Here is a 57671-nt window from a genome sequence, read left to right as displayed (position 1 = left end):
GGCGGCCGCCGCGAGCTTCAGGCCCGCGACGCGCCAGGCGACGAGCCCGGCCGCCGCGGTGACGCCCGCCCAGCCGGCCGCGAGGAGCACCAGGTAGACGCCGCGCACGCTCAGGACGACGGCGTTGCTGATGTGGCCGAAGAAGTAGAGGAACAGCGGGTGGCTGTCCCGGTTGTCGATGATCCAGTCACTGGTCTTGCCCAGTGGTCCGGTGAGGTCGACGGTGAGCGCATGCGGCCAACTGCCGCTCGCCCACTTGGCGTTCACGATGGGTACGAGGACGGCCGCGACGACGGCGAGCAGCAGGAGCTTGCCGAGGGCACGGTTGCGCAGGAGCGCGCCGAGGCGCGGGGTGTCCGCCGCGGGGGCGGTGGCGGTACTGGCGGCGGCCATCAGGCGACCTCCTCACCCGGCGGCGTGACGGTCCCGGGCGCGTCGGCCACGGCCGCCGCATCGGAACCGGAACCGTCAGTCACAGCCGAACCGGAACCGGAGGCACCGCCCGAGTCGGACCCGGCCACACCCCCGTCTCCGGAAGCCCCCGTCTCCGTATCCGTCCCCGCCACCACGCCCAGTAGCCGCGCATGGTCCAGGACGCCCAGGCACCGCCCGTCGTCCATGACCCGCACCGGGAACCCGGTCCTGGCGACCGCCTCGATCGCCTCCGACACGGTCGCGCCGGGCGCGATGGCCGGGCCGCGGTCCTGCTCGTCGGCGTCGGCGGGCCGCATCGCGCGGCGCGCGGTCATGACCTGCTCGCGCGGCACGTCCCGGACGAACTCGCGTACGTAGTCGTCGGCGGGCGAGCCCACGATCTCCTCGGGCGTGCCCAGCTGCACGATCCGGCCGTCGCGCATCAGCGCGATCCGGTCGCCGAGCCGCAGCGCCTCGCTGAGGTCGTGCGTGATGAAGACCATGGTCCGTCCCTCCTCGCGGTGGAGCCGGATGACCTCCTCCTGCATGTCGCGGCGGATCAGCGGGTCGAGGGCGCTGAACGGCTCGTCGAACAGCAGCACTTCGGGATCGACCGCGAGGGCGCGCGCGAGCCCGACACGCTGCTGCTGACCGCCGGACAGCTGCCCGGGTCGCCGCTGCTCAAGACCTTCGAGGCCGACCTTCGCCACCACCTCCGCCGCCTTGGCGCGCCGCTCGGCGCGGCCCATGCCCTGGATCTCCAGGCCGTAGGCGACGTTGTCGAGCACGGTGCGGTGCGGCAGGAGCCCGAAGTGCTGGAAGACCATGGCGGCGCGGTGCCGGCGCAGTTCGCGCAGGCGCCCCTTGTCCATGCCGAGGACGTCCTCGCCGTCGATGGATATGCCGCCCGAGGTCGGCTCGATGAGCCGGGTCAGGCAGCGTACGAGGGTGGACTTGCCGGAGCCGGAGAGGCCCATGACGACGAAGACCTCGCCCTTGCGCACGTCGAAGCTGACGTCGCGCACGGCGGCGGTGCACCCGGTGCGGGCGCGCAGCTCGGCGGCGCTCAGGCCGGCCAGCTCCGCGTCACCCGGCACCCGGTCGGCCTTCGACCCGAAGACCTTCCACAGGTTGTTCACGGAGAACACCGGCGAACCCGCCCGCGCGTCCGCCACCTCAGCGTTCGACATCATGTTCGTACTCATCACGCATCACCACCCAGCAGCTCGGCACATTTCTCCCCGACCATGAGCACCCCGATCATCGGGTTCACCGCCGGCATCGTCGGGAAGACGGACGCGTCGGCAATACGGATCGACTTCAGGCCCCGGATCTTCAACTCCGGGTCCACGACGGCGAGTTCATCATTCTTCGCGCCCATGCGACAGGTCCCGGCGGGGTGGTAGACGGTGTGCGCGACCTTGCGCGCGTACTCGCCGAGCTCCTCGTCGCCCACGACGTCGGGCCCCGGGCACACCTCGCGCTTGAGCCAGCCGGCGAGCGGCTCGGTCTTCGCTATCTCGCGCGCGATCTTGATCCCGTCGACCAGCGTCCGGCCGTCGTAGTCCTCCTCGTCCGTGAAGTAACGGAAGTCGAGGGCGGGCTTGTCCTGCGGGTCCGCGCTGGTCAGGTAGAGGCGGCCGCGGCTGCGCGGCTTGGGGATGTTCGGCGTCATCGAGACCCCGTGCTCCGGCCTGACATAGCCGAGGCGCTCCGGGTTGTCGGTGAACGGGATCTGGTAGAAGTGGAACATCAGGTCCGGCCCGCTCGCCGCCGGATCGCGCTGCACGAAGAGGCCCGCGTCGCTGTCCATGGCGGAGTTGTCGGGGATCGGCCCGTCCGTCTCCCACACGATCACCGACTCGGGGTGGTCGAGCAGGTTCTCGCCGACGCCCGGCAGGTCGTGCAGGACCGGAATCCCGAGCTTCTCCAGGTCGGCCTTCGGGCCGATGCCGGAGTGCATGAGCAGCCGGGGCGTGTCGACCGCGCCGGCGCACACGACGACCTCGTGCCGCGCCTCGACGAGCAGCTCCTCGCCGTCCTTCGTCCGTACGTGGACACCGCGCGCCCGGGTGCCGTCCATCTCCAGCCGGTACGCCCACGTCTCAAGCAGGAGCGTCAGGTTGGGCCGGTCGCCGGCCTCCATGTGCGGGTGCAGATAGGCCACGGAGGCGCTGGAGCGCTTGTTGTTCTCCGGGTGGTACGCGAGGTCGAAGAAGCCGACGCCGTCCTTGAACGGCGCCTTGTTGAAACCGTCCACGCGCGGCACGCCCGTGGCGGTCTGCGCGGCGTCGACGAAGTCGCGGGCGATCGCGTTCCGGTCCTTCTCGTCGACCGCCACGATGTTGTTGCGCAGCTTGCCGAAGTACGGGTCCATCGCCTTGTGGTCCCAGCCCTCGGCGCCCGCCGCGGCCCACTCGTCCCAGTCGCCGGGCAGCGGCTTGAACGAGATGAGCGTGTTGTGCGACGAGCAGCCGCCCAGCACCTTGGCGCGGCTGTGCAGGATGTGCGAGTTGCCGCGCGGCTGCTCGGTGGTGGTGTAGCCGTAGTCGAGGTCGCCGCCGAGGAGGCCGAGCCAGCGGCGCAGGGTCAGGACGTCGTCGCGGTCGATGTCGCTCGGGCCGCCCTCGATGACGGCGACGGTGACGTCGGGGTTCTCGGTCAGCCGGGACGCTATGACCGACCCGGCGGTGCCACCGCCGACGACGACGTAGTCGTAGGTGTTCACGGACTTCTCAGGCATGCGTCAACTCCAAGGTTCTGCGCGTAATGGGCGGTGCTAAGTGCGGCGGTTCGGCCCAGCGCGAAGGAAGCGGGTGGTCAGCCCGGTACGAAGGGCGGGTGGTCAGCCCGCGAACCAGCGCACGGGCTTCGGCGCCAGGTTCTGGTAGACGTGCTTGGTCTCGCGGTACTCGGCGAGCCCGGCGGGGCCCAGCTCGCGGCCGATCCCGCTCTTGCCGAAGCCGCCCCATTCCGCCTGCGGGAGGTAGGGGTGGAAGTCGTTGATCCAGATCGTGCCGTGCCGAAGGCGTCCGGCGACGCGGCGCGCACGCCCCGCGTCGGCGGTCCAGACGGCGCCCGCGAGCCCGTACTCGGTGTCGTTGGCGAGCGCGACGGCCTCGTCCTCGGTGCGGAACGTCTCGACCGTCAGGACCGGGCCGAAGACCTCCTCGCGGACGACGCGCATCTCGCGGTGGCACTGGTCGAGGACGGTCGGCTCGTAGAAGTACCCGTCGACGGGGCGTACTTCACTGGGCTCGGGCCGCTTGCCGCCGCTGCGCAGCACCGCGCCCTCGGCGAGGGCCGAGGCCACGTACGACTCGGTCTTGTCGCGCTGCTGCGCGGAGACGAGGGGGCCGCATTCGACGCCGTCCTCGGTGCCGCGGCCGAGCCTGATCTTCTGGGCGCGGCGGGCGAGTTCGGCGACGAAGCGCTCGCGCACGGACTCCTCGACGATGAGCCTGGCACCGGCGGAGCAGACCTGTCCGCTGTGGATGAAGGCGGCGTTCAGCGCCTGGTCGACAGCGGTGTCGAAGCCTTCCTCGGTCTCGCAGGAGTCGGCGAAGACGACGTTCGGGTTCTTGCCGCCCAGTTCGAGGGCGATCTTCTTCACGTCGGCGGCCGCGGCCTGCGCGACCTTCGTACCGCTGATCAGGCCGCCGGTGAAGGAGACGAGGTCGACGTCCGGGTGCTCGGCGAGCCGGGCGCCGACGGTGTGGCCCGGTCCGGTCACGATGTTGGCGACGCCCGCGGGGAGTCCGGCCTCCGCCAGCAGCTCGATGAGGACCACCGTGGTCAGCGGAGTGATCTCGCTCGGCTTGATGACGAAGGTGTTTCCGGCGGCGAGGGCCGGGGCGACCTTCCAACTCGCCTGGAGGAGCGGGTAGTTCCACGGGGTGATCAGGGAGCAGACGCCGACGGGCTCATGCACGACGACGCTGTGGATCTCGTCGGACCCGGCGTCGACGACGCGCCCGCCGCCCTCTCCGACCACCAGATCGGCGAAGTAGCGGAAGGCGTCGGCGACACAGTCGACATCGACGCGGCCCTCCTCGACCGTCTTGCCCGCGTCCCGGCTCTCGAGCAGACCGATCTTCTCCCGGTCGCGTACGAGGAGATCGGCGACGCGGCGCAGGAGCGCGGCGCGCTCGGCGACGGGCGTCGCCGGCCACGTTCCCTCGTCGAAGGCGCGGCGCGCGGCGGCCACCGCGGCGTCCGCGTCCCGCGTGCCGCCCTCGGCGATCAGCGCGAACGGCTGGGCATCCGCCGGGTCGAGAATCTCGCGCGTGGCCCCGGAGGCGGCTCCGCGCCACTCTCCGTCCACAAAAATGCTCTGGTTTTCAGACACGTCCCGTTTTGCCTTCCGTTCCCGAACAGTCCCCCTGAACATCACGGAACTCCCTTTTCAAGCAGAGCCCGCGACGTCGGAAGCCCCTGCCCTGGGGATCGGAAAGCATGCACAACCCGTGGCCGAAAGTGGCCCGTGTCACCGCTCAGATGGCCAATAAGCCCGAAATGTCACCACTGGCGCCGCTACTCGGGGTACATGCCCCGTACAAACACCGCGCCCCCACCCCTCCGGATCGACCGGACGGACGGGGGCGCGGGTAAGGCCGCGTGCAGGTGACTACGGGTACCTGCGGGACGCGTGGATCAGATGAGGCCGAGCTCGCGGACCGCGGCGCGCTCCTCCTCGAGCTCCTTCACCGACGCGTCGATGCGGGCGCGGGAGAACTCGTTGATGTCCAGGCCCTGGACGATCTCGTACTTGCCGTCCTTGGTGGTGACGGGGAAGGAGGAGATCAGGCCCTCCGGGACGCCGTAGGAGCCGTCCGACGGGATGCCCATGGAGGTCCAGTCGCCCTCGGCGGTGCCGTTGACCCACGTGTGCACGTGGTCGATCGCGGCGTTCGCGGCCGAGGCGGCCGAGGACGCGCCACGGGCCTCGATGATCGCGGCGCCGCGCTTGGCGACGGTCGGGATGAAGTCGTCGGCCAGCCACTTCTCGTCGCCGCCGATGGCCTCGATGGCCGGCTTGCCCGCGACGGACGCCTGGAAGATGTCCGGGTACTGGGTGGCGGAGTGGTTGCCCCAGATGGTGAGGCGCTTGATGTCCGCGACCGTCGTGCCGGTCTTCTTCGCGAGCTGCGTGAGCGCGCGGTTGTGGTCCAGGCGCGTCATGGCCGTGAAGCGGTCGGCCGGTACGTCCGGGGCGGCGGCCTGCGCGATGAGCGCGTTCGTGTTGGCCGGGTTGCCGACGACGAGGACCTTGATGTCGTCCGCGGCGTTGTCGTTGATCGCCTTGCCCTGCGGCTTGAAGATGCCACCGTTGGCGGAGAGCAGGTCGCCGCGCTCCATGCCCTTGGTGCGGGGGCGGGCGCCGACGAGGAGGGCGACGTTGGCGCCGGAGAACGCGACGTTCGGGTCGTCCGAGATGTCGATGTTCTGCAGCAGCGGGAAGGCGCAGTCGTCGAGCTCCATGGCGGTGCCCTCGGCGGCCTTGAGCGCCGGGGTGATCTCCAGGAGGCGCAGGTTGACCGGCACGTCCGCGCCGAGCAGCTGGCCGGAGGCGATGCGGAAGAGCAGTGCGTAGCCGATCTGGCCGGCTGCGCCGGTGACGGTGACGTTCACGGGAGTGCGGGTCATGGCGTTCTCCGTATGACAGCAGGGCTTTTTTTGATCGATCTCTCGGCATCAAGAGATCTGCCCGTCAGGCTATCGCGCCCCGGACCCCCCGCACCGCCGGGTGCGCGTGTGGCCCACCCCACAGAGGCCCCACCCCACAGAGCCCCCGCTTCCCGCGACCGGAAAAGGTGACCGGTGCGAGAGGTGACGCAACGGCAGACGGCCGCCTGCTCGGGAGAGGTGGGCAGACGGCCGCCTGTGGGGGGTGCCACTTGGTGACTACTCCCGTGGGGGTACTGCTGCGCCTGCCCCGGTCCGGGACAGGCATGCCCCCTGTCGCAAGGAATTTCCGCGGCGCCTGGGCCACGGCCTCCGCCGCGCCCGTCGCTACTGCGTGCAGCCCGTCTGGCCGGCCTTCAGCGTCGCGCAGGCCTTCGCCTCGCTCGCCTTCGTGACCGCCACCATCTGGGTGTACGCGTCGAAGTCCGCGTTGACCGTGCCCTTCTGCACACCGGTGGTGCCGGTCTGCTGGATCCGGACCTCGTCACCCGGCGCCGCCTGCGTGATGCGCGCCCACGCGGCCCCGCACGTCTTGCTGTAGCGGACCTCGATCTTGGCCTGGCCGACGAGCACGGAGTCCGTGGTCCGCGCGAACTCGCCGCCGCAGCCCATCGCCTCGGGGTCCTTGCCGGTGCAGTCCTTGCCGCTGCACTGGACGCCCGCGGGCAGTTCGGGTGCGCTGCTGGTCGGCGTCGCCTCCGGCTTCGCGCCGTCGTCCTTGCCGCCCCTGCCCGCGTCCGTGAGGTACACGGCCGCGGCGATGACGACGAGCGCGCCCACGACGCCCGCGAGGAACATCGTCAACCGCCGCTTGCGCCGCTGCCGGTCCGGCGAGCCGCCGCCGGTCCCCGGCTGCCCGGCCGGTCCGCTGCCGCCGCCGTCCGCGTAGGCCCCCGCGTTCGCGTAGGCCCCCGCCCCGCTCGCGTACGGAACGCCTTCCCCGGCCCGCTCCCCCGAACGGAACCCCTGCTCCCGCTCGCTCCCGTACGGCACCGAGTCCGCCAGGGGTGCCTGCCCCTGTGGCGGCACCCTCGGCGCGACGCCCGCGGGCCCCGCGACGCCGGTCGCGCCGCCGCCGCCGGACGGCCCGGCCGCCGTCCCGCTGCCGCCCGCGCCCGCGCCCCCGCTGCCGTTTTTGCCGTTCTTCGTGGCCGTCGGCCCGAACTCCCCCAGCGCCGCGCGCGCCTGGGAGATCCGTATCGCCTCCATCGTCATGTCGTGACGCATCTCGGAGCGGCTCCAGGCACGCTCCGCGAGCTCCCACATGGTGGTCAGATGGACCGGATTGGTGCCCGTCACCTCGGCCAGGGACACGATCGCGCGCTTGGGCGCGAGCAGCCGGCCGTTCAGATACCGGTCCCAGGACGTCTTGCTGTACCCGGTACGGTCCGCGACCGCGGCGATGCTCAGACCGCTGCGGTCGACGAGCCTGCGGAGCTGGCTCGCGAACTCCCTGACCTGTGGGTCGAGTTCATCCGGTAGCGCCCTCCAACGAGGCATTACTTCCCCCTATTCCCCCCATATGTGCCCTGATCCCCCGCGCCGCGCCGCACCCCTCGCGCTGCCCTCGGCCGGCGTTGGCTTCACCGGCCCACTCTGGCTACCCAGTGGGATGCGCGCAGCCAGGATGTCAGTTCCGAAGGCGGGGGCGCACGGGGGCATTCGACGGCGTTCGACCCGCCGGCGTGCACCGTTGCACGGCCGCAGGCCCACGGTCCAGTGTCCCACCGGGGTCCCCCACCCCCTCGCGGAACCCCGAACGCCCCAGCTCAGCGCCTGGGTCGCCCCGGACCGTCCCGATTGCCCACGTTAGCCCCGCTGTTGAGGCCCCTGGCGGCAAATCCGCGAACTTGTCGACACATCAACACACTTCGACACAGGAGGAATGGCGCATTACGGGAAGCGCCCGGCGGACCGATCGTTGCCGTCCTCGCACACGGTGGCGGAATGGTCACTTCCGTGCCACAGCGGCCCGCTCAACCTTGAAGCCACCCTGACGCGTCCATGACTCTGATGACCACGGCGCGGAGATCTCCACGGTACGGAGATCTCCACGGCGAGGGGATCTCCACGGCGAGGGTGACGCCCACGTGGACGACCCCGGCCCCAAAGACCGGCGGCGCCCGTCCTCCCTCGGGGGAGAGGACGGGCGCCGCCTTCGTGCGCGCGCTGCGGGCCTCAGCTGATCGTGAAGTGCAGCGTGTCGTTCAGGAACGGGATGACCAGCCAGGGCTCCGGCTGCACCATCAGCGCGAGCAGCACGATGACGACGCCCAGGAACCCGTACGTCACCATGTCGGTGAAACGGGAGCGCACCGCGAGCATGCCCACGGACGGGAGCGTCCAGCGCATGACCGCGCCGCCGATCAGCGCGACGCCGATCAGCAGCGTCCCGACGCGGAACACGTCGAACGCGGTGAGCAGCAGTCCGACGCCCACCAGCGAGATCACCGCGAGGATCGGCCACTGGCGCGCCGGGGCCGGGGCGTCACCCGGGGCCGCGCGGCCGCCGCCCTCGGGGCGCGCGGTGTCCCTGGTGAAGAGCGGGAACCGGCGCGAGGCGCGCCGCGGCTGCCCGTCGGCGCCGGGAGCGCTCACGGCACCCTCGGCGCCTTCCGGGGTGCCGGTGCCGGCGTCAGCCGACACCGTTCGCGTTCCGTTCGGCGGCCTCGACGACGTTCACGAGGAGCTGGGCACGGGTCATGGGGCCGACGCCGCCCGGGTTCGGGGAGATCCACCCGGCGACCTCGGTGACGCCCGGGTGCACATCGCCGACGATCTTGCCGTTCTCGTCGCGCGAGACGCCGACGTCGAGCACGGCGGCGCCCGGCTTGATGTCCTCGGGCTTGATCAGGTGCGGGACGCCCGCGGCGGCCACGACGATGTCGGCGCGCTTGAGGTGGGCGGCCAGGTCACGGGTGCCGGTGTGGCACTGGGTGACCGTCGCGTTCTCGGACTTGCGGGTGAGCAGCAGCGGCATCGGGCGGCCGATGGTGACGCCGCGGCCGACGACCACGACCTCCGCGCCGTTGATCTCCACGCCGTGCTCGCGCAGCAGCGTGATGATGCCGAAGGGGGTGCAGGGCAGCGGCGCCGGCTCGTTCAGGACGAGGCGGCCGAGGTTCATCGGGTGCAGGCCGTCCGCGTCCTTGGCCGGGTCCATCAGCTCCAGGATGCGGTTCTCGTCGATGCCCTTGGGCAGCGGGAGCTGGACGATGTAGCCGGTGCAGGCGGGGTCCTCGTTGAGCTCGCGGACGACGGCCTCGATCTCCTCCTGCGTGGCGGTGGCCGGCAGGTGGCGCTGGATGGAGGCGATCCCGACCTGGGCGCAGTCGCGGTGCTTGCCCGCGACGTACTTCTGGCTGCCGGGGTCTTCACCGACCAGGACGGTGCCGAGGCCGGGCGTGACGCCCTTCTCCCTCAGGGCCGCCACGCGGGCGGACAGATCGGACTTGATCGTGGCTGCGGTGGCCTTGCCATCGAGAATCTGGGCGGTCATGCCCCCCATCTTCGCGGATGAGACCGCCCCGGTTCCAATCCGGGCGTCCCAGCTTGATCACCGTTGTTGCACTTCCACAACGCATACGGAATGCGGCTGGACAAATAAGCCGCACCTAAAGAACCATGAGCGGCAACAGTGCCGCGGGCAGTACCGGGGGGACGACCGCTCTGTAGAACTTTCCTCCACTTGGTGCCGCGCGTTGTCCCCGCACTAAGGCAACGGAGGAAAAGCCATGAGTTTCGGCGACCCGAACAACCCCTACGGTCCGCCGCAGGGTCAGCCCGGCCAGCAGCCCGGCTACCCGCCGCAGGCTCCCCAGGCGCCCCAGGGCCAGCCCGGTTACGGCTATCCGCAGGCACCGCAGGGCGTCCCGCCCCAGCAGGGCTATGGCTACCCGCAGCAGCAGGCGTACCCCGGCTACCCGGGCGGCAATGTGATGCCCATGACGATGCCGGGCCTGATGACCACGGCGCGCGTCCTGATCTACATCATGTCCGGGCTGCAGATTCTCGCCGCGATCGTCTTCGGCGTCATCGTCGGTGCCGCGCAGGACGTTTCCAGCAGCGCGGGCATCGGTGACGACACCGATGGCCTCGCGGGTCTCGGCTTCGCCTTGGTCGGCATCCTGATCGTCCTCGCGGTACTCGGCATCATCCTGGCCGTGAAGTTCAGCACCGGCGGCAGCGGCGTGCGCATCACGACCATCGTGTACGCGTCACTGATGATCCTCGGCGGCATCGTCAACCTGGTGTCCGGCACGAGCAGCGGTGTGTTCAGCGCCCTCATCGCGCTGGCCATCGGCGGCATCATCCTGACCGCCATGGTGAATTCGCAGGCGTCGGCCTGGTTCAACCGCCCGCGTTACTGATCGCTTCACTACTCGCTTCACCGATCGCGTCACAGCTCGCGTCACAGCTCGCGTTCGCAGCGAACCAAGGGTTTCGCGCCCTTCACCCGTAAGGGCCGCTCTCTCCCGTCACAAGGGGAGCGCGGCCCTTCGCTGTACCCCTACGCTGTTGGGTTGTCCGGCTGGGAGGGGACAGGCTTTTGTACAGCATCGTCGTCGTGCCGCCACTGACCGAACGACCGTGCAGCGACGCACAGTTCAGACTCGCGCCCGGCGAGAGACTCACCTTCGGAAGGTCGGCCGACAACGACCTGTCGATCGACCACGAGGGCGTCTCCCGCGAGGCCGGTGAGATCACCGCGCACGGCGCCTTCTGGATACTCAGCAATCTCAGCGCCCACCAGACGTACGTAGTGGAGAACCCCGAAGGGGCGGGCGAGCACATCAAGGTCGGGCCGGGGCGCCTGGACGCGCCGGTGCCGTTCGAGTTCTCCCGCGTGGTGCTGCCCGCCGCGGGCGAGCTGCTGCCCTTCGAGGTGTGGGCACCGCGCCACGACTACCTCCAAGCCCGGACGCGGCTCGCCGGACCGACCACCCGGCCCGCGTTCTCCGTCGACCGCACGAAGCGCTACTTCGCGGTGCTCACCGCGCTGTGCGAGCCGCGGCTGTGCGGGGAGCCGCACGCGCCGCTGCCGACCGTCGAGCAGGTGGTGGAGCGCCTGCGCCCGACCTGGCCGTCGGCCAACCGCGCGGCGGTGCAGTGGAACATCGACTACCTCGCGGTCAAACTCCGCCTCAAGCCGGGCCCCGACGAGGCCGACACCGGCCCGCGGCTGCACGGCAAGAAGGAGTCCCTCGTCTCCCTCGCCCTCCGCTTCGACCTCGTACGCGAGGACGACCTGGTCGCCCTCGCGGCGCCGGGCACCAGGGCACACCCATGACCGAGCAGCCGTACACGGTCGAGGTCCCGGCGGGCTACCGCGTCGGCCCCTGGGTCGTCCGCGAACCCCTGGCCGCCGGCGCCTTCGGCAGCGTCTACGCGGCCCGCCTCCGCAACGCCGACACAGACGCCGAGCCCGAGGCTGACGCCGACACCGACGGCCTGCCGAAGACGGCCGCCCTGAAGTTCCTCCCGACCGGCACCCGCACCCCACGCCAGCTGAACCATCTGCGCGAACTGGCAGAGCGGGAAGTGGAGTTACTCAGCCGGCTGCGCAGCCCGCGCCTCATCCGCCTCTACGACACTCTGACGATCGACGACCCCGGCAGCCCCGCGCTCGACGGCGTGACGGTCCTCGTACTCGAACGCGCGGAGGGCTCCCTCGCCGACCTGCTCGCGCGGGCGCAGCCGCCGCCCTCGGGGCACGCGCTGCTCGCCCAGATCTGCGAGGGCCTGCACCAGCTGCACCGGGCGGGCTGGGTACACGGCGACCTCAAGCCCGCCAACGTCCTTCTGATGCAAGACGGTTCGGCCCGCCTCGCCGACTTCAACATGGCGGCGGAGCTCGAAGGCACCCACGCGTACGCCCCCGCCTTCGCGACCCCCGACTACACCCCGCCCGAACTCCTGTGGGCCGACATCGGCGAGCGCGGCCGGCAGATCCGGCCGACCGCCGACGTCTGGGCGTTCGGCGTCCTCGCCCACCAGGTCCTGACCGGGACGTATCCGCTGCCCGGCGGCACCCCCTCGGCCCGCAGGGACGCCGCCGTGCGCTACGCACGCGGCACCGAGGAGCTGCGCCTGTCCCCCGAACTCCCGGACGGCTGGCGGGAGATCATCACGGACTGCCTCGCCCGTACACACGAGGAGCGGACCGCCCACGGCTCGGGCACCATCCTGCGCCGCGTCGAATCCGTCGTCGGCACGGCCCGCTCCCCCAGGCTCCCGCGGCTGCGCCCGCGCCGAGTACGCCCCCGGGTCGCGATCGTGACCGCCCTCGCCGCCGCGCTCCTCGGCACTGGCGCCGCCCTCACCCTGTACGACGGCGGCAGCGACCCGGCGACGTACGGATCCGCCGAACTGCGCACGGACAAGGGCGTCCCCGTCACGTACCGCAGATCGATCGTCGACGCGGCGCACGGCTGCAACGACAAGGACGTCACCCCCGCCATGATCGCCGCCCTGCTCAAGGTGGAGAGCGACTTCGACCCGGACCTCGCCGACCCGGCCAAGGACGAGTACGGCATCGCGCGCTGGACACCGGGCGTCCTCTGGTACTGGATCGACACCGACCGGCGCACCAAGCTGATCAAGGACCTCAAGCCCCCCTTCCCGCCCGACGTGTCGATCCGGGCGGTCGGCCGCTACACCTGCGAGATCTCCCGACGGCTCAAGGAACCCGCCGAACTCCCGGGGAACCGCGGGGTTCTGATCGCCACCGGTTACGTCACCTCCGCCGAGCGCGTGAACACGTCCAAGGGGGTGCCTTCGAAGTACCGGGACTTCGCGGCACGGATCGGGCACTACCTGAAGGAGTACACGGCGCTCGGCGACCGGTGACCCTCGCACAACTGAGGTACCGGCGCGCGGCGGCCGCTGGGACGGTGATTCCACTCCACCGAAGCGGTGGAGGGAAGCTCCATCCAGAAGTCTCCATTCATGGGGGAAGCATGAGGATCAACAAGGCAGTGGCCACGGTGGGCGCCGTGGCAGCCGTGTTCGCCGGCTCGACGCTCGCCGCGACCACGGCGAGCGCCCAGCCCGACTTCCATGCCCAGTCGGTGGCCTCCGGCCTGTCCGACGCCCAGGCGACCAGCCTCCAGAAGCGCGTCGACAAGGTGCTCGCCGGTCACGCCGGCGGCCGCCAGGTCTCGCCCACCGAGGTCCGCTACGACGGCCTGAACGTCAAGGTCAGCCCCACCGGCACCTTCTCCGAGGCCGCCCTGAACTGCGGCTACGGCCACCTGTGCATGACGGTCAACGGCACGAACTTCGACTTCTACAAGTGCCAGCGCTGGAACGTCCACAACTGGACGGGTGACGGCCCGTTCATCAACAACCAGACGCCCGGCACCGTCGCCAAGTTCTACAACAAGGACGGCAGCGTCCGCTGGACGTCGACCGCCTACCAGTCCGGCCGGGCGACGTGGGACCCGATCTGGTCCCTCCAGCCCTGCGGAGCCTGACAGCCGGGCCGCAGCCCGGGGCCACGGGAACGACCGCGGGCCGTGCCTTCACGGGGGAAGGCACGGCCCGCGGTGGTGTGCCGCTCGCTGAGACCTGGTGGGACTCGCCGAGACCTAGTGGAAGAAGTGGCGCGTGCCGGTGAAGTACATCGTCACGCCCGCCTTCTTCGCGGCCTCGATGACCTGCTCGTCACGGATGGAGCCGCCGGGCTGGACGATCGCCTTCACGCCGGCGTCGATCAGGATCTGCGGCCCGTCCGGGAACGGGAAGAACGCGTCCGAAGCGGCGAAGGAGCCGCGCGCCCGCTCCGCGCCCGCGCGCTCCACGGCCAGCTTGCAGGAGTCGACGCGGTTGACCTGGCCCATGCCGACGCCGACCGAGGCGCCGTCCTTGGCCAGCAGAATCGCGTTGCTCTTCACCGCGCGGCAGGCCTTCCAGGCGAACGCCAGCTCGTCGAGCTCGCCCGCGGACAGCGCGTCACCCGTGGCGAGGGTCCAGCTCGCCGGGTTGTCTCCGTCGGCCTGGACGCGGTCGGTGACCTGGAGGAGCGCGCCGCCGTCGATCTGCTTCGTCTCGACGACCGCCGACGGGCCCTGGTGGGCGCGCAGCACGCGGATGTTCTTCTTCTTGGTGAGGGCCTCGAGCGCGCCGTCCTCGTACTCGGGCGCAACGATGACCTCGGTGAAGATCTCCGCGACCTGCTCGGCCATCTCCTTGGTGACCGGACGGTTCACGGCGATCACACCGCCGTACGCGGAGACCGGGTCACAGGCGTGCGCCTTGCGGTGCGCCTCGGCGACGCTCGACGCGACCGCGACGCCGCACGGGTTGGCGTGCTTGATGATCGCGACGCACGGGTCGTCGTGGTCGTACGCGGCACGGCGCGCGGCGTCCGTGTCCGTGTAGTTGTTGTACGACATCTCCTTGCCGTGCAGCTGCTCGGCCTCCGCGAGACCGCCGGTGCCGTCGACGTAGAGGGCGGCACCCTGGTGCGGGTTCTCGCCGTAGCGCAGGACGTTCTTGCGCCCGTACGTCGCGCCGAGGAACTCGGGGAAGCCGCTCTCGTCCGCTGCCGCGTAACCGTCGGCGAACCAGGACGCGACCGCGACGTCGTACGCCGCCGTGTGCTGGAAGGCCTCGCCGGCGAGACGCTTGCGGGCGGTCAGGTCGAAGCCGCCGTCGCGGACGGCCGAGAGGACGTCGGCGTACCGGCCGGGGCTGGTGACGACGGCCACCGACGGGTGGTTCTTGGCGGCGGCGCGCACCATCGAGGGGCCGCCGATGTCGATCTGCTCGACACACTCGTCCGGAGTGGCGCCCGAGGCGACGGTCTCCTTGAAGGGGTACAGGTTCACGACGACGAGCTGGAAGGGCTCCACGCCGAGCTCGGCGAGCTGGCGCTGGTGGTCCTCCAGGCGCAGGTCGGCGAGGATGCCCGCGTGGATCTTCGGGTGCAGCGTCTTGACGCGCCCGTCCAGGCACTCGGGGAAGCCCGTGAGCTCCTCGACCTTGGTGACGGGAACACCGGCGGCGGCGATCTTCGCAGCGGTCGAGCCGGTCGACACCAGCTCCACGCCCGCCTCGTGCAGCCCGCGCGCGAGGTCTTCCAGACCGGTCTTGTCGTAGACGCTGACGAGCGCCCGGCGAATGGGCCGCTTGTTGCTCTCGGCGGTCACTGGATAACTACCTTTCGTCCCTCAATGCGATAGCCGTTGCGGGCCAGACGCCCCACGACATCGACGAGCAGCCTGCGCTCGACTTCCTTGATGCGCTCGTGCAGAGCGCTCGCGTCGTCCTCGTCCCGGACCTCGACCACGCCCTGAGCGATGATCGGGCCGGTGTCGACGCCGTCGTCGACGAAGTGGACGGTGCATCCGGTGACCTTGGCGCCGTACGCGAGCGCGTCGCGCACACCATGGGCTCCGGGAAAACTGGGGAGCAGGGCGGGGTGCGTGTTCACGAACCGCCCGCCGAACCGGGCGAGGAACTCCTTGCCCACGATCTTCATGAACCCGGCCGAGACCACGAGGTCCGGCTCGTACGCCGCCGTGGCCTCGGCGAGCGCCCGGTCCCACTCCTCGCGGGTGGCGAAGTCCTTCACCCGGCACACGAAGGTGGGCAGCCCGGCGCGCTCGGCGCGCTCGAGCCCGGCGATGGAGTCACGGTCGGCGCCGACGGCCACGATCTCGGCGCCGTAACCCTCCGCGCCCTCGGCCGCGAGGGCGTCGAGCAGAGCCTGCAGATTCGTGCCTGATCCGGAGACCAGCACGACGAGCCGCTTGGCCACAGCGAGGGCCTTTCTCGGGAGTGCGTTTGTAGGGTCGCACAAAGGCTTCATGGTTCCCGATACGGGGAACCCTACGAAGCGGTCGACCGTCAGCAACGATACCGGCACATGGAGCGGCCCCCACGGGACGGGGGCGCGGCCGGAAGGTAGCGTCTGTGGCGGATTCGCCACCGAAGGAACGCCGCCCGCTCGCGGGGCGTTCACTTCAGGACGGGCTCGCACGCAGCCGCGCCACGATCGACCTAGGGGAAGACGCACACCTGATGCCGGACCGAAGCCTCCGCCTGCCGCTGCTGTCCGTCGGCTCGACCCTGTTGCGCGAAGGCCGTCCCACGCCTCCTCCGCCCCAGGACACACCGCCCAAGTCCGCCGATTCCCCCAAGAAGTCCTCCGGGTCCTCGGGGTCCTCAGGGGCTTCCGGGGACGACAATCCGTTCGCGCCTCCGCCGGAGGGCTCGCCCGACCGCCCCTGGCAGCCGCGCCGCCCCGAGGGCGGTCAGGACGGCCAGGGCGACGGCTCGGGCGGGGACCGGAACCCGTGGGGCGGTCAGTGGAGCGACCGGCAGCCGGGCCGCGCCCAGGGCGGCCACTTCGGCGACCGTCCCGGCCAGGGCGGCGGCCCCGGCGGCCAGGGCGGACCCGAAGGCCCCCAGGGACCCGGCTCCGGCATGCGCTGGGACCCGACGGACCCGGCCCAGCGCCGCGCCCGCTTCGCTCTGCTCTCCGGCATGTGGGGCTTCTTCTTCGCCCTGTTCAGCTGGCCTTACGTGGCGCTGCTGCTCGGCGCGCTCGCCCTGTACTGGGGCATCACCGCCCTGCGCGCCAAGCCCCGCACGCCGAACCCGGACGCCCCGGCTCCCACCGGTCCCGCCGCCGGATCGAAACCGCAGACCACAGCGGCCGTCAGCGGCCTGGTCACCGGCTCCCTCGCGCTGGCGCTGGTCGCCGCCACGTTCACGGCGCAGCTGGTCTACAGCGACTACTACACGTGCGTGAACGACGCGCTGACCAGCACGTCCGCGAAGGCCTGCAACGACAAGCTCCCGAAGGAGCTGCGCACGCTGCTCGGCACGCCCGACTAGGCCTACCCGACTAGGCCTAGGAGGGCTCGGGCGGGCGGAGCTCTTCGGGGGCCGCGGCCCCGCCCGCGTCCGGGTCCCTGTTCAAGTTCGGGTTCGGGTCCAAGGTCGGGTTCAGGTCCGTGTTCGGGGCCCGCTCCGGTTCCGGGTCCGTGTTCGGGGCCCGCTCCGGTTCCGGTTCCGGGTCCTTGTTCGGGACGCTCTCCCGTTCCGGGGCCCTGTTCGGGGCCGCCTCCGATTCCAGGTCCCCGCTCGTGTCCGACGCCTCCTTGAGCGTTGCCCAGCGCGCCTCCCTCGTGTCCTCGCTGGGCCAGATGTCGTCCTTCCGGACGGGCCCGTCCGGAATGGGGTCCGCCGGGAAAGGGCCGGCGGAGAACGGGTCCGCGGGAAAGAAGTCGTACGGCTCGAACGCGGCATCGTACGGCTCCGCCTGCCCGGCCCGATTCGCCTCCACCGGGCGCCGTCGCGGAAGCCAGCTCCTCGCGGACGGGATCCAGGGACGCCGCCACCACGACGGGGCCTGCTCCTCGGGCGCTTCCTCGACCCGCGCCTCAAGCGGCTCACCGACCCGCGCCTCAAGCGGTTCACAGACCCGCTCATCGCGCGGCACCCGGACCCGCCAGGCCCGCAGTCCCACCGCCACCGGCACCCCCACGAGCACCGTCCATCCCGCCGCCGCGAGCCCCGTCAGCCATCCCACCGGCCCGAACTCCGCGAGCCCCGCGACGCCCATCGGCCCGCCGGCCGCCACCGCGAGCCCCGCGAAGGCCAGCCCGCACAGCACCGCCGCGACGACGGCCGCCATCGCCGTACTCCCCCGCGCCCACGCCTCGTCCCGCTCGCCGCGCCGGGGCGCCGCCGCCCCCGCCACGAACCACGCCATCGTCAGCCCCGCCACGACCGGAACCGCCGCCGTCGCCCAGTTGAGCGGCGACCCGGGGCCCGGCTCCGGCACCGCCGCGAGCAGCGGGAACGCGGGCAGCAGCGGCCCCGCCGACACCCCGAGCGGCCCAACCGCGCTCCCCCCGCCGAGCGTGACGCCGGGGCCGAGCGCGTACGCGGCGCCCCACACCGCCGCGTTCGGTACCAGCGCGGCGGCCAGCAGCAGCACCGCGGCCCGTCCCGACCACACGTCCGTGAGCTGCTCGAACGAATGCCGCACCGCCCCCGCGTGCCACACCGTCGACACCGCGACGACCAGCGCCCCGCCCGCCACGAGGACGAGCACTCCGGCGGCCGCGGCCCGCGCGGCGACCGGCAGCAGGCGTCGTACGAACACCTCGCCCCTGCCGTCCGGGAGGGCGTCGAGCCGATGGCGAAGGAGCGCGGGCAGCGGGGCGCTCGGGCGGCCGTGGGCCGTCCAGATCCCGGCGCCCGCGGCGGCCACGGCGACGGCTGTCACATGCGCGGCCACGCTCGGCCAGGACGGCCGCAGCTCACCGTCCGACGCGTAGAACGCGGCGGCGCCGCCCACCAGCAGATACCCGACGACGACCCCGCACCACGCGGTCCGCCAGGCCGGCTGCGGCGCGTCCTCGTCGCCGCCCTCCACCGCGTCACGCGCCGCGCGGTGCAGCAGCCACACCGGAAGCACCAGAAGGAGCAGTGGCGCGACACCGATGGGTGCCGGGGTCCCGGAGAGCGTGTCCGTCCTGACGACCTCGGCACCGTGCGCGAGCAGCCACAGCGCGGCCGCGGCGTGCAGGGCCCCGCCCGGACCGCTGTCCGGATAGGGCGAACTGATCCACAGCACCATGACGAGTACGGCAAAGGAGCCGAGCCCGAGCCCGGCCGCGACAACCCCGCCGAACAGGCAGGCGGCGGGCCCCGGGGAGCGGTCACGTACACGGGAGAGCAGGAGCGGCAACGACAGGCCACGGTCGGTCATTTGGGTCACGCGGCCATGCTCCCAATGACACGCACTTTAATCGCGTAACAGGCGAAGACCGGATGTGTCGCTCAAGATGCGTTTATGTACTTATTCGCGCGAAAGGGTGTGTGGAGTTCCCTATGACGCAGAGCCCCGCCTCCCCTCTCCCGCCCCCCAAGGAGCGCCGCAGGCTCCGCGAGTCGAAGTCGCTGACCCTGGCTCAGGTCGCCGCGGAAGTAGGCGTCACCCGCGAGACGGTCCGCTCCTGGGAGTCCGGCCGCACCACGCCGAGGGGCACCAAAGGAGAGGCGTACGCGAAGCTCCTGGCGGGCGCCGAGGCGGGGGGAGAAGCGCCGGCCGCCGAGGCGACGGCCACCGCCACGGCAACCCCCGTCCGGACCAGGCGAACCGCCGGACACCAGGACTCCGCCCCGCTGGACCGGGGCCGGGAGCGCGGCGGAGCAGGGGCGCACCCCGCCGAGGCCGAAACGGGCGAGAGCCCGAGCCCGGCGGAGTCCCCGGGTGACGCCATCGAGGCCTTCGACCGGCTCTACACCCACACGGCCCCCGGCCTGGTCCGCCAGACCTACCTCCTCACCGGCCGCCGCATCCTCGCCGGCGAGTCCGTGGAGCGCGCCTTCCAGCTCGCCTGGCAGCGCTGGCCCGAGGTCGCCGTGGACCGCGATCCCGCCGGCTGGGTCAGGGCCGCCGCGCACGAGTACGCCATGTCGCCCTGGCACCGGCTCCGCCCGAGCCACCGCCACCCCGAGGCGCCGCCCGCCGCCGCCGACGACCGCGCGCTGCTCGACGCACTCCTGAGCCTGCCGCCCTCGTACCGCCGCACCCTGCTCCTCTATGACGGGGTCGGGCTCGATCTGCCCGAGACCGCCGCCGAGACGGAGGCCACGACACCCGCGGCGGCGCAGCGGCTGCTCCACGCGCGGGAAGCCGTCGCCGAGCAGCTGCCCACCCTCGCCGTGCCCGACCAGCTCCACCGGCGCCTGACCGAACTCGCGGGCGCCGAGAAGCTCCAGGCCCCCAAGTCCACCCTGGTCCGCACGGAGGGCGAGCGACGGACCCGCTTCTGGACCCGCTCCGCCATCGCGTTCACCGTCCTGATCATCGGCGCGACGGCCCTCACGATGCGCACCGCGCCGGCCCGCTACGAACCCGTTCCCGCCCCCGGCTCCATGATCAGCGGAGTACCGCTGCGGATGGGGTCGGGACCGCTCACCCAAGCGGACAAGAAGCTACGCAACAAGCTGCGCAAGGCGGCGGCGAGCGGCCCGCACCGCCTCGCCCCCGAGGCCGACTGAGCCGGCCCTCACCCGCTTCCCGCACGGGCGAACGACAGTGGGCCCGCACCCCCGAAAGGGTGCGGGCCCACTGATGTCAGGCAGGTGGCGGAACTACGAGAGCAGCTCGCGCGCCAGCTTGGCCGTCTCGGTCGGCGTCTTGCCGACCTTCACGCCGGCGGCCTCGAGGGCCTCCTTCTTGGCCTGTGCGGTGCCAGAAGAGCCGGACACGATCGCGCCCGCGTGACCCATCGTCTTGCCCTCGGGGGCGGTGAAGCCCGCGACGTAGCCGACGACCGGCTTGGTGACGTGCTTGGCGATGTAGTCCGCCGCACGCTCCTCGGCGTCGCCGCCGATCTCGCCGATCATGACGATCAGGTCGGTGTCGGGGTCGGCCTCGAACGCCTCGAGGGCGTCGATGTGCGTCGTACCGATGACCGGGTCGCCACCGATGCCTACGGCGGACGAGAAGCCGAGGTCACGGAGCTCGTACATCATCTGGTACGTCAGCGTGCCGGACTTCGAGACCAGGCCGATGCGGCCCGGCTTCGTGATGTCGCCCGGGATGATGCCGGCGTTCGACTGGCCCGGGGTGATGAGACCGGGGCAGTTCGGGCCGATGATGCGGGTCTTGTTGCCCTTCGCCTTCGCGTACGCCCAGAAGGCGGCGGAGTCGTGGACGGCGATGCCCTCGGTGATGACGACCGCGAGGGGGATCTCGGCGTCGATCGCCTCGACGACGGCGGCCTTGGAGAAGGCCGGCGGCACGAAGAGGACGGACACGTTGGCGCCCGTCGCCTCCATGGCCTCCTTGACCGTCCCGAAGACCGGAACCTCGGTGCCGTCGAAGTCGACCTTGGCACCGGCCTTGCGCGGGTTCACGCCGCCGACGATGTTCGTGCCGTCACCGAGCATGAGCTTGGTGTGCTTCATGCCCGTGGCACCGGTCATGCCCTGGACGATGACCTTGCTGTCCTTGGTGAGGAAGATAGCCATGGTGGTCTGAGTCCCTCTTCCTTACTTCGCAGCCGCGGCGAGCTCGGCGGCCTTGTCGGCCGCGCCGTCCATGGTGTCCACACGCTGAACGAGCGGGTGGTTGGCGTCGCTCAGGATCTTGCGACCGAGCTCCGCGTTGTTGCCGTCGAGGCGCACGACCAGCGGCTTGGTGACCGCTTCGCCCTTGTCGGCGAGGAGCGCCAGGGCCTGCACGATGCCGTTGGCGACCTCGTCGCAGGCGGTGATGCCACCGAAGACGTTGACGAAGACGGACTTGACGTCCGGGTCGCCGAGGATGATCTCCAGGCCGTTCGCCATCACCTGGGCGGACGCGCCGCCACCGATGTCGAGGAAGTTGGCCGGCTTCACGTTGCCGTGGTTCTCACCGGCGTACGCGACGACGTCCAGGGTCGACATGACCAGACCGGCACCGTTACCGATGATGCCGACCTCGCCGTCGAGCTTGACGTAGTTGAGGTTCTTGGCCTTGGCAGCAGCCTCGAGCGGGTTGGCTGCGTCCTTGTCCTCGAGCGCCTCGTGCCCGGGCTGGCGGAAGTCCGCGTTCTCGTCGAGGGAGACCTTGCCGTCAAGGGCCAGGATGCGGCCGTCCTTGGTCTTCACCAGCGGGTTGACCTCGACGAGGAGCGCGTCCTCGGCGACGAAGGTGTCCCACAGGGTCACCATCGCCTCGGCGACGCCCTCGGCCACCTCGGCCGGGAACTTCGCCTGGGCCACGATCTCGCGGGCCTTCTCGATGTTCACGCCTTCGACGGCGTTGACCGGGACCTTCGCGAGGGCCTCGGGAGTCTTCTCCGCGACCTCCTCGATGTCCATGCCGCCCTGCACCGACGCCATGGCGAGGAAGGTGCGGTTGGTGCGGTCCAGGAGGTACGAGACGTAGTACTCCGCCTCGATCTCCGGGGACAGCTCGGCGATCATCACCTTGTGGACCGTGTGGCCCTTGATGTCCATCCCGAGGATGTCCGTCGCGCGGGCGACGGCCTCGTCCGGGGTGGCGGCGAGCTTGACGCCGCCTGCCTTGCCGCGGCCGCCGACCTTCACCTGCGCCTTGACGACCGACTTGCCGCCCAGCCGCTCGGTGGCCTCGCGCGCCGCCTCAGGCGTGTCGATGACTTCACCGGCCAGCACCGGTACACCGTGCTTGGCGAAGAGGTCCCTCGCCTGGTACTCGAACAGGTCCACGCGCGTCCGTCCCTTTTCCGTGATCTCGCTGCGATCTCGCTGCTTTGTGGTCAGCTGTCTGCGTGGGCGTGCCGCGAAGGGCAACGTGACTGCGCTGTCACAAGGGAGGCGTAGGACGGAGTCCGATACGCGGCATGTCCGTCTCGCAGGTTATCGCCGCTCGCCCGGGGTCCCTAAATCGCAGATCCCACCTGGGCGGTGATAACAGTCACAGAGCGGGGCCCCACCGGCCTGGGGTGCGCCCGGTGGGGCCCCTGAGAGCCCTTGAAAGACCCGGTGGGAGGACCTGGAGGGCCCTGCCGCCGGGCTGGGAAGGGCCCGGGCGGGTGATCCTCACCCCAATGAGGACCACCCGCCGCCATCTGCCGGGCCGGGCCCGGCATGTCACTCCGGTCCCCGGCTGCCCGCAGACGACGTATTCAGTCCGCCGTCGCGTTACGCCCACGCGTTACTTCCTCGCGTTACGCCGCCTCGATCCGCCGTCTCGATCCGCCGGCGCGATCCGCGGTTGCGGAGGCGGACTGCTCAGATGCGGAACCTCAGATACGCAACCTCAGATGCCGATGCCGTTGGCGGCGGCGTCCGTGGCGTTCGTCAGGTAGCTGGGGGCGACCGAGGCGGCCACGCCCTGGACGCCGGAAACGGCGTTCCCCGCGAGCGGCTGCGCGTCGGCACCGACCGTGCCGGTCAGGTCCTGCGCGAACGGCGAGACCTCACCGACGACCCCGCCGGCGAACGGCGTCACGTCGCCGACCACGCCACCCGCGAACGGCGCGACATCGCCCACGACGCCCTGCGCCAGGTACACCGCGCTGCCGCCGACGCCCTGCACGACCGGCTGCACCTGGTCGTACACGGCCTGCACGAGGGGCTGGACCGCGCCGACGACACCGCCCGCGAACGGCGTCACGTCGTCCGCGACGACCGACTGCGCGAAGGGCTGCACCTGGCCGACGACCCCGTCGGTGAAGGGCGTGACGTGGCCGACGACGCCACCGGCGAACGGCGTCACGTCGCCGACCGCACCGCCCGCGAGCGTGCCGACGTCACCGACGGCATGGCCGGCGACCGGGAGCACGCCGTGCACGGCGGTCGCGGCGATGGGGGGAAGCACCGCGGCGGAGGTCTCGTCGACGACGGGACCGGCGGCCGTCGTCACTCCGCCGACGGTGCCGGAGGCGGTGGCCGGGACGTTCTGGGCGTAGCCCGGGATCTGCGACACGGTGCCGTACGCCGACGCGGCGACGCCCTCGACCTGGGCGGTGGCGCCCTGGACCTGGCCCTGCGCGCCGGTCACCGTGCGGTCGACACCGGGGACGAACGCGGACAGGGGACCGAACAGGTAGTCGATCTCCTGCGTGGCGCCGTCCTGTACGGCTCCAGCGCGGACGGCGGCGTTCTGCGCGACGGCGTCGGCCGACACGTTCGGGACCCCGGCGGTGTGGGCGTGCGCGGCGCGGGCGGCGGCGGTGCGGGCGGTGCCGGCGACGCCGGTGACGCCCTCGACGTAGGTGCGGGCCTGCTGCTTGGCGTGCGCGGCGGCGGCCTCGACCCGGGCATCGGCGTGCCCGAGCGTGCCCTGGGCCCCGGCGACGGCCGGACCGGCCTGGGGAGCGGCCTTGGCGGCGGTGCCGGAGGCCGTGCCCGAGACGGTTCCGGAGACGTTGGAGGCCGCGCCGGACGCGGTCGTCCGCGCCTGGCCGGTCACGCCCGCCACGGTGTTCCGGGCCTTGCCGGTGACCGAGCCGACGGTGCCGTGGGTGACGTCGTCGACGGTGCCCTGGACGTGGGAGACCGTGCCCTGGACATCGGCGACCACGTCACCGGCCACGTCCGGCAGCGCCACGGAGTGGGCGGGCATTTCGTCGGCGCTGGCGACGGCGGAGCCGAGCGCCCACGCACCGGAGACGCCGGCGGCTATCACGATGGAACGGCGGATGTTCTTGTTCATGCTTGCGTCAGATCCTTCGAATTCTCATGTCCGGTCCCGCGCTGGAGAGGTCCAGCGGTGGGCCGGCGGCGTCCGGCCGGAGTGGTCCGGCCGGCGGGCAGACCTGTGCCGCCCCCGCGCGGCAGGTCGCGAGCGGGGAAACGGGTTGCCCTAGCCGGGGAATTCGGGGATGTCTCGGTGCCTGTCACGGGTGGGCGCGGCGTGGGAGGGCGCCGTGGACCCGGGCAGCAGCCGGGCCGTCGCACCGCTGCCGAACGCCGCAGCGGCGAGATCGGAGTGCCGCGTCGAACTGCCGTCCCCCGCCGACTGACCGACCGCGCTGCCACTCGGGAACGCGGGGGCGGGGGCGGGAATCGAGGTGCCGGCCGCCTTTGTGGCCGGGGTCCGTGCGGGTACGGCGTCGGCCGCTGCCGGGGCGAAGGCGTTGTCCGCACGCTCGACTGCTTCTCGCTTGCCGGGCCGCGCGGCCTCACGGTGTCCGGCGGCCGCCTGGGCTCCGGCGTTCGGAGCCGCCGCGTGCGCGCAGTCCCCGGGCCGGCCGGGGGCGCCGGGTTCGCCGATCTGTCCCGGGATGCCGGGCAGCCCCGGCATCGACGGCGGACCCGGAAGGAACTGCGGCGGAGCCTCGGCGGCGAGCCCGCCGACGAGCCCTCCGGCGAACTCCCCCGCTTCACTGACCTCTTCCCGCACCGCTCCCTGGACCGTTCCCCACACTTCGCCTGCTTCGCGCACTTCGCGTACGACGGGTACGGCGACCTGGGTGCGGACCGGCTCGACCACGTGGGTCCTGACGGGCTCGGCCACGCGGTTCCGGGCCGGCTCGACGGCTTGCTGCCGCACGGCCCCGACGGGTCGGGAGCCGGGAGCGGGAGACGTGTGGTGCGGCGTCGGCGCGGAGGCGGATGCGTGAACGGGCGCCGGAACGGAACCGTGAACCGGCGCGTGAGCGGTTGCGTGAACCGCCTGCTCGCCCGTGGCCTCCGTCGGCGGCAGAACTCCCTCCGCCGCGTGCGCCCTTCCCCCGCACAGCAGGCCGATCACGACCAGGCCGCCGGCCAGCAGCATCACCCGGAGCGCCATGTTCAGCGCACGCCGCCCGGCCGCTGCGCGCACGACGCGCAGAGCGGCAGCAGGCAGAGCGACCGGGGAAGTCAAGGTGGGGGGAACCCTCCCGTACGAGTGGCGCGGGACGCGAGGCGCGTGGGCGCGGGGATGAGAACAGCCGCGCCGATCCTTGCACGGGACGCCCGAGGTTGCGCAAGTCCCCTGTTACCGATGGGTAGTCATGTCCGGATTTACGGCGTCCCGCACCTACGACGTCCCGTTCGCCGGGTTCCCGGAGTCCGGTATCGGCAGCGGCCGCTTCTCGATCGCCGCCGCCATCACCTCCGGGAAGAGGTCCGGCGTGCACGCGAACGCCGGTGCTCCCAAGGCCGCGAGCGCCGCCGCGTGCTCCCTGTCGTACGCGGGCGCCCCCTCGTCGGAGAGCGCGAGCAACGTGACGAACTGCACTCCTGACGCCTTCATCGCGGCGACCCGCTTCAGCATCTCGTTCCTGATGCCCCCTTCGTAGAGATCGCTGATGAGGACGACGACGGTCTCCGCGGGGCGGGTGATCTGCGACTGGCAGTACGCGAGCGCTCTGTTGATGTCGGTGCCGCCGCCGAGCTGCGTGCCGAACAGGACGTCGACCGGGTCGTCGAGCTGGTCGGTGAGGTCGACGACGGCCGTGTCGAACACGACGAGCCTGGTGCTGATGGACCGCATCGAGGCCAGCACCGCGCCGAACACGGAGGCGTAGACGACGGAGGCCGCCATCGAACCCGACTGGTCGATGCAGAGGATGACCTCCTTCTTCACCGACCGGGACGCGCGGCCGTATCCGATGAGCCGCTCGGGGACGACCGTGCGGTACTCCGGCAGGTAGTTCTTGAGGTTGGCCGCGATCGTGCGGTTCCAGTCGATGTCGTGGTGGCGGGGCCTGCTGATCCGGGCGCTGCGGTCGAGCGCGCCGGTGAGCGTGGCGCGGGTCCGGGTGGCGAGACGCTTCTCCAGGTCCTCGACGACCTTGCGCACGACGGTGCGCGCGGTCTCCTTCGTCGTCTCCGGCATCGCCTTGTTGAGGGAGAGCAGCGTGCCGACGAGGTGCACGTCGGCGTCGACCGCTTCCAGCATCTCCGGTTCGAGCAGCAGCGCGGACAGGCCGAGGCGGTCGATGGCGTCACGCTGCATGACCTGGACGACGGAGGACGGGAAGTACGTCCGGATGTCGCCGAGCCAGCGCGCCACGGACGGAGCGGACGCCCCGAGGCCGGCCGAGCGGTCGCGCGCCCGCCCCTCCTTCATGTCCCCTCTCCCGTAGAGCGCGGTCAGGGCGCCGTCCATCGCCGCGTCCTGGCCGCTCAGCGCGCAGCCGGTGCCGTCCGCCTCGTCCCCGCCGAGCACGAGTCGCCAGCGCCGCATCCGCTCGTCCCGGGCTCCCCCACTGAGCCCGTCCACCTGGTCGACCGCCATCAGGCCACCCCCACAAGGTCGTTGTCACCCCGGCCGGAACCGAAGCCGGAGCCAGAGCTGGAGCCCGAATCGGAGCTGGAGCCGGAGTCAGGTCTGGCGTCGACGTCGGCATCGTCCGTCCCGAGCAGCAGCCGCAGCGCCGGCAGCACCGCGTCGGCGCGGGCCGGATCGAGGCCGGGCGCGAACCCCGGCGGAGCCGTCCCCACGCCCGTCGTGCGTCCCGCCCCCGCGGGCCCCCGCCGCACCAACTCGCCCAGCGTGCGGCGCACACCGGATTCGTAGGCGGAGAACGTGCGCCGCAGCAGCGGCAGTACGTCCGTGAACGCGTCCGCGGAGACACCCGTCAGCCAGTCGTCGACGAGCGCGAGCAGCCGCTCGTCGTGTACGAGGAGCAGCCCGCCGCCGGAGCCGCCGCCCACGAACCCCTCGATCCACGCGGCGGCCTCGGCAGGCCCGGTGCCCGGCGAGAGGGCGAGCCCCATCAGCCGCGCGGCCTCTCCCTCGGCCAGCTGTCCGTCGTCGAGGAGCAGCCGCGCGCACCGCCCCCGGATCACCCCGGCCACACTGTCGCGTCCGGCGAGGACCCGCAGCACCGAGTGCCAGCGGCCTCTGTGTCCCGCCGTCCCATCGTCCTCCAGGAGCCCCACCGCCGCGTGGACCGCGTCCACATGCCCGCGCATCTCGGCCGCGGCGTCCCCGTCGAGCCCCGCGCACGCGGGCGGCAGGCCCACGAAGACGCGCTCGGCGAGACCTGCCGCGACCTCGGTCAGCGCCTGGGTGTCCGTGCCCCGCACGTCGCCGTAGCGCAGGGAGCGGACGAGTGCGGGCAGGGCCTGGGCGAGATGGCCGACGTCCGCGTCCATCGCGGCGCGGTGGGCCAGCACGCGCATCACCACCGGGAGCGCCTCGGGCAGTTCGGCGAGGAGGCAGCGCTCCGCGAGGGCCGTGACGTCGGCGAGGGCCTGTGCGCCGATCGCGTCCGCCTCGGCTCTGGCCGTGGCGGCCGAGAGCACGGTCGTGCCCCAGACCCCCGCCTCGGCGACGCGTACGGACAGCTCGGGTTCCCAGCGCAGCCGCCAGGTCTCCCGGAACGTGCCGGTGGAGGCGCGCATGGACCGTGCCGGTTCGCCCCAGCCGACGTCGAGGAGGCGGAGCCGGTGCAGGAGCCGGCTCCGAGCCGCGTCGGTCTCCTTGCGCAGGTCGAGCTCCAACTCCCGCTCCAGAGCCTCCGGTTTGAGCCGCAGGGAACGCTGGAGCCGCGTGAGGTCGCGTTGCAGCGGTACGGCGGGCGCCGCGTCCGGGACCTCGCCGAGTACGTCCCCGACGACGAGCTTGTCGTGGACGAGCGACAGCGGTACGTCCGATCCCTCGCACATCACGGCGCGGATGGCGTCCGTCGTCTCGGACAGCCCGGCCAGCGGACGGCCCCGCATCGCGGCGAGCGTCTCCGCGAGCCGCACCGCCTCGATGACGTGCGCCGACGACACGATCCTGTCCTCGTCCCTGAACAGCCCGGCGACCTTGGTCATCCAGCGTTCGACGGGCCGGTCCGGGGCGCTGAACAGATGCCCGTACCAGCCGGGCGAGTCGATGCCCGCGCCATATCCGCCGGCCCGCGCGAGACGGCGGTGCGTCCAGGGCACCCAGGTCATGTCGACCTTGGCCTTGGGTAGCCCCTTGAGGACGGCCCGGTCGGCGGCGACCGTCGCCTTCACCCACAGCGCCGGAACGTGCCAGGCGCCGCACACCACCGCGACACCGTCCCCGAACTCCTTCTGCGCAGAACGCAGCTGGAGGCGCATGTACGCCTCCCGCACGAGGTCCCGCTCGTGCCCCCCGTCGCCGTACTCCTCCCTCAGCGCTCCCATCGCCTCGCCGAGCGCCTCGAACGGCGCGAACACGTCCCCCGACGCGCCCCGGTGCTCGACGACGTCCTCCCACCAGCGCTCCGGGTCGTCGTGCCCAGCGGTCCCGGCGAGTACGGCGAGCGGATCGACGCGCATCGCCTCCCGCGCGTCCTCCCCGCCCTGTCCCCCGTCCCCCTCGGGGTCGTCCGGCGTCATCGTCTGCTCCCGCAGGGCCAGGCTGTGCGCCGCCGGCAGGTCGATGAAGCGGACCGGCACGTCCCGCTCCAGGGCCCACCGGATCGCGACCCACTCCGGGGAGAACTCGGCCAGCGGCCAGAACGCGGAACGCCCCGGCTCGTCCACGACATGCGCCAGCAGCGCGACCGGCGGCACCATGCCCTCATCGGCGGCGAGCGCCACCAGCGCGTCCGCCTCGGGCGGCCCCTCCACCAGGACCACACCCGGGACCGAAGCGTCGAGCGCCGCCCGGACGGCCCTGGCCGAACCGGGGCCGTGATGACGCACCCCCAGCAGCAGCGGCCCCTGCTCCCTCCCCCGCTCGCTCATACGCTCACCTCACGGCACGCGCGGTAGAAGTCCTTCCAGCCGTCCCGCTCGCGCACCACGGCCTCCAGGTACTCCTGCCAGATCACCCGGTCCGCGGCTGGGTCACGGACGACGGCGCCGAGGATGCCCGCCGCGACGTCCGACGGCCGCAGCACGCCGTCCCCGAAGTGGGCGGCCAGCGCGAGCCCGCTCGTCACGACGGAGATCGCCTCGGCCGTGGACAGCGTGCCGCTCGGCGACTTCAGCTTCGTACGCCCGTCCTCGGTGACGCCGCCGCGCAGCTCGCGGAAGACCGTGACGATGCGGCGGATCTCGTCCGTGCCGTCCGGAGCGGCCGGCAGGTCGAGAGAGCGGCCGATCTGGTCGACGCGGCGCGAGACGATGTCGACCTCCGCCTCCGCGCTCTCCGGCAGCGGAAGCACCACGGTGTTGAAGCGGCGGCGCAGCGCGCTCGACAGGTCGTTGACCCCCCGGTCGCGGTCGTTCGCCGTGGCGATCAGGTTGAACCCCCTGACGGCCTGCGTCTCCTGGCCCAACTCCGGTATCGGCAGGGTCTTTTCCGACAGGATCGTGATCAGCGTGTCCTGCACGTCGGCCGGGATGCGGGTCAGCTCCTCGACCCGGGCCGTCATGCCCTCGGACATGGCGCGCATGACGGGGCTGGGCACGAGGGCGTCCCGGCTGGGGCCGTGCGCGAGCAGCCGCGCGTAGTTCCACCCGTAGCGGATCGCCTCCTCGGGGGTGCCCGCCGTGCCCTGCACGAGCAGCGTCGAGTCGCCGCTGACGGCGGCCGCGAGATGCTCGGACACCCAGGTCTTTGCGGTGCCGGGGACGCCGAGCAGCAGCAGGGCGCGGTCGGTGGCGAGCGTGGTGACGGCGACCTCGACGATGCGGCGCGGCCCCACGTACTTCGGTGTGATGACGGTGCCGTCGGGCAGCGTCCCGCCGAGCAGATACGTGGCGACCGCCCACGGCGAGAGGCGCCAGCGCTCCGGGCGCGGCCGGTCGTCCTGCGCGGCCAGCGCCGCCAGTTCGGCGGCGAAGGCGTCCTCGGCATGCGGCCGCAGGGCTTGCGCGGCGCCCTGGTTCCCCGCGGACGCGGCGCTCTGGTCCCCCGCGGACGCGGCGCTCTTCTCGGTCGGTTCGACGGACACGGTCATGGCGATCCCCCTCGATTTCGGCCGGGCGCAGCCGGCACGTCCGGCACATCCCGAGCACTCGGCCGGGATGTGACTCCACCGTGCACCACGCCACTGACAATCACCGGTCGTACGCCGTTGACCTGCGTGAACTCCCTTGCCACGGCCGATTGTCAGTGGCGGGACCTACCTTCGAGAACATGACTCAGCAGGGGGTGCGCTGGACGGCGGACCAGGTGCTGGCACTGGCGCCTGACGCTCCGTCACGCAAGGCGGGAAGCAAACTCGGCGTCGCCGGACCTTGGTCGGAGGCGGGAAGTTCGGGCGAGGGGATGGTGTGGGGGCACTGCAAGGGCAGTGGCAGCAAGCCGTATCAGACGGTCGTGGATGTCGCGGACGCGGCGGGCCCGGCCTACAAGTGCAGTTGTCCGAGCCGTAAGTTCCCGTGCAAGCACGCGCTCGGGCTGCTCCTCCTGTGGGCGGGGGCGGACGGCTCGGTGCCGGATGCGCAGGTGCTCCCGGACTGGGCGGAGCAGTGGGCCCAAGGGCGCAGGAAGCGCGCCGAGGCCAAGCGGGAGGCGGATGCGGGCGGGGCCACTGCCGCTGATCCCGAGGCCGCGCGCCGCAGGGCCGAGCGCCGCGCCGATCGGGTCACGGCGGGCGTGAGCGAGCTGGAGCAGCGGCTCACGGACCTGCTGCGGGGCGGCCTCGCCTCGGCCGAGCAGTCCGGGTACGGGATGTGGGAGGAGACCGCGGCGCGCATGGTGGACGCGCAGGCGCCCGGACTGGCCGCGCGGGTAAGGGAGCTGGGGTCGATACCCACGTCCGGTCCCGGCTGGCCGGTGCGGCTCCTGGAGGAATGCGCGCTGCTGCACCTCCTCGACCGCGGCTGGCTGCGTCGCGACCTGCTCCCCGCCGGACTCGCGGCGACGGTCCGCTCCCGCGTCGGACTGCCCGCACCGGCGGACGGACGGCCCACCCGGGACCTATGGCTGGTCCTGGCGCAGTACGACTCGACCGACAGCCGGCTCACCACCCGCCGGACATGGCTGTACGGGACGGAGTCCGGCCACACGGCGCTCCTCCTCTCCTACGGTGCGGCGGGCCGCGCCCCGACGCTCTCCCTGCCGGTCGGTCTTGCCCTGGACGCCGAGCTCTCCGCGTACGCGGGCGACGGACAGCTCCGCGCCGACCTGGGCGAACGGTTCACGGCGCCCGCCCCAAGTCCCGTACGGCCCAAGGGGGCAGGCGTGGCGGAGGCGGCGGCGCTGTACGGGGATGCGCTGAGCCGCGACCCGTGGCTGGAGTCATGGCCGGTGACGCTGAGCCGGGTCATACCGACCCCGGACGAGGCGAGAGGAGGCTGGCAACTGGCGGATGCGGCAGATGACTTGGACCGCCCGTCGCCGGAACAGCCGCCTTCGGAGCGGCCGGGTCCCGAACGGCCGGGTCCCGAACGGCTGGCGCTCCCGATCACGCCGAAGGCCGCGTCGGGCCCCGGGCTGTGGCGGCTGGCCGCACTGTCCGGCGGGGCACCGGTCACCGTCTTCGGCGAGTGCGGCCACCGCGGCTTCACCCCACTCACGGCCTGGTCCGAAGGCCCGGGAGAAGCGGTGGCTCTGTGGTGACGAGCCGGACGACGCAGACACCGGAGACGACCGGGCGGACCCCCATCCCGGAGAGGAGCGAAACATGAACGGACCTTCGACCGCCACGGCTACCACGACCACCAGCACGACCACGGCCACCGGTGACCCATGGGAAGAGCTGGTCACGGCCGCCCTGCTCGGAACGGACCGGCGGACGCCGCCGGGCCACGCGCCCGGCACCGACGCACCCGTCGCGCTGCTCGACGCGGCCGCCGTGCAGACCGTACGGCGGCGGGCCGGGCTGCGGCCGGCACCCGCTGCCGCGCCGCCGGCACGGGCGGCGGACGACCCGCGACCCCCTCTCCCGGCCCTCGCGCGACGCAGACTCGCGATGCTGCTCACCGACCGTCCCGGCACCGGCGGCGGCCGCCGCGGAACAGCCCCCGACCTGATGGAGCTGCTGCCCCAGTGGCTGGCCGGGGCCAACGAACAGGGGTACGCGGCGCCTGCGGATCTCCTTCCCGCCCTCCTCGACGCGGCCCGCGGGCGTACCGACCTGCGGCCCCAGGCCCTCACGTTCGCCGGCCCGCGCGCACTCTGGCTGGCCCGGCTCAACCCGGACTGGAAGTTCGCGCTCCGCTCCACCCCCGGCGGCGGCACGGCGCTCCCGGCGCCCGAGGACGCGGCCGACGTGCAGCGGCTGTGGGAAGAGGGCCTGTTCGCCGAGCGGGTCGCGCTCCTGGCCGCCGTGCGCGCACACAGCCCGGCCGCGGCGCGCGAACTGCTCGCGACCACGTGGTCCGCCGAGCGGGCCGAGGACCGGCTGATGTTCCTCGACTCACTGCGGTCGGGGCTCGCCGACGCCGACGAGCCGTTCCTGGAGCAGGCGTTGTCCGACCGCAGCCGCAACGTCCGGGCCACGGCCGCCGAGCTGCTGTCCGCCCTCCCCGGCTCGGCGCTCGCCGCCCGCATGGCGTCGCGCGCGGCCTCCTGCGTCGCGGTCGACCGCACCCAGGGCGCGGCGGCGATCACGGTCGAGGCACCGCACGAGTGCGACGCGGGCATGGAGCGGGACGGCGTGGTCGCCAAGCCTCCGACGGGCCGGGGTGAACGGTCCTGGTGGCTTGGCCAGTTGGTCGAGGCCACGCCGCTCGGCTGCTGGTCCGCGCGGTTCGGAGGGCGCACACCGGAGGAGGTCGTCGCGCTGCCGGTGGCCGACGACTGGCAGGGCGAACTGCACGCCGCCTGGTGCCGGGCCGCGGTGCGGCAGAGAGACGCCGTGTGGTCACGCGCGCTCCTGGGCGCGCCCGCGTCACCGGACGCCGGAGGCCCCGGCGCCGTATCGCTGTCCGAGCGGGCGAAGCTCCTCGGCGCGCTGCCCGACGGTGAACGCGCCGAGTGGGTCGCGGGTTTCATCGCGACACACGGCCTGTCCGAGGCGTTCCAGTTGCTCGGGGTCTGCGCCCAGCCGTGGGCCGAGCCACTCGGGCGGGCGGTGGTCGACGCGCTGAACATCGCGCGGGACGCGGGCAGTTACCCCTGGAGCTTCAGCGGCGTCATGGGCCTGGCCGAACGCTGTCTGGACCCCGCCGAGGCGGCCAGACTCGAAGGCCTCACCGCCACCCCGGACGAACCGGAGGACGCGGCCCCCGGCGCCGGCGGCTACTGGTCGGAAGCATTCCAGCGCCTGGTCAGCACATTGCGCCTGCGGCAGGCGATGCGGGATGAGTTGAGCGGGGCGTCAGCGTGATGAGTACCCGTTGAGGGCCGGTGATGCAGGGCTTGGGGACTGTCCGGTTCGGGCGGAGCGCGACCCACGCACCCGAACCGGCACCCCTGCGTCCTCACTCGGGAGAGCGCCCGGGAGGGCACCCTGGACAGCACCCCGGAGGGATCAAGCTCCGGCAGGCTGGCGGACGTTCGCGTTGACCCAGTCCACGATCGACGCCGTCGTCGCGCCCGGGGTGAAGATCTCCGCGACGCCCTTCTCCTTGAGCGGAGCGATGTCCGCCTCGGGGATGATCCCGCCGCCGAACACCTTGATGTCCGCGGCGTCGCGCTCCACGAGGAGCTCGATGACGCGGGCGAAGAGCGTGTTGTGCGCCCCGGAAAGAATCGAGAGACCGATCGCGTCGGCGTCCTCCTGGATCGCCGTGTCGACGATCTGCTCCGGCGTCTGGTGCAGGCCGGTGTAGATGACCTCCATACCGGCATCACGCAGCGCCCGCGCGATCACCTTGGCCCCACGATCGTGACCGTCGAGCCCCGGCTTGGCGACCACCACGCGGATCGGACCGGCTGCCACACCCATCACTGCCTCCATGAAGCGACTTCCACCCGATACCTGACCTGATGCGTACCCGGGGAGTGAACGAACGTTATCGACAGCATCCCGCAACCGGCCGTTTCGCGGTGCGGAGCGAGGGGGAAATCACACATTGGGACACGTTCGCTGCGCGCCACAGCCGCCGCAGGCGGCTCAGAAGCCGCATACGGGGGCCACCGGCGCAAGGGGAGCCGCAAAGAGACAGCCGCACCACACCGCCGCCGGCCGCGCGGCGGGCGGCACGGCGCATCGGCGCCGCGGTACGTACGGGATTCACGTAACGCACCGCGACGGTCACGCATGGGCATCAAATCGTCACCGCCCGCGTACGACGCGCATCGTCGGCCACCTCGGCGCATGCTTCCCATGAGGGCACACGGGAGACAGAGCCGTTTTCCCGGGTGCCGACGGGAGGTCGGCAATGAAGGTCACGAGGATTCTGCCTTTTCGCCCGCTCTGTCAGCTGATTCCCGCCAGGCTGGTGTTCCCCGCCAGGCTGGCCGGAGTCTCCGTCTCTCTGTTGAAGGCGACCGCACTCGAGGTCGCCATCCTCGCCGGACACGTCCTCCTCTACCCCTCCGGCATCATCCAGGAGCGCCGGGACGCCCCCGCGCTCCCTCCGCTCGGCTACGCCCCCGCACCGGAAGGCGTGAGCGAGGAGGGCGAGGACGCCTCGTACCTGACGGAGAGCGCCGCCCTGCCGGGGCCTGGGGCAGAAAACGCCCCCACCGGCCGTAGCGCCCGGCTGCCGTCCGCCGAGAGCAAGCCGCCGGTTCTCCTCATGCACGGCTTCATCGACAACCGCTCCGTCTTCGTCCTGCTGCGCCGCTCGCTCGCCCAGCACGGCAGGCACCACGTGGAGTCGCTCAACTACTCGCCGCTGACCTACGACATCCGCACCGCCGCCGCGCTGCTCGGCCGCCATGTCGAGGAGATCTGCGAACGCACGGGCCACGACCGGGTGGACATCGTGGGGCACAGCCTCGGCGGGCTCATCGCCCGTTACTACGTGCAGCGCCTGGGCGGCGATCTGCGCGTACGCACCCTCGTGTCGCTCGGCACCCCACACAGCGGGACCACGTTCGCGCCCCTGCTGGACGCGCACCCGATCGTCCGGCAGATGCGCCCCGGCTCGACCGTCATCGAGGAGCTGTCCCGGCCCGCTCCCGGCTGCCGCACCCACTTCGTGAGTTTCTGGAGCGACCTCGACCAGATCATGGTTCCGCTGGAGACGGCCTGCATCGACCACCCCGACCTGATCGCGCAGAACGTCCGCGTCACCGGCGTCGGGCACCTGGCGCTCCCCGTCCACCCGGCGGTCGCCGCCGGCATCCGGGAGGCGCTCGACGCCGAGGAAACGGAAGGAGCGCACGCCACCGACTCGGTAAGCGGTCTGACAGTGGCCTGACCGCGACCTGCGCCTGGCCTGATCCTGGCCTTATCCTGCCCCCGGAACGGTCTCCGAACTGGCCAAACGTCGAACGATTCTCGAACGCAGAGCCAAAGCTCTGCCCACAGTCCGCCGAAAGACGGCCGAATGCCCGTTTCCTGCGAGCGGGAAACCTGCCGAAGATTGTCGAGCCCGCGTACCGCCGGGTACAGTCACCGCACTGCTCTGGCAGCCCCTGTTGTCGAGGCGAAAGAGAAGTTGGTGAACGACCGTCACCCGTCGGGGACTCAGACCTCCCCGGTCCCGGCTCAGGACGCCGACTACGCGCCCTACGCTCCGTATGACCAACAGAGCGCGCAGTACGGCGACTACACCGGTTACGACGGCCACGCCACCGGCGGTTTCGCGGCCGACCCGCTCTTCGGCGACCTTCCCGGGGCGCAGAGCACCGGCTCGTACGACAGCGGTCAGTGGGCGACCGGCGCGCATCAGACGCTGACGGCGCAGGAACCCCAGCACCACGACCCGTACGCGGCGCAGCAGCAAGCCTCCCCGTACGCCACCGGCAGTTACGACACCACCGCCGCCTGGGGGACCGCCGCCGATCAGCAACTCGCCGGTATTCCGGCCCAGTCCGGACCTGACCATTCCGGCCAGTGGGACAACAGCGGGTGGGCCGACCAGACCGGGCAGTGGGACGCGAGTGCCTTCGGGGCGCAGGCGCAGGGGTTCACCACGCAGGACGCGTTCGCCACGCAGACCTTCCAGGCACCGCAGAACTTCCAGGCACCGGCGGCCTTCGAGACCGGGACGTTCGACGCGCAGGGCTTCGAGACCCAGGCGTTCGGCGCTCAGGCCTATGAGACGCAGGCCTACGAGACACAGGCGTTCGAGGCCCAGCCCTTCGCGACGCAGACCTTCGAAGCGCCGTCCTTCGCCGATTCGGCCTCCCTCGACACCGGCGCGTACGACGCCACCGCGTGGAACTCCGCGGGGCCCGAAGGTGACGAGAGCGACCTCGACGCCCGCCACGACTACGGCCAACCCGGCGCCTCCGAACCCGAGTTGAGCCACAACGACGACCTCGACGACGGCCTCGGCGACGACCTCAACGACGTCGAGGAAATCGTCGCCCGCGACGAGCGGCCCGCCCCGGTCACCCCCGCCCAGCGCGCACGCTCCCGCCGCCGCTCCCCCGCCAAGCGCTCCGCGCTGCTCACCGTCGCGGTGCCCTCGGTGTGCGTGATGGGTGTCGCGGGCGTGGCCGCGGCCTCCGTCGGCGGACTCGGCGGGGACGACAGCAAGGACACGACGGCGGCCTCCGCGCCCGACGCGACCGCCGTGAAGCCCTCCGTCGCCAACAACAAGCTCGACACCCAGCTCGCGGACCTCTCCGCGGACGCGGGTGACTTCGCCGACCGGGCGAGCCGCACCCAGGAACGCATCGACCTCAGGGCCAAGCAGCAGGCCGAGCGGAAGCAGGCGGCGGAGGAAGCGGCGCGCAAGGAGCGGCTGCGGCCCAAGTTCGTCCTCCCGGTCAAGCAGCGCGGACTGAGCGCGTACTACGGGCAGGCCGGTATCAACTGGATGTCCGTGCACACCGGCATCGACTTCCCTGTCTCGTACGGGACCCCGGTGATGGCCGCGACCGACGGCACCATCCGTACGCAGTGGAACAGCGCGTACGGGAACATGACGATCCTGACGGCGAAGGACGGCACGGAGACCTGGTACTGCCACCTCTCCAGCCACGCCGTCATGAGCGGACCGGTCAAGGCCGGCGACCTCATCGCGCACTCCGGGAACTCCGGCAACTCCACCGGTCCGCACCTGCACTTCGAGGTGCGTCCCGGCGGCGGCTCGGCGGTCGACCCGCTCCCGTGGCTCCGCAGCCACGGGCTCGACCCGACGTAGCCACGGGCTCGACCCGACGTAGCCACGGGCTCGACCCGACGTAGGGCCGAGCCTCCTGGCAGAGGCCCTCCAGCCCCCTACAACTTCTCCACCGGCGCGTACCGCAGCAGCAGGCGCTTCGGCTTGGGCTCGCCGAAGTCGACTGTCGCCTCCGCGTTCGTCCCCGTGCCCTTGACTCCGACGACCGTGCCGAGGCCGAACTGATCGTGCGTGACCCGGTCTCCCACGGACAGCGCGACGACCGGCTTCTCGGTCGCGCGGCGCGTGGCGAACGCCGGTGTCGAGCGGGAGCGCGACGACGAGAGAGACGCGGCGATCCCGCTCGTCGGTCCCGCCGACTTGGCGGGCGCCATGGCGCCGGTCCGCTTCCACTCCAGATGCGCGTCCGGGATCTCCTCCAGGAAGCGTGACGGCGGGTTGTACGAGGGCTGGCCCCAGGCGCTGCGCAGCGTGGAGCGGGTCAGGTACAGCCGCTCACGCGCGCGTGTGATGCCGACGTAGGCGAGGCGGCGCTCCTCCTCCAGCTCCTTGACCTGGCCGAGGGAGCGCATGTGCGGGAACACGCCGTCCTCCATGCCGGTCAGGAAGACGACCGGGAACTCGAGGCCCTTGGCGGTGTGCAGCGTCATCAGCGTGATGACGCCGGAGCCGTCGTCCTCCTCGTCCGGGATCTGGTCGGAGTCGGCGACGAGCGCGACCCGCTCCAGGAACTCGGACAGCGTGCCGACGCTCGCCTCGCCCTCGGCAGCGCCCTCAGCCGCGCCCTCGGCAGCGCCGTCCGCCGTCGCGCTCTCCTGCTCGAACTCCAGGGCCACGGCGGCGAGTTCCTGAAGGTTCTCGATGCGCGTCTCGTCCTGCGGGTCCGTAGACGACTGCAACTCGGCGAGATAGCCGGTCCGTTCGAGCACGGCCTCCAGGACCGTGGCCGGGCCCGCGCCCGACTCGACGATCGTGCGGAGGTCCTCCATCAGCGTGTTGAACCGCTTCACCGCGTTCGTCGAGCGGGCCGCCATGCCGTACGCCTCGTCGACCCTCCGCAGCGCCTGCGGGAAGGAGATCTTCTCGCGCTGGGAGAGCGCGTCGATCATCGCTTCGGCGCGGTCGCCGATGCCGCGCTTCGGCACATTGAGAATGCGCCGCAGGGGGACGGAGTCCTCGGGGTTGGCGAGCACCCGCAGATAGGCCAGGACGTCCCTGACCTCCTTGCGCTCGTAGAAGCGGACTCCGCCGACGACCTTGTAGGGCAGGCCGACGCGGATGAAGATCTCTTCGAAGACACGGGACTGCGCGTTCGTCCGGTAGAAGACGGCGACGTCGCCGGCCTTCGCGTCGCGCGCGTCCGTGAGCCGGTCGATCTCGTCGGCGACGAACTGCGCCTCGTCGTGCTCGGTGTCCGCGACGTATCCGGTGATCTGCGCGCCCGCGCCCGCGTTCGTCCACAGGTTCTTGGGGCGGCGGGATTCGTTGCGCTCGATGACCGCGTTGGCCGCGGAGAGGATGGTCTGCGTCGAGCGGTAGTTCTGTTCGAGCAGGATCGTCGTCGCGTCCGGGTAGTCCTCCTCGAACTGGAGGATGTTACGGATGGTGGCTCCGCGGAACGCGTAGATCGACTGGTCCGCGTCACCCACGACGCACAGCTCGGCGGGCGGGAGGTCGTCCGCGCGGGGCGGCTCGTCCTCCGCGCGTCCGCTGTCGGCCGAGCCCACCAGCTCTCTGACCAGCGCGTACTGCGCGTGGTTCGTGTCCTGGTACTCGTCGACGAGGACGTGGCCGAAGCGGCGGCGGTAGTGCTCGGCGACGTCCGGGAAGGCGCGCAGGAGGTGCACCGTCGTCATGATCAGGTCGTCGAAGTCCAGTGCGTTCGCCTCGCGGAGGCGGGACTGGTACATCGCGTAGGCCTGGGCGAGGGTCTTCTCGAAGCCGTCGGCGGCCTGGCCTGCGAAGTCCTCCTCGTCGATCAGCTCGTTCTTCAGGTTCGAGATCTTGGCGCTGAAGGACTTCGGCGGGAACTTCTTCGGGTCCAGGTCGAGGTCGCGGCAGACCAGGGCCATGAGGCGCTTGGAGTCGGCGGCGTCGTAGATCGAGAACGACGACGTGAAGCCGAGCTTCTTGGACTCGCGGCGCAGGATGCGCACGCAGGCGCTGTGGAACGTCGACACCCACATCGCGTTCGCCCGCGGGCCGACCAGGGACTCGACGCGCTCCTTCATCTCGCCCGCGGCCTTGTTCGTGAACGTGATCGCGAGGATCTGGCCGGGGTGCACGCCGCGCTCACCGAGGAGGTACGCGATGCGGTGCGTGAGCACGCGGGTCTTGCCGGAGCCGGCGCCCGCCACGATGAGCAGCGGGGAGCCGCCGTGGACGACGGCCGCCTTCTGGTTCTCGTTCAGCCCGTCGAGGAGGGCCGCCGGGTCGAGCGCCGGGCGTGGGGCGCCGTCCCGGTAGTACGCGTCCCTGGCCGGGGGCACGTCGAACTTCCCGTCGAACAGGTCGTCCGGAACGTGCTCCGGAGCCGTGTCGTCCTCGGGCGGCGGCGGGGCATGTTCCTCACTGGCCTTCGAAGCCGTGAGGTCCGCCAGGAAGCTGTCGTCAAAGAGGCTGCTCATCGCTCTACGAGTCTAGGCCGCCCCACTGACACCCACGGCCGCCCCGGAAACTTCGCCCGACTTCGCGGACCCGGCCACCTCACGTAGTGCGTGAATCACCCTCCGTAAGGATTACCGGAGGTCACGAGCAAGATTGCCGAAGGTCACGAAAATGTATCGGGCATATCGAACATCAACCTTCACAGCAGCCACACGAGTTGGCTAGCGTGCTCCGCGGGCCGCCCGTCCCCCCGCCGGCAACCGCGCCGCGAACGGGTCGCCCCCGCTGAGTTCAGTACGCCGAGAGGCATGGAACCGGGGACCCACGACCTTTGGGGTGAATCGGCCGACGACCCGTCAGGGACGGCCGTAGGGCAGCCTTCCGAATCTCCGCCCGAACCCGACAGCTAACCCGGTAGGCGGTCATGGGAAGGAGACGCGCCCCTTGGCGTCGCACCGCAAGCCGCGCAGCAGGACAGCCGGTCCCCGCACGGCCCCCGTCGTCGGCATCACCACGGCGGCCCTCACCTCCATAGCCCTGCTCTCGCAGAGCGCGAACGCCGCACCCTCCGCGCCGCCGAAGCCGAGCATGGAAGAGGTCCAGAAGAAGGTCGACACCCTCTACCACCAGGCGGGCGTCGCCACGGAGAAGTACAACGCGGCCAAGGAGCACACCGCCAAGCAGCAGAAGCGCGTCGGTGACCTGCTCGACGACGTCGCACAGCGCACCGAGAAGCTCAACAAGGCCCGCCAGGAGCTCGGCACCTTCGCCGCGGCCCAGTACCGCACGGGCGCCGTCTCCGACACCGCGACGCTGCTCCTCGCCGACGACGCGCAGGACTACTTCGACCAGGACCAGCTGATGAGCCGGCTCACGAGCCGCCAGAAGAAGGCCGTCGACGACTACCAGACCGAGCAGGCCGCCACCACGAAGAAGCGCACGGAGGCGGCCAAGAGCCTGGAGACGCTCACCACTTCGCAGGCCACGCTCCGGAGCACGAAGAGGGACGTCCAGCAGAAGCTCGGCGACGCCCGCGAACTCCTGTCGAAGCTGACCGCCGAGGAGAAGGCGCGGCTCGCGGCGATCGAGAAGAAGAAGCAGGAGGCCGCCAGGAAGAAGGCGGAGGAGCTGGCGCGTCAGCAGGCCGAGGCGGAGGCCAAGCGCAAAGCGGCCGAGGAGGCCCGGCAGAAGGAGAACCCCGGGACCGGCACCGGTTCGGGCACGGGTACGGGCTCCGGAAGCACCGGCAGCGGCTACGCCGCCAAGGCCGCGAAGGTCATCGCCTTCGCCGAGTCCCAGGAGGGCAAGCCGTACGTGTGGGGCGCCACCGGCCCGGACTCGTACGACTGCTCGGGTCTCACGCAGGCCGCGTGGAAGGCGGCCGGCATCACGCTGCCGCGCACGACCTGGGACCAGGTCAAGGTCGGCACGACCGTCACCACGGCCAATGCACAACCCGGTGACCTGGTCTTCTTCTACGACGACATCAGCCACGTCGGCATCTACATCGGCGACGGCAAGATGATCCACGCCCCCAAGCCGGGCGCGAACGTGCGCGTCGAGTCGATCTACTACATGCCGATCCACAGCGTGGTGCGCCCGGCCTGACCGCCTTCGTGGGGTTACGTTCGGGCGGTGCGCGGCCCGAACGCAACCCCAGGCCCCGGACCCACGTGGTCCCAGCTCCCACCGGCAGCCGGCGCCGCCGTCATGGCCACCGGCATCATCTCGGTCGGTTTTCACCTGACCGGTCACTCGGTGCTGTCCGGCATCATGCTCGTGCTCGCCGCCGCCCTCTGGCTCGTCCTCGCGGCGGACTTCGCGAACCGGCTGGTGCGCGAGCGCGAACGCTGGGGGTCCGAGGCCGACACCCCGACCGCGCTCACCGCGGTCGCGGCCACGACCGTCCTCGGCACCCGGATCTCCCTGTTCGGGTGGCAGACCCTGGCCGAGGCGCTCCTCGCCCTGTCCGCGCTCGTCTGGCCGGTGCTGATGATCAACGTCGTACGGCACTGGAAGCCGCGGATGCCGGGGGGCGTGTTCCTGGGCTGCGTCGCGACGCAGGGCCTCGTCGTCCTGGCGGCGACGCTCGCGCCCGCGGTCGGGGCGCACTGGCTCGCGTTCACGGGAATGGTGCTCTTCTGGGGCGGGCTCGTCCTGTACTGCTTCGCACTGCTCCGCTTCGACCTGCGCGAGGTGGCCTCCGGCGCCGGGGACCAGTGGGTCGCGGGAGGCGCGCTCGCCATCTCCGCGCTCGCGGCGTCGAAGCTCGTCGCGACGGGTCTGTGGAACATCGACGACACGGACGTCCTGCGCACCGTGAGCTTTCTGCTGCTCGCGCTGGACATCGCCTGGTACGTCGTGCTGGTGCTGGCGGAGGTGCGGTGGCCCCGGCCGCGTTACGACATCCGGCGGTGGTCGACGGTCTTCCCGATGGGAATGACAGCGGCGGCGGCACTGTCCGTGGGCGCCGCCGCCGATGTGCCCTGGCTCAAGGGGCCGGGGCAGGTACTGGTGTGGATCGCGGTGGCCGCGTGGCTCGCCACCCTGTTCGGGACGTTCAGGGGCCGAACATCCGCCTGACTCAGGTCCAGAACACGCGCCTGACTCAGGTCCAGAGGACCGCGATGAAGATGTTCGCGGTGGTCAGGAGGCCGACGAGGCCGAACAGGCCCTTGTCGACCTTCTCCTCGTCCCGCTTCACGTACACGAGGCCCAGGATCACGATCAGCAGCGCGAGCTTCACGCCGATCTTGATGTTGTTGACGGTGTTGTCGTCCGCCTGATTCAGGCCCACGAGGACGACTCCCGTGACCAGCATGGTCAGCGCGCCGTGCAGCATCGCCGGGACGAACCGGGCCGTTCCCTTGCCCATCGCCTTCATCTGGGTGAGGAACCCACCGAGGAGCGAGGCGATGCCGATGATGTGCAGGCCGACGAAGAGGTGGATGAGTACGTCCATGACGGGCGAGCCTAGCCGGGGCCTCACTGCCCCCATGAACCGGCCCGCACCGGTCCGTCGGCGGTCACATGCGGTCACACCCAGAACACAAGGACCAGTTGCGGACAATCCGTCACCAACCCGTGACGGTCAGGTTTAGCGTCCTTCCTCAGGTGCCCGGCTCCCCACCCCCGCCCCGCTCAGAGGCGGAAGCCGGACACCTACCGCCGAGAAAGGTCCGGCGGCGGCCCGCTTCCCCTGTGCGGGCCGCCGCCGGACGCGTAAGCAGTACGTACCGGAAGGACGTGCCCCTCGTGTCGGCAGCGCACCGCAAGCCCCGACAGCGCTCGCTCACCGGCCCCACGGCCCGCACCGCGGCGACCCTCGCTCTCGCCTCCGCGGCGACCGCCACCGTCCTGGACGGCGCGGCGCACGCGGATCCCCGGCTCACCCCGAGCCAGGTGAAGGCGAAGGTCGACCGGCTCTACCAGGAGGCCGAGAAGGCAACCGAGAAGTACAACAGCGCCAAGGAGAAGGCGGACAAGGCCGAGAAGAAGCTCGGCTCACTGCGGGACGAGGCGGCCCGCAGGACGGACCGGCTCAACACCCAGCGTGAGGCGCTCGGTTCGGCCGCCGCCGCGCAGTACCGCACCGGTGCCCTCGACCCGGCGGTCCAGCTCGTCCTGTCCTCCGACCCCGCCCAGTACCTCGACAACGCGGCGCTCGCCGACCGGCTCGGCACACGGCAGGCATCCGCGGTCGGGCGCGTGCAGCGCGAGCTGCGGCAGATCGACCAGCTGCGCTCCGAGGCGGACGGCCGGCTCACCGAGCTGCGCAAGCGGCAGGGCGAACTGAAGAAGCAGAAGAAGACGGTCACCGGGAAGCTGGCCGAGGCAAAGCGTCTGCTCGACCAGTTGCCGGCGGCCGAGCGCACCGGCGTCGGAGCGGGCGCCGGCGACACCGGCACGGCCGACCGCGCCTCCCGCTCGGACACCTCCCGCGAGCTGCCGTCCGGCGCCCTGCCCAAGGCCCCGGACTCCCGCACGGCGGCGGCCATCGCCTATGCCTACAGCGCCCTCGGCAGCCCCTACGTGTGGGGCGCCACAGGCCCGAACGCCTTCGACTGCTCCGGCCTCACCCAGGCCGCGTACCGCTCGGCCGGCATCTCCCTGCCGCGCACCACGTACTCCCAGATCAACGCGGGCCCCCGCATCCCACGCTCCCAACTCCAGCCGGGTGACCTGGTGTTCTTCTACTCGGGCATCAGCCACGTCGGTCTCTACATCGGCAACGGCAAAATGATCCACGCCCCGAACCCGAGCGCCCCGGTCCGCATCGCCCCGATCGACGAGATGCCGTTCGCCGGGGCTACGCGGGTGGCGTGAGCCGGTGCGGTGCCCGCCGGTACTGTCGGGGTCATGCCTAGCCGTGCGCTGCCGCCGCCTCCGCCCCCTGTCCAACTCCGTACGTGGCCGGACCGGCAGACACTCCTCACCGACCGCGGCATGGCCCTCGGCGAGCTGCGCAGGACATACCTCGCGGTGCACCGGCTCCTGCTGCTGTGGCTATGCGGGTTCGGCGGCGTCATCGGCTGGTCACTGCTGGTCCAGACGCTCCAGCTCATCGAGGACAAGGATCCGCTCGCCTTCATCTTCGGCCCGGTCTTCGTGATCCTCGGCCTGGCGGCGCTCGCCCCTGCGGTCGTCGGAGTCGTACTCGGCATGCGCCGCGACCGGAAGATTCGCGAACTCACCGATGCCTGGGTCGCGTTGGACACCGATCCGGCGACCGATTCCCGGCTGCGCTCCCCCGGCGCCAGTCTCACCTGGTGCCTGTCGTCACTCGTGTTGTGCGCACTCGGCCTGTGGGCGTCTCTCGGTGCGGCCGCGTACGCCGAACCGGGGCGGGACACGTACACGGATGTCGCCCTCGGCATGGGTGCAGGCACCATCCTCTGGCTGACGGGCCTCATCGGGGTCAGGAAGGCGCTGAGCCACTACCGCTGGGCGGTGCGGAGGCCGAGCCCGGCACCGACACGGGGCGGCTCGCACCGCTGAGGGCGAGCTCGCGCGGCGCGGTCAGGTTTTCGCCACTGCCGGGCCTGGGGCCCGCACCGCAATACTCGGTGGCCCGCCCACTCCCCCTCGGTCCGCTTGTCCTCTCGCTTGATCCGCTTGTCCTCTCGCCGCGACCGCGGTCGCGGTAGCGCTCGTCGGCAAGAAGGGCAACACCGCCCGCTGCGAACTCACGGCGTCGGACGGCAGCTACGCGGGTGGCGTGAGGAGCGTGCCGCTCCGGTGCTCGCGCGCCATGTGGGCGTAGGCGCGGTCCGCCACCTCGGCCAGCAGTTCGGGGGTCGCGGCGGCGCAACGCGCACGCAACTGCCCGGCGAACGCCTCCGAGTCCCGGCAGAGGGCGAGTGCCTGCGTCACCTGCGCGATCAGCTCCGGCAAGTGCTCGGCGCAGTAAGGGTGTTCGCTCTCTATCCCCGCACGAACCGGGTCCTCCTCGTCGGGGAGAGCCGCGTCGAGCCAGGTCTCGAAGCCCAGCAGGCGCGGAAATCTCACCGCCAGCTCCCAGCCTGCGAGCGGGATCTCCTCGTACGTCGCCTCGGGTTCGCGGCACGCCATCCTCAGGAGCGTAGCCAGGTCGTTCATGAACTCGGGCACAGTCCGCTTCCCCGCCGCACGGCTCCACAGGGTGCGGGCGGACGGCGGGCAGGTCGAGAAGAACTCCTCGGTGAACGTGTGGGCCAGATAGTCGAGTTGGGCCGCGGCCGACTGCAGCGGCCAGCTCCAGGGCGAGCGGGTGTACTCGACTCCCTGTATCCGCTGGTAGCGCAGCACCTGCCACTCCAGCGGATCACTCGATTCACCCGATTCGGCCGCGTCGGCCGCGAGACCGACGAGGTGGAATATGGCGCCGCTGCTCAGCGCGGACTGCGGAAGACGCGTCGTCACCGCCCGTCAGACCAGACGCCGTGCTGTCGCCCACCGAGTCAGCTCGTGGCGGTTCGACAGCTGGAGCTTTCTCAGGACCGCCGAGACATGGGACTCGACCGTCTTGACGGAGATGAAGAGCTGCTTGGCGATCTCCTTGTACGCGTAGCCACGGGCGATGAGGCGCAGGACCTCGCGCTCGCGCTGCGTCAGGCGGTCGAGGTCCTCGTCGACCGGCGGAGCGTCGGTCGACGCGAACGCGTCGAGGACGAAGCCCGCCAGGCGCGGCGAGAAGACCGCGTCGCCGTCCTGGACTCGGAAGATCGAGTCCACCAGGTCCGTGCCGGTGATCGTCTTCGTGACGTACCCGCGGGCGCCACCGCGGATGACGCCGATGACGTCTTCCGCGGCGTCCGAGACGGAAAGGGCCAGGAACCGGACCGGGTTGTCGGCGGCCGTCATCAACGGGGCGCAGCGGCGCAGGACTTCGACGCCGCCGCCACCGGGCAGGTGCACGTCGAGGAGGACGACCTCGGGGCGCGTGGCCGTGATGACCGTGACCGCCTGGTCCACGTCCGCGGCCTCGCCGACGACCTCGACGCCCGTCGCCTCCGTGCGGCCGATCTCCGCCTGGACACCGGTGCGGAACATCCGGTGGTCGTCGACAAGGACCACGCGGGCGTGACGGCCGACCGGCTCCGTCTCCGGCTCGCTCGCCGCGGTCGCGTCCGGCTTGACCTGCTCGTCACTCATGGGGTCTGCTCCGCCCTCTTCATGGTCAGTTCGACCTCCGTGCCGCCGTCCGGCACCGCGCGCAACCGCGCCGTGCCGCCGTTGCGCTCCATCCGGCCGATGATCGATTCTCGTACGCCCATCCGGTCCGAGGGAATCGAGTCGAGGTCGAAACCGGGGCCCCGATCGCGCACGGACACGAACACCGTCTCCTCCTCGACCTCGGCATAGACCTGGACCGCACCACCCTCGCCACCGTACTTGGCGGCATTCACCATTGCTTCCCGCGCGGCCTGCATCTGTGCCGAGAGGCCGTCGTCGAGCGGGCAGTCGCCGACCACCACGACCTCGAGGGGCACCCCGTGCTTGTCCTCGACCTCGGCGGCGCTGCGCTTGACCGCCTCCGCGACCGTGCCGGGCTCCTCCGCCTCGTCCTTCCCGTTCCCCTCCGGTCTGTAGAGCCAGGCCCGCAGGTCACGCTCCTGGGCCCGGGCCAGGCGCCGCACCTCGCTCGCACTCTCCGCGTTCCGCTGGATCAGCGTGAGCGTGTGCAGCACCGAGTCGTGGACATGGGCCGCGACCTCCGCCCGCTCCTGCGCCCGGATCCGCATGAGGCGCTCCTCGGACAGGTCCTGCGTCATGCGCACGAGATAGGGGCCGGCGAGGAGGGCGATTCCGACGAGGACGGCGAGGGCGGCCTGAAGGATGGAGCCGAGGTGCTCGGCCGATCCCTGGAGCACGAAGATCCCGGTGACACCGGCCCCGACGAGTACGACACCGGCTGCGGACCGCGCCAGATTCAGCGTGCGCCTGCGGCGGCCGACCTCCATCCAGCGGGCCCGCCGCGCATTGTCCGCCTGGCGCCAGACGAGGGCCACGCCCGCACCGACGAGGAGCGTCGGCCACAAATACGCCTTCGCGTTCCCCGCCAGATTCACATTGCCGACGAAGACCATCGACACGACGACCATGAGGAGCAGGGCGAGGATCTGCCCCTTGTCCGGCTTACGCGCGACGAGTCTGCGCCGGCCGTCCGTCGCCGTCTCCGTGGTGAACGCAGGGGTCCGCTCGCTGCCCACGCCGCCGACGCCGAGCGGGACGAAGAACCAGAACGCCGCGTACAGGAGCGCGCCGAGGCCGTCCGCCATGAACAGGCCCGCGAAGACCAGCCGCACCCAGATCACGGGCAGGCCGAGATGCCCGGCGAGCCCCCGCGCCACCCCGCCGAGCCAGCGACCGTCACTGGATCGGTAGAGCTTGCGCGGCGGCCGCGGGACAACAATGGGTGGTGCTGCGGCTTCCGGCATGCCATTGATGGTCACACGCGGGCCGGACCCCGGGCATCAGGGTTGAGCCCGGAGACTCCCCTGATCTCCGGCCCTGCCCCGAGCGCCGTCAGGGGCGATCTCAGGGTTCGTCCAGGGTCGTCCCGACTGCCGCGGCGGACGTGGGCCCGTCACCATGGACGCATGACAGATCACCAGCACGCCTCGACGGGAGCGGAGGCCGGGCAGCCGCAGGACGCGGTGTCCGGGCGCGGCTCCGGCGGTGCGTCCGCGCCGCCCGCGCCGGGACAGGAGCCCGGCGCCCCCGCGCCGCCGGGCAAGTTCCGGCGCGACCGGCGGCACGGGACGCTGGGCGGCGTGTGTGCGGGCCTCGGCCGGCACTGCGACATGGATCCGGTGATCTTCCGGATCGGCCTCGCCGTGCTCGCCGCGACCGGCGGGCTCGGCCTGATCTTCTACGGCTTCGCCTGGCTCTTCGTCCCGTACGACGACGAGGAGGAGAACGAGGCGCGCAAGCTCCTCTCCGGCCGCGTGGACGGCCCGGCGCTGACGGCCGTGCTCTTCGCGCTCGTCGGCTGCGGGCTCTTCCTCTCGATGCTGAACAACGGCGGAGTGCTCACGTTCGCCGCTGTCCTCGCGCTGCTCCTCGCCGGCGCGGGGTACTGGTCCCGGCAGCGCAGAGCGGCCGACCCCGACCCCCTGGCGGCGCAGACCGTGGCCGACGCTCCGCCCGAGGCGCAGGCGCCGCCCGTCGCCGGGGCTCCGTCCTGGTGGCGGGACCCGATAGTCAAGGACGGCACGCACGTCGGAGGCACCGGATACTTCTGGGGGCCCGACAGCGGCGTCGACATCCGGTACGAGCCCACGGCGCACGGGCACCGTACGACCTGGGGACCTGTCGACTCCTCCCGCGGCCCGGAAGGCGGGGCGCCCAAGCAACGTGGGCCGCGCTGGATCGGCGGCTGGACGTTCCTGCTCGCGCTGGCCGCGGGCTGCGCGGGCACGGCCGCCACCTGGCACGGCCACCCGCTCGGCACAGCACTCCAGGCCGGTCTCGCGAGCGCGCTCGTCGTCTTCGGTCTGGGCATCGCGCTCAGTGCCTTCGTCGGGCGGACCGGCGCCGGCTCGATCGTCCTCGCGGTCATCACGGCGGGCCTCCTCGCCGCGTCGGCCGCGCTCCCCTCCAACATCACCACCCACTGGATGCGCACCCACTGGACCCCGGCCTCGGCCGCCCAGGTCGAGCCGAGATACGAGCTGGGGACGGGCGTCGGCACGCTCGATCTGAGCGGGATCGACGTCGGCAAGGGCAAGACGCTGACGACGAGTGCGGAGGTCGGGGCGGGGCAGCTCAAGGTCGTCGTACCGAAGGACGCGACGGTGGTGCTGCGGGCCGAGGTGGGCATCGGTGACATCCGGCTGCCGGACGAGCAGACACAGGACGTGGACATCCGTCCGGGACAGGAGCAGAGGGTGACCCTCACACCGCCCGCGGGCAGCAAGGACGGCGGCACGGTCGAGCTGCGGCTCGAAGTCGGTGTCGGACAGGCGGAGGTGGCCCGTGCCACGTCATGAGTTCCGGCCGGGAAAGCTGGTCGCGGGCCTGTTCCTGACCGCGGCCGGAGCCCTCTCCCTGGGCGACGCGCTGGGCGGCTGGGAACTGCCGTGGTTCGCGGTGCTCCCCGTAGTCACGGCCGGCCTGGTCCTGGCCGGAGTGGTGGGCACGGCAACGTACGCAATCCACCGCCGCCGAAGAGCCAACCTCACGGAATCCGGCTCCCGGTGAGCTCGGAAGGGGGACACGGTCGCAACAGGCGCCTCCGCTCCCCGTAAGCGGGGAAGGGGGCACCGCCGCAACAGGCGCCCCTCTCCCGGTGAGCCCGGAGGGGGCACGGTCCAACGGGCGCTCCCCCAGGGGCGCGGGGAACTGCGCGCCCAGCCACACACCACCCGCAGCCGAACCACGGCACGCGCCGCCTCCTAGGACGCGCCGCCGCACACATCCCGGCCCCAAGAATCGCACTGCCGCACACATCCCCGGCCCCAAGGCCCATGCCTCCGCACAGACGTCCCGTCAGCCAAGTCCGCCCCGGGCCCGGCGCCGAGCCGCAAGCAGGGCATCCACCGAGAACACCGACGCCCCCGCAAGCACCAGCGGCAGCCACGCCATGAGGTAGGCGAGATCGTTGCCCAGGTAGTAAGGCTCGGTCGACCAGCTCACCGTCAGCCACAGGCTCAACGAGATCAGCATCCCGCCGACCGCGGCGAGCCGGGCGAGCAGTCCGATCAACGTGCCGATACCGACGGCCAGTTCACCGAAGGCGATCGCATAGCCGAAGCCGGCCGGGCTCTTGAGCGCGAGGTCGACCATGGCGGGGATGGCGGAGATGTTCCGCACGCCGTGCATCTGCTCACCGATCGACCCCGATCCGGTGGCGTGGAAGAAGGCGCTGTTGGTCAGCTTGTCGAGCCCGGCGTAGATGAAGGTGACGCCGAGGAAGATCCTCAGAGGAAGGAGTGCGAACCGCTGGGCACTGTCCCGCCAGCTGCCTCTGCCGTTGACATAACTGCCGTGGATGTCCGTCCGCATGCCATGAGCCATCGCCCGTCCGCCGCCTCTCGCGCCCGCATCGGTGCCCGCAAAATTGCCCGTCACCAGACCATACGTACGAGGGAGCGCGACCGCTCAGTAACGTTTCGTCATTGCTGCAGGCCGGGCCCGGGGCACTCAGTCCGAGACATCGATCGCGCACCGGTTCGTCTCCACGCCCGCCGCGGTGACGACTTGGACGTCGACCCGGCCGGGCTCGACGTCGACGGGGACCGGGACCGTCAGGGTCGTGTCGGTGGGGTTGGTGAAGCCGCCCTGCACAGGGACGAGTGGCACATGGACGTGCACGGGACCGATGCGGACGACCATGCGGGCAAGCCGGTCCGCGGTGGCCGCGCCGGGCGGCACGAAGCCCGCCCCTCGAATCTCGATGTCGTCGCCGGTGCGGATCGGCGCGTCCAGGTCCCCCGCCTCGCGGGACCTCACGACCGAAAGGATCACGGGGCGGCCGCCCTCCGCGTACTTGGCCGCGAGGTAGGTGGCCGCCGAGACCAGGACCAGCAGGGCGAGTCCCCACGGAAGATCGGGGAGCTGTCCGGGGCGCCGGGCGAGGCGCACCGCGACGAAGACCAGGGCGACGGCCGAGATCAGCACGTACTGGATGTCGGCGAAGGTGCCGCGTCCGGAGTCGTCGGTGAGCAGGTCGGCGGCGCGCGGCCGGTCCGCGCGCACCTTCTGCAGTCGCTGGCCGAGCACGCGCAGCCCCACCACCCGCCGCACCAGGACGGCGGCCCCGCAGGCGACGGCGAGGACGGTCACCACCCCGGCGCCCCGGGCGAGTTCAAGACCGGAGATCAGCGCGTCCCGCTCGCGGTGGCCGGAGGCGCCCGCCAGTTCGCCCGCCAGGACGAGCACCGCGTAGACCACGACGAGGACCCAGCAGGCGGCGACGGCGCGGGAGGTGGACAGGCGGTTGTCCTCGCCGACGACCGGGGCGAGGACGCCGCCGGCCGCCCGGTGGACGTAGGCCGCGCCGGTCAGGAGCCCGCTCACGACGACCGCCGCGAGCAGTCCGGCCGTGCGGGCCGTCGTCCAGCCCGCGCCGATCGCCGTGAGCGCCTGCACGATCAGGAGCAGTGCGCACCCGCCCCACACCAGGCGAACGGTGCGCGGCCACAGCCCGGCGAGCCACGCGTCACCCTCGGCGCGCCCGCGATCGGCCATGTCCCGCGCGGACTGGGTCAGTTCGTCCGAGACCCACTGGCGGGACGCGCCCGCCGAGTGTGCGACGGCGGCGGGCAGCCCCTGCCCAGCCGCCAGTTCGTCCCGCTTGGCGAGGAACGCGGCCACAGCTTTGCGGTGCCCTTCGCGCGCCCCGTGCGGGCAGTCGCCGCAGGTGCAGCCCCCGCTGTGCGTTCCCTCTCGCGCCTCCTGGACCGCCACCCGGTACGCCCGCCTTCCCATCCGGAGCCCGCCCGGCCCGAACGGCCGCACGTCAACTTCCGTGTAATGACTGGGAATTGTGCCGTACGCAAGGCCGTCCAGGGCCGCCAGGTCGGGTCAGAGAGGGTGAACAGTGAACACCCGCGTTGACCCCCGAGGCCACAGCCCCGCGCAGGACGCCACGGCCCTGCCCTCAGCCCTCAGCCCTCAGCCCTCAGCCCTCAGTCTCATCAGGACAGCAGATCCGGCTCCGCGCTGCTGATTTCCTGCCACAGGGGCTGATGGTTGATCCACGCCACCAGGTCCCCGCCCGCCTGCTCCCGCGTCGCCACAGCCTGCCGGTGGTCGATCAGGATCGGGCGGCCCGCGGCCCGCGCGGCGAGCTGCACCTGACAGGAGCGTTCCAACGACAGGAACCACCACGCGGCCGAGTCGACGGTGCCGCCCACGGTGAGCAGCCCGTGGTTGCGCAGGATGAGCGCCTTGTACGAGCCGAGCGCCGCCGCGATCCGCCGCCCCTCGTCCGGGTCCACGGCCACGCCGGTGTACTCGTCGAGCAGCGCGTGGTCCTCGTAGAAGGCGCACGCCTCCTGGGTGATCGGGTCGATCAGTTCGCCGAGCGTGGACAGGGCGCGCCCGTGCAGCGAGTGGCAGTGCGCGACGGCGACCACGTCGGGCCGCGCCCGGTGGACCTGGGCGTGGACGGTGAACGCGGCCTGGTTCACATGGCGGCGGCCCTCGACGACCTGCCCGTCCCCGTTGGCGAGGACCAGGTCGGACACGGTGACGTGCTTGAACGGCAGCCCGAAGGGGTTCACCCAGTAGCAGTCGTCGTACTCCGGGTCCCGCACCGAGATGTGGCCCGACACCCCGTCCTCGTAGCCGAGACGCCCGAAGATGCGCAGCGCGCCCGCGAGCCGCTCCTTGCGGTGCCGGCGCTCGCCGGCCGGGGAGTCGTGGACGGGGGGCATCGCGAACTGGAGGTGTTCGGTGGGGACCGGCGGGGGCGTCTGCGTGGACATGGAGCGGAAGTTACCTCCGAGGAGCGCAGGAGGACAGAGGCGGGCGGTGAAGAGAGTGCGCCGAACTCGTCGCGGGCGGCGCCGCGCATACCGGACAGCAGGTGTCGGGTATGCGCGCCAGACTCGTCGTATGACGTCGAACTGGGCCACTTTCACCGCGGCCGAACCGGACCTCGCCCAGACGGTCGAGGAGCGCTTCGGTCAGTTCCAGCACCACATCCTGGCGACCCTGCGCAGGGACGGTTCGCCGCGCACGAGCGGCCTGGAGGTGCGGTTTCTGCACGGGGAGTTCTGGCTCGGCATGATGCCGGGCTCGCTCAAGGCCCGCGATCTGCTCCGGGACCCGCGCTTCGCCGTCCAGGCCAACCCGGGCGACGGCACCGGGATGGGCGGCGGGGACGTACGGATCTCGGGCCGCGCGCTGCTCGTCGAGGACCCCGGGACCATCGCCTCGTACACGGACTCGGTCCAGGTGCCCGACCCGGACGACTTCCACCTCTTCCGTACCGAGCTGACCGAGGTCACCCGCACGTTCATCGAGGACGACAAGTACCTGGTCGTACAGGTGTGGAAGCCGGGCGAGCCGGTGCGCACGGCCAGGCGCACCTGAGCCCACGAATGAAGGCGCCGCCCACTGAATGCAGTGGGCGGCGCCTTCACACACGGTGTCGGGGAGCGACTACTCCCACTCGATGGTGCCCGGCGGCTTGCTCGTCACGTCGAGCACGACGCGGTTGACGTCCGCGACCTCGTTCGTGATGCGGGTCGAGATCTTCGCCAGGACGTCGTACGGCATGCGCGTCCAGTCCGCCGTCATGGCGTCCTCGGAGGAGACGGGGCGCAGGACGATCGGGTGGCCGTAGGTGCGGCCGTCACCCTGGACACCGACGGAGCGGACGTCCGCGAGCAGGACGACCGGGCACTGCCAGATGTCACGGTCGAGACCGGCCGCCGTCAGCTCCTCGCGGGCGATGGCGTCGGCCTCGCGCAGCAGGTCGAGCCGGTCCTTGGTGACCTCGCCGACGATCCGGATACCGAGGCCGGGGCCCGGGAACGGCTGGCGCTGGACGATCTCGTCCGGCAGGCCGAGCTCGGCGCCGACCATGCGCACCTCGTCCTTGAAGAGCTGGCGCAGCGGCTCGACGAGCTCGAACTCGATGTCGTCGGGGAGCCCGCCGACGTTGTGGTGCGACTTGATGTTCGCCGTGCCGGTGCCGCCGCCGGACTCGACGACGTCGGGGTACAGCGTGCCCTGTACCAGGAAGGCGACCTCGGGACCCTCGTCCTGGATGATCTCCAGCTGCGCCTGCTCGAAGACGCGGATGAACTCACGGCCGATGATCTTGCGCTTGGTCTCCGGGTCGGAGACACCGGCCAGCGCGTTCAGGAATCGCTCGCTCGCGTCGACGACCACGAGGTTGGCCCCGGTCGCGGCCACGAAGTCCTTCTCGACCTGCTCGGTCTCGCCCTTGCGCATCAGGCCGTGGTCGACGTACACGCAGGTCAGCTGGGAGCCGATGGCCTTCTGGACGAGGGCCGCGGCCACCGCGGAGTCGACGCCGCCGGACAGGCCGCAGATCGCGCGCTTGGTGCCGACCTGCTCGCGGATCGCGGCGACCTGCTCGTCGATCACGTTGCCCGTGGTCCAGGTCGGCTCGATGCCGGCGCCCCGGTAGAGGAAGTGCTCCAGGACCTGCTGGCCGTACGTGGAGTGCATCACCTCGGGGTGGTACTGCACGCCGTACAGCTTCTTGGCGTCGTTCTCGAAGGCCGCGACCGGCACGACGTCCGTGGACGCGGTGACGGTGAAGCCCTCGGGCGCGGCGGAGCAGGCGTCGCCGTGCGACATCCACACGGACTGCTCGGTCGGAGTGCCCTCGAAGAGGGTGGAGCCGGCGCGGGAGACGGTCAGCGGCGTGCGGCCGTACTCACGGGCGCCGTTGTCGTCGACGGTCCCGCCGAGGGTCGTGGCCATCAGCTGGAAGCCGTAGCACATGCCGAAGACGGGGACGCCGGCCTCGAAGAGGGCGCGGTCAAGGCGCGGGGCGCCCTCCGCGTACACGGACGAGGGGCCGCCGGAGAGGATGATCGCCTTCGGGTTCTTGGCGAGCATCTCCTCGACCGGCATGGTGCTCGGCACGATCTCGCTGTAGACGCGGGCCTCGCGGACGCGGCGGGCGATGAGCTGGGCGTACTGCGCACCAAAGTCGACGACCAGAACGGTGTCAGGGGCGGCAGCGGGGGACGCTGATGGCACGGCGGCGGCCTTCCGGCGGTGGAACACGAGCAGGGGTCTGTTTTGTCGATTCTAACGGGCCCGTGAGGACACTCTTCGTCTCATCCCACGGACGCGGTGGCCGAAGCACCCGGGCCGGGGCATACTGGCCTCGTGACCAAGCACCGCATCGACTTCCTCTTTACCTATGGCAACCGGCCCGCCGGCTGCCATGGTCGAGCTGCTTGATCACCTGACAAGCGACTTACCGGGCGCCCCGGGCCGACAAGGCCCGGGGCGCTCCGTCGTTTCCGGTCCTTGCCGCTCCGGGACACCCGCCCCCATACGACGAGGAGCCCCAAGATGACCACCACCGCGACCCCCAGCGAAAAGACCGGCGCCCGCACCGCCGAGGCAGCCGACGTGATCACCGGCGCCCGCGAGCGCATCGACGCGCTCGACGACCGGATCATCGGCCTGATCCAGGAACGGATGGCCGTCTCGGCCGTCATCCAGGAGGCGCGGATCACCTCGGGCGGACGCCGCGTGAACCTGGCGCGCGAGCTGGAGGTCCTCGGCCACTACAGGGACGCCCTCGGCAAGCCCGGCACCGGCCTCGCGATGACGCTCCTGGAGCTGTGCCGCGGCCGGGTCTGAGGCCTACGCGACGCACCCACGTTCGGATCCGCTCTCACCCGTACGGCGCGTGACCGGTGCGCGGCACCCTTCGTTGGTCCCGATGTCCGTGCCAGCCAGGGGCGGGCCCGCTCAATCCACGCGTGGCTCCGCTGGAGCGATGAGACGTAGGGATCAATGCCGTACGTCGTGGGACCTCGCTCCAGCGTTTGTGACCGGACGGCAGGGGACAGCAGCCCGGTCACCCAAGAGAACGACCGGTCCCGGGGACGCCCGGGGCCGGTCGGCCTCCCAGCAGAACCCCTTCGCCTCTGTGATCGCAAAAGTCGGCCGAAACGGTCGGTCGAAAAGGCAGGCGGCTCGAAACGGCCGGTCGAAACGGTTGCCGCACGACAGACCCGCGAGCACGATGCGCAGAAACCCCCACATCCCACGAAGCCCCAAGTCCCGGGCTTCACAAGTGAATTGCCGCAGGCCCGCCCCATCCGCACGCCATCGCGCGCCGGAGTGGCGACCCCTGGCAGACCCGCACCAGCGGCGCAACCCCCCCGGCGCCGCTCCCCCGGCACCGACGCCGCCCTGACGTCGGTGCTGAAGGCGAAGGGCCCCGCGGACGCGTCCGCGGGGCCCTTCGCCGTACTCATCGCCACTGAGGCCGGAAGGTCCGGATCAGGCGGTCTTCGCCAGCTTCGCGAGCTGCGCGTCGACGATCGCCTGCGGCACATCGGTCTTGCTCGAGTCCAGCATGTTCATGGTGTAGAACGCCACGACCGTCGAGCCGCTGCGCACCACGGTGAAGGTCATCGGGACCTTGTCGCCGTCGATGACCCCCTTGACGTCGTACGAGACCGCCTCGTCGCCCGCGTCGGTCGCGGGCCGCTCCTTGACGCCGCTGTACTTGTAGTCGACGTGCTCGTACGCGGTGCAGTTCTTCGAGGCCGTGCGCAGGTCCTTCATGACCTTGGCGGCGTCGGCGCCGTCGTGCGCGAGCAGCGCCAGCGAGGTCACCTTGGGGTCGAGCTCGTCCGTCGCCATGAGCGTGCGCACGACCCGGTCCTTCGCCGTCGGCTGCGTCGAGAACATGAACATGTCGGCGAGCGGCTGGCACGAGGCCGGCTTCGCGGCGACGCTCACGGTCGGCGGCAGGTCGTCCTTGCCCACCTTCTCGACCTTGTAGCCCTTGACGTCGCCCGTGGCGACGACGGCCTTCTCCAGCTCGGCCGCGGTGAGCGCCTTCGCGCCCTCCTCGGCGGGCTTCGCGGGCGCCGTGGTCTTCTCCGAACCGGCCGTCTTCGCCGGCTTCTTGGCGTCGTCGCTCCCGGAGGACCCCCCGCACGCCGTCGTCACACCCAGGGCCGCGACCACGGCAGCGGCCGCCACGGCACGCCTCACACCTGACTTCACATTCCCACCTTCGTCTTCTGCGGCACGGCGCCACACGTCGGCCCGTACCGAGGCGCCATCCAAGCCCGCGACCGACCTCCTTTACCAGCGCTTTGCGTAACGATCGAAGATCGCCACAAAGGTTGTACGGGGCCCCGAGTGAGCCAGCTCACATAAGAATCGTGTGAGGTCGAGGGCAACCATTTCCCAGGGTTGCCGGTCACATATGCGGAACCAACGGCCACACCCGCGACCCCACAACGCGGAGGCCTCTCAGCTCGTACTGCGCCACAGCAGTACGCCGGACTTTCCGAGGTCTTCATGAAGCTTCGCCGTGCCCTGGCCGCCGCGGCCGCGACGGCTGCGATAGCCCCGATCGCGCTCCTTTCGGCGCC

Annotated in this window: 48 protein-coding genes and 1 riboswitch (2 of these 49 only partly in view); of the genes, 19 read left to right on the top strand and 29 right to left on the bottom strand. The window is 71.5% G+C overall.

What is annotated here, in order from left to right; all coding sequences use genetic code 11:
• From AC07EJ_RS26200 to AC07EJ_RS26165, 8 genes are all read right to left on the bottom strand, one after another.
• On the bottom strand, positions 1-393 hold the beginning of the coding sequence (locus AC07EJ_RS26200; protein WP_389479861.1) for an ABC transporter permease. Its footprint begins 1581 nt before the window's first position; 393 of the gene's 1974 nt are visible here — the first part of the coding sequence; the start codon lies at positions 391-393; its stop codon lies beyond the left edge, outside the window.
• The gene (locus tag AC07EJ_RS26195; protein WP_389479859.1) at positions 393-1619 is read right to left on the bottom strand and encodes a quaternary amine ABC transporter ATP-binding protein; all 1227 of its coding nucleotides are present in this window, start codon (positions 1617-1619) and stop codon (positions 393-395) included. Before AC07EJ_RS26195 ends, AC07EJ_RS26200 begins: the two co-directional genes overlap by 1 nt.
• Positions 1619-3157, bottom strand: coding sequence for a GMC family oxidoreductase (locus AC07EJ_RS26190; protein ID WP_389479857.1), 1539 nt, complete (start codon positions 3155-3157; stop codon positions 1619-1621). Before AC07EJ_RS26190 ends, AC07EJ_RS26195 begins: the two co-directional genes overlap by 1 nt.
• A gap of 102 nt (positions 3158-3259) precedes the next feature.
• The gene (locus AC07EJ_RS26185; protein WP_389479855.1) at positions 3260-4762 is read right to left on the bottom strand and encodes an aldehyde dehydrogenase family protein; all 1503 of its coding nucleotides are present in this window, start codon (positions 4760-4762) and stop codon (positions 3260-3262) included.
• 305 nt (positions 4763-5067) lie between these two features.
• Positions 5068-6060 carry a malate dehydrogenase gene (locus AC07EJ_RS26180; RefSeq protein WP_389479852.1) on the bottom strand — a complete coding sequence of 331 codons (993 nt, stop codon included), beginning with the start codon at positions 6058-6060 and terminating at the stop codon, positions 5068-5070.
• A 366-nt stretch (positions 6061-6426) separates the two neighbouring features.
• Positions 6427-7599, bottom strand: a complete 1173-nt coding sequence (locus tag AC07EJ_RS26175) for a helix-turn-helix domain-containing protein (RefSeq protein ID WP_389479850.1) — start codon at positions 7597-7599, stop codon at positions 6427-6429.
• Between the two features lie 678 nt (positions 7600-8277).
• The gene (locus AC07EJ_RS26170; RefSeq protein ID WP_389480064.1) at positions 8278-8697 is read right to left on the bottom strand and encodes a DUF3017 domain-containing protein; all 420 of its coding nucleotides are present in this window, start codon (positions 8695-8697) and stop codon (positions 8278-8280) included.
• 37 nt (positions 8698-8734) lie between these two features.
• Complete coding sequence (locus AC07EJ_RS26165) at positions 8735-9598, bottom strand: bifunctional methylenetetrahydrofolate dehydrogenase/methenyltetrahydrofolate cyclohydrolase (protein ID WP_100594794.1); 864 nt, start codon at positions 9596-9598, stop codon at positions 8735-8737.
• Positions 9599-9833: 235 nt separating this feature from the next.
• Between AC07EJ_RS26165 and AC07EJ_RS26160 the strand changes: the two genes are divergently transcribed.
• The 4 genes from AC07EJ_RS26160 to AC07EJ_RS26145 all read left to right on the top strand — a co-directional run bounded on the left by AC07EJ_RS26160 (position 9834) and on the right by AC07EJ_RS26145 (position 13574).
• The gene (locus AC07EJ_RS26160; RefSeq protein WP_389479847.1) at positions 9834-10469 is read left to right on the top strand and encodes a hypothetical protein; all 636 of its coding nucleotides are present in this window, start codon (positions 9834-9836) and stop codon (positions 10467-10469) included.
• A gap of 179 nt (positions 10470-10648) precedes the next feature.
• Positions 10649-11389: an FHA domain-containing protein gene (locus tag AC07EJ_RS26155; RefSeq protein WP_389479844.1), complete on the top strand. Its 741-nt coding sequence runs from the start codon at positions 10649-10651 to the stop codon at positions 11387-11389.
• Positions 11386-12948, top strand: a complete 1563-nt coding sequence (locus AC07EJ_RS26150; protein WP_393585655.1) for a protein kinase domain-containing protein — start codon at positions 11386-11388, stop codon at positions 12946-12948. The genes AC07EJ_RS26155 and AC07EJ_RS26150 overlap by 4 nt, the downstream gene beginning before the upstream one ends.
• A gap of 110 nt (positions 12949-13058) precedes the next feature.
• Entirely contained in the window at positions 13059-13574 is a 516-nt protein-coding gene (locus tag AC07EJ_RS26145) for a hypothetical protein (RefSeq protein WP_478885023.1), read from the top strand.
• Between the two features lie 114 nt (positions 13575-13688).
• Here the strand turns inward: AC07EJ_RS26145 and purH are convergent, their stop codons facing one another.
• Positions 13689-15251: a bifunctional phosphoribosylaminoimidazolecarboxamide formyltransferase/IMP cyclohydrolase gene (purH, locus tag AC07EJ_RS26140; RefSeq protein ID WP_389479838.1), complete on the bottom strand. Its 1563-nt coding sequence runs from the start codon at positions 15249-15251 to the stop codon at positions 13689-13691.
• Positions 15248-15913 (bottom strand): phosphoribosylglycinamide formyltransferase, encoded by a 666-nt coding sequence (gene purN, locus AC07EJ_RS26135; protein WP_100594959.1) that lies wholly within the window; start codon positions 15911-15913, stop codon positions 15248-15250. The genes purH and purN overlap by 4 nt, the downstream gene beginning before the upstream one ends.
• A 212-nt stretch (positions 15914-16125) precedes the next feature.
• Between purN and AC07EJ_RS26130 the strand changes: the two genes are divergently transcribed.
• Positions 16126-16944, top strand: coding sequence for a hypothetical protein (locus AC07EJ_RS26130; protein WP_478885022.1), 819 nt, complete (start codon positions 16126-16128; stop codon positions 16942-16944).
• A gap of 16 nt (positions 16945-16960) precedes the next feature.
• Here the strand turns inward: AC07EJ_RS26130 and AC07EJ_RS26125 are convergent, their stop codons facing one another.
• Entirely contained in the window at positions 16961-18829 is a 1869-nt protein-coding gene (locus tag AC07EJ_RS26125; protein WP_389480062.1) for a cell division protein PerM, read from the bottom strand.
• 122 nt (positions 18830-18951) lie between these two features.
• Here AC07EJ_RS26125 and AC07EJ_RS26120 point away from each other — a divergent pair, with 122 nt between their 5' ends.
• Positions 18952-20127 carry a helix-turn-helix domain-containing protein gene (locus tag AC07EJ_RS26120; protein ID WP_389479833.1) on the top strand — a complete coding sequence of 392 codons (1176 nt, stop codon included), beginning with the start codon at positions 18952-18954 and terminating at the stop codon, positions 20125-20127.
• Positions 20128-20220: 93 nt separating this feature from the next.
• On the opposite strand, the gene sucD is transcribed toward AC07EJ_RS26120, so the two are convergent.
• The 7 genes from sucD to AC07EJ_RS26085 form a co-directional block, all read right to left on the bottom strand.
• Positions 20221-21102 carry a succinate--CoA ligase subunit alpha gene (sucD, locus tag AC07EJ_RS26115; protein ID WP_478885021.1) on the bottom strand — a complete coding sequence of 294 codons (882 nt, stop codon included), beginning with the start codon at positions 21100-21102 and terminating at the stop codon, positions 20221-20223.
• A gap of 21 nt (positions 21103-21123) precedes the next feature.
• Positions 21124-22305 carry an ADP-forming succinate--CoA ligase subunit beta gene (gene sucC / locus AC07EJ_RS26110; RefSeq protein ID WP_389479829.1) on the bottom strand — a complete coding sequence of 394 codons (1182 nt, stop codon included), beginning with the start codon at positions 22303-22305 and terminating at the stop codon, positions 21124-21126.
• Positions 22306-22858: 553 nt separating this feature from the next.
• Complete coding sequence (locus AC07EJ_RS26105) at positions 22859-24256, bottom strand: hypothetical protein (RefSeq protein ID WP_478885020.1); 1398 nt, start codon at positions 24254-24256, stop codon at positions 22859-22861.
• Between the two features lie 150 nt (positions 24257-24406).
• Positions 24407-25411 (bottom strand): hypothetical protein, encoded by a 1005-nt coding sequence (locus AC07EJ_RS26100; RefSeq protein WP_389479824.1) that lies wholly within the window; start codon positions 25409-25411, stop codon positions 24407-24409.
• A 156-nt stretch (positions 25412-25567) separates the two neighbouring features.
• The gene (locus AC07EJ_RS26095; RefSeq protein WP_389479822.1) at positions 25568-26770 is read right to left on the bottom strand and encodes a VWA domain-containing protein; all 1203 of its coding nucleotides are present in this window, start codon (positions 26768-26770) and stop codon (positions 25568-25570) included.
• Positions 26770-29184, bottom strand: coding sequence for a DUF5682 family protein (locus tag AC07EJ_RS26090; protein ID WP_478885019.1), 2415 nt, complete (start codon positions 29182-29184; stop codon positions 26770-26772). The genes AC07EJ_RS26095 and AC07EJ_RS26090 overlap by 1 nt, the downstream gene beginning before the upstream one ends.
• The gene (locus AC07EJ_RS26085; RefSeq protein ID WP_389479818.1) at positions 29181-30344 is read right to left on the bottom strand and encodes an ATP-binding protein; all 1164 of its coding nucleotides are present in this window, start codon (positions 30342-30344) and stop codon (positions 29181-29183) included. The genes AC07EJ_RS26090 and AC07EJ_RS26085 overlap by 4 nt, the downstream gene beginning before the upstream one ends.
• Before the next feature lie 179 nt (positions 30345-30523).
• Here AC07EJ_RS26085 and AC07EJ_RS26080 point away from each other — a divergent pair, with 179 nt between their 5' ends.
• Together AC07EJ_RS26080 and AC07EJ_RS26075 are read left to right on the top strand one after the other, a co-directional pair.
• Positions 30524-31951 carry an SWIM zinc finger family protein gene (locus tag AC07EJ_RS26080; protein ID WP_478885018.1) on the top strand — a complete coding sequence of 476 codons (1428 nt, stop codon included), beginning with the start codon at positions 30524-30526 and terminating at the stop codon, positions 31949-31951.
• Positions 31952-32015: 64 nt separating this feature from the next.
• Positions 32016-33662 carry a DUF5691 domain-containing protein gene (locus AC07EJ_RS26075; RefSeq protein ID WP_478885017.1) on the top strand — a complete coding sequence of 549 codons (1647 nt, stop codon included), beginning with the start codon at positions 32016-32018 and terminating at the stop codon, positions 33660-33662.
• A gap of 144 nt (positions 33663-33806) precedes the next feature.
• Here the strand turns inward: AC07EJ_RS26075 and AC07EJ_RS26070 are convergent, their stop codons facing one another.
• Positions 33807-34223, bottom strand: coding sequence for a coenzyme B12-dependent isobutyryl CoA mutase small subunit (locus tag AC07EJ_RS26070; protein WP_100594811.1), 417 nt, complete (start codon positions 34221-34223; stop codon positions 33807-33809).
• Between the two features lie 436 nt (positions 34224-34659).
• Between AC07EJ_RS26070 and AC07EJ_RS26065 the strand changes: the two genes are divergently transcribed.
• Positions 34660-35646, top strand: coding sequence for a lipase family alpha/beta hydrolase (locus AC07EJ_RS26065; RefSeq protein WP_389479812.1), 987 nt, complete (start codon positions 34660-34662; stop codon positions 35644-35646).
• A gap of 243 nt (positions 35647-35889) precedes the next feature.
• Entirely contained in the window at positions 35890-37542 is a 1653-nt protein-coding gene (locus tag AC07EJ_RS26060) for a M23 family metallopeptidase (RefSeq protein WP_478885016.1), read from the top strand.
• Between the two features lie 77 nt (positions 37543-37619).
• Here the strand turns inward: AC07EJ_RS26060 and pcrA are convergent, their stop codons facing one another.
• Positions 37620-40148 carry a DNA helicase PcrA gene (gene pcrA, locus AC07EJ_RS26055; protein WP_478885015.1) on the bottom strand — a complete coding sequence of 843 codons (2529 nt, stop codon included), beginning with the start codon at positions 40146-40148 and terminating at the stop codon, positions 37620-37622.
• A gap of 267 nt (positions 40149-40415) precedes the next feature.
• Positions 40416-40564: riboswitch (cyclic di-AMP (ydaO/yuaA leader) on the top strand.
• Between the two features lie 8 nt (positions 40565-40572).
• Here pcrA and AC07EJ_RS26050 point away from each other — a divergent pair.
• Together AC07EJ_RS26050 and AC07EJ_RS26045 are read left to right on the top strand one after the other, a co-directional pair.
• Positions 40573-41736 (top strand): C40 family peptidase, encoded by a 1164-nt coding sequence (locus AC07EJ_RS26050; protein ID WP_478885014.1) that lies wholly within the window; start codon positions 40573-40575, stop codon positions 41734-41736.
• Positions 41737-41763: 27 nt separating this feature from the next.
• On the top strand, positions 41764-42711 hold the full coding sequence (locus AC07EJ_RS26045; RefSeq protein WP_389479803.1) for a tellurite resistance/C4-dicarboxylate transporter family protein: 948 nt from the start codon (positions 41764-41766) through the stop codon (positions 42709-42711).
• Between the two features lie 25 nt (positions 42712-42736).
• Here the strand turns inward: AC07EJ_RS26045 and AC07EJ_RS26040 are convergent, their stop codons facing one another.
• Complete coding sequence (locus AC07EJ_RS26040) at positions 42737-43090, bottom strand: hypothetical protein (protein ID WP_389479802.1); 354 nt, start codon at positions 43088-43090, stop codon at positions 42737-42739.
• A gap of 293 nt (positions 43091-43383) precedes the next feature.
• On the opposite strand from AC07EJ_RS26040, the gene AC07EJ_RS26035 reads away from it, so the two are divergent.
• Together AC07EJ_RS26035 and AC07EJ_RS26030 are read left to right on the top strand one after the other, a co-directional pair.
• The gene (locus AC07EJ_RS26035) at positions 43384-44454 is read left to right on the top strand and encodes a C40 family peptidase (RefSeq protein ID WP_478885013.1); all 1071 of its coding nucleotides are present in this window, start codon (positions 43384-43386) and stop codon (positions 44452-44454) included.
• A 33-nt stretch (positions 44455-44487) separates the two neighbouring features.
• Positions 44488-45126 (top strand): hypothetical protein, encoded by a 639-nt coding sequence (locus AC07EJ_RS26030; RefSeq protein ID WP_478885012.1) that lies wholly within the window; start codon positions 44488-44490, stop codon positions 45124-45126.
• Between the two features lie 207 nt (positions 45127-45333).
• On the opposite strand, the gene AC07EJ_RS26025 is transcribed toward AC07EJ_RS26030, so the two are convergent.
• From AC07EJ_RS26025 to AC07EJ_RS26015, 3 genes are read right to left on the bottom strand one after another with little or no spacing between them, the layout of a single operon-like run.
• Complete coding sequence (locus tag AC07EJ_RS26025; protein WP_389479796.1) at positions 45334-46029, bottom strand: hypothetical protein; 696 nt, start codon at positions 46027-46029, stop codon at positions 45334-45336.
• A 6-nt stretch (positions 46030-46035) separates the two neighbouring features.
• On the bottom strand, positions 46036-46761 hold the full coding sequence (locus AC07EJ_RS26020) for a LuxR C-terminal-related transcriptional regulator (RefSeq protein WP_389479794.1): 726 nt from the start codon (positions 46759-46761) through the stop codon (positions 46036-46038).
• Positions 46758-48047: an ATP-binding protein gene (locus tag AC07EJ_RS26015; RefSeq protein ID WP_389479792.1), complete on the bottom strand. Its 1290-nt coding sequence runs from the start codon at positions 48045-48047 to the stop codon at positions 46758-46760. Before AC07EJ_RS26015 ends, AC07EJ_RS26020 begins: the two co-directional genes overlap by 4 nt.
• 162 nt (positions 48048-48209) lie before the next feature.
• Here AC07EJ_RS26015 and AC07EJ_RS26010 point away from each other — a divergent pair, with 162 nt between their 5' ends.
• Entirely contained in the window at positions 48210-49601 is a 1392-nt protein-coding gene (locus AC07EJ_RS26010; protein ID WP_389479790.1) for a PspC domain-containing protein, read from the top strand.
• Positions 49588-49812: a hypothetical protein gene (locus AC07EJ_RS26005; RefSeq protein WP_389479788.1), complete on the top strand. Its 225-nt coding sequence runs from the start codon at positions 49588-49590 to the stop codon at positions 49810-49812. Before AC07EJ_RS26010 ends, AC07EJ_RS26005 begins: the two co-directional genes overlap by 14 nt.
• A gap of 288 nt (positions 49813-50100) precedes the next feature.
• On the opposite strand, the gene AC07EJ_RS26000 is transcribed toward AC07EJ_RS26005, so the two are convergent.
• The 3 genes from AC07EJ_RS26000 to AC07EJ_RS25990 all read right to left on the bottom strand — a co-directional run bounded on the left by AC07EJ_RS26000 (position 50101) and on the right by AC07EJ_RS25990 (position 53042).
• Complete coding sequence (locus AC07EJ_RS26000; RefSeq protein WP_389479785.1) at positions 50101-50628, bottom strand: DoxX family protein; 528 nt, start codon at positions 50626-50628, stop codon at positions 50101-50103.
• A 126-nt stretch (positions 50629-50754) separates the two neighbouring features.
• Complete coding sequence (locus AC07EJ_RS25995) at positions 50755-52020, bottom strand: hypothetical protein (protein ID WP_389480060.1); 1266 nt, start codon at positions 52018-52020, stop codon at positions 50755-50757.
• A 230-nt stretch (positions 52021-52250) separates the two neighbouring features.
• Positions 52251-53042 carry a class II aldolase/adducin family protein gene (locus AC07EJ_RS25990; RefSeq protein ID WP_389479783.1) on the bottom strand — a complete coding sequence of 264 codons (792 nt, stop codon included), beginning with the start codon at positions 53040-53042 and terminating at the stop codon, positions 52251-52253.
• Between the two features lie 130 nt (positions 53043-53172).
• Between AC07EJ_RS25990 and AC07EJ_RS25985 the strand changes: the two genes are divergently transcribed.
• On the top strand, positions 53173-53652 hold the full coding sequence (locus AC07EJ_RS25985) for a pyridoxamine 5'-phosphate oxidase family protein (protein ID WP_389479781.1): 480 nt from the start codon (positions 53173-53175) through the stop codon (positions 53650-53652).
• A gap of 69 nt (positions 53653-53721) precedes the next feature.
• On the opposite strand, the gene guaA is transcribed toward AC07EJ_RS25985, so the two are convergent.
• Complete coding sequence (gene guaA, locus AC07EJ_RS25980) at positions 53722-55299, bottom strand: glutamine-hydrolyzing GMP synthase (RefSeq protein WP_389479779.1); 1578 nt, start codon at positions 55297-55299, stop codon at positions 53722-53724.
• 321 nt (positions 55300-55620) lie between these two features.
• Here guaA and AC07EJ_RS25975 point away from each other — a divergent pair, with 321 nt between their 5' ends.
• Complete coding sequence (locus tag AC07EJ_RS25975) at positions 55621-55914, top strand: chorismate mutase (RefSeq protein ID WP_389479777.1); 294 nt, start codon at positions 55621-55623, stop codon at positions 55912-55914.
• Positions 55915-56562: 648 nt separating this feature from the next.
• Here AC07EJ_RS25975 and AC07EJ_RS25970 read toward each other — a convergent pair.
• On the bottom strand, positions 56563-57273 hold the full coding sequence (locus AC07EJ_RS25970; RefSeq protein WP_478885011.1) for a hypothetical protein: 711 nt from the start codon (positions 57271-57273) through the stop codon (positions 56563-56565).
• 324 nt (positions 57274-57597) lie between these two features.
• Between AC07EJ_RS25970 and AC07EJ_RS25965 the strand changes: the two genes are divergently transcribed.
• Positions 57598-57671: the start of an LAETG motif-containing sortase-dependent surface protein gene (locus AC07EJ_RS25965; RefSeq protein ID WP_389479773.1), read on the top strand. It continues 913 nt past the right edge of the window; only the first 74 of its 987 coding nucleotides appear in the window; the start codon lies at positions 57598-57600; its stop codon lies off the right edge, out of view.

The organism is Streptomyces sp. NPDC045026, assembly GCF_056432625.1.
This window is presented reverse-complemented; position numbering and strand designations above follow the sequence as displayed.

Coding starts and splice junctions, on each gene's coding strand:
- AC07EJ_RS25975 (WP_389479777.1), top strand. CDS start 55,621: ATGACCACCACCGCGACCCCCAGCGAAAAGACCGGCGCCCGCACCGCC.
- AC07EJ_RS26145 (WP_478885023.1), top strand. CDS start 13,059: ATGAGGATCAACAAGGCAGTGGCCACGGTGGGCGCCGTGGCAGCCGTG.
- AC07EJ_RS26125 (WP_389480062.1), bottom strand. CDS start 18,829: ATGACCGACCGTGGCCTGTCGTTGCCGCTCCTGCTCTCCCGTGTACGT.
- AC07EJ_RS26000 (WP_389479785.1), bottom strand. CDS start 50,628: ATGGCTCATGGCATGCGGACGGACATCCACGGCAGTTATGTCAACGGC.
- AC07EJ_RS26065 (WP_389479812.1), top strand. CDS start 34,660: ATGAAGGTCACGAGGATTCTGCCTTTTCGCCCGCTCTGTCAGCTGATT.
- AC07EJ_RS26020 (WP_389479794.1), bottom strand. CDS start 46,761: ATGAGTGACGAGCAGGTCAAGCCGGACGCGACCGCGGCGAGCGAGCCG.
- AC07EJ_RS26195 (WP_389479859.1), bottom strand. CDS start 1,619: ATGAGTACGAACATGATGTCGAACGCTGAGGTGGCGGACGCGCGGGCG.
- AC07EJ_RS26090 (WP_478885019.1), bottom strand. CDS start 29,184: ATGAGCGAGCGGGGGAGGGAGCAGGGGCCGCTGCTGCTGGGGGTGCGT.
- AC07EJ_RS26075 (WP_478885017.1), top strand. CDS start 32,016: ATGAACGGACCTTCGACCGCCACGGCTACCACGACCACCAGCACGACC.
- AC07EJ_RS26180 (WP_389479852.1), bottom strand. CDS start 6,060: ATGACCCGCACTCCCGTGAACGTCACCGTCACCGGCGCAGCCGGCCAG.
- AC07EJ_RS25985 (WP_389479781.1), top strand. CDS start 53,173: ATGACGTCGAACTGGGCCACTTTCACCGCGGCCGAACCGGACCTCGCC.
- AC07EJ_RS25990 (WP_389479783.1), bottom strand. CDS start 53,042: ATGTCCACGCAGACGCCCCCGCCGGTCCCCACCGAACACCTCCAGTTC.
- AC07EJ_RS26015 (WP_389479792.1), bottom strand. CDS start 48,047: ATGCCGGAAGCCGCAGCACCACCCATTGTTGTCCCGCGGCCGCCGCGC.
- AC07EJ_RS26030 (WP_478885012.1), top strand. CDS start 44,488: ATGCCTAGCCGTGCGCTGCCGCCGCCTCCGCCCCCTGTCCAACTCCGT.
- AC07EJ_RS26130 (WP_478885022.1), top strand. CDS start 16,126: ATGCCGGACCGAAGCCTCCGCCTGCCGCTGCTGTCCGTCGGCTCGACC.
- sucD (WP_478885021.1), bottom strand. CDS start 21,102: ATGGCTATCTTCCTCACCAAGGACAGCAAGGTCATCGTCCAGGGCATG.
- AC07EJ_RS26070 (WP_100594811.1), bottom strand. CDS start 34,223: ATGGGTGTGGCAGCCGGTCCGATCCGCGTGGTGGTCGCCAAGCCGGGG.
- AC07EJ_RS26085 (WP_389479818.1), bottom strand. CDS start 30,344: ATGACCGTGTCCGTCGAACCGACCGAGAAGAGCGCCGCGTCCGCGGGG.
- AC07EJ_RS26160 (WP_389479847.1), top strand. CDS start 9,834: ATGAGTTTCGGCGACCCGAACAACCCCTACGGTCCGCCGCAGGGTCAG.
- AC07EJ_RS26175 (WP_389479850.1), bottom strand. CDS start 7,599: ATGCCTCGTTGGAGGGCGCTACCGGATGAACTCGACCCACAGGTCAGG.
- AC07EJ_RS26120 (WP_389479833.1), top strand. CDS start 18,952: ATGACGCAGAGCCCCGCCTCCCCTCTCCCGCCCCCCAAGGAGCGCCGC.
- AC07EJ_RS26165 (WP_100594794.1), bottom strand. CDS start 9,598: ATGACCGCCCAGATTCTCGATGGCAAGGCCACCGCAGCCACGATCAAG.
- AC07EJ_RS26040 (WP_389479802.1), bottom strand. CDS start 43,090: ATGGACGTACTCATCCACCTCTTCGTCGGCCTGCACATCATCGGCATC.
- AC07EJ_RS26095 (WP_389479822.1), bottom strand. CDS start 26,770: ATGGCGGTCGACCAGGTGGACGGGCTCAGTGGGGGAGCCCGGGACGAG.
- AC07EJ_RS26190 (WP_389479857.1), bottom strand. CDS start 3,157: ATGCCTGAGAAGTCCGTGAACACCTACGACTACGTCGTCGTCGGCGGT.
- AC07EJ_RS26150 (WP_393585655.1), top strand. CDS start 11,386: ATGACCGAGCAGCCGTACACGGTCGAGGTCCCGGCGGGCTACCGCGTC.
- AC07EJ_RS26010 (WP_389479790.1), top strand. CDS start 48,210: ATGACAGATCACCAGCACGCCTCGACGGGAGCGGAGGCCGGGCAGCCG.
- AC07EJ_RS26105 (WP_478885020.1), bottom strand. CDS start 24,256: ATGAACAAGAACATCCGCCGTTCCATCGTGATAGCCGCCGGCGTCTCC.
- pcrA (WP_478885015.1), bottom strand. CDS start 40,148: ATGAGCAGCCTCTTTGACGACAGCTTCCTGGCGGACCTCACGGCTTCG.
- purN (WP_100594959.1), bottom strand. CDS start 15,913: ATGAAGCCTTTGTGCGACCCTACAAACGCACTCCCGAGAAAGGCCCTC.
- AC07EJ_RS26080 (WP_478885018.1), top strand. CDS start 30,524: ATGACTCAGCAGGGGGTGCGCTGGACGGCGGACCAGGTGCTGGCACTG.